This is a genomic window from Pseudomonas fluorescens (assembly GCF_000968015.1).
Lineage (GTDB): Bacteria > Pseudomonadota > Gammaproteobacteria > Pseudomonadales > Pseudomonadaceae > Aquipseudomonas > Aquipseudomonas fluorescens_W.
In genome coordinates this window covers 1-57,671 of the sequence record NZ_LACH01000069.1, presented here as the reverse complement: position 1 = coordinate 57,671, position 57,671 = coordinate 1, and the positions used below count along the sequence as shown (strand labels likewise).

The window sequence follows — 57,671 nt, the reverse complement described above, 5'->3', positions numbered from 1 at the left end:
GTCCGCGTCCGGTTCACATCGAAATTCCGTTGGACGTATTGGTAGAAGAGGCCGATGACCTGCTCGCCAGCGTACCGGTGAACATCGACCGTGCCGGTGCCTCGCCGAGTGCAATCAGCCGCATGACCGCGCTGCTGGCCGGTGCCAAGCGCCCACTGATTCTCGCCGGTGGCGGCGCCATCGATGCCGCCGCCGAGTTGACTGAACTGGCCGAATTGCTGGACGCCCCGGTGGCCCTGACCATCAATGCCAAAGGCATGCTCGAATCCAACCATCCACTGCTGATCGGCTCGACCCAAAGCCTGGTCGCGACTCGCGCTTTGGTGGCTGAAGCTGACGTGGTGTTGGCGATCGGCACCGAACTGGCCGAGACCGATTACGACGTGACCTTTGCTGGCGGTTTCGAGATTCCTGGCGTGCTGCTGCGTGTGGACATCGACCCCGACCAGACCGTGCGCAACTACCCGCCGAAAGTCGCATTGGTTGCCGACTCGCGCAACGCCGCCCAAGCCTTGCTGAGCGAACTGTCCCACCACTCGCTGGCCGAGCGCCGTAACGATTGGGGCCAGGTCCGTGCCGCACGCTTGCGCGATGAACTGGCCGCCACCTGGGACGCGCCGACCCTGGCCCAGACCCGTTTCCTGGAAACCGTCTTGCACGAATTGCCAGAGGCCGTTTTCGTCGGCGATTCGACCCAACCGGTGTACACCGGCAACCTGACGTTCAACCCGGAGCGCCCGCGTCGCTGGTTCAACTCGTCCACCGGTTACGGCACCCTCGGTTACGCCTTGCCGGCAGCCATCGGCGCCTGGCTCGGCGGCAGCGTCGAGGGCGGTTCGCGTCCTCCAGTGGTGTGCCTGATCGGCGACGGCGGCCTGCAATTTACCCTGCCGGAACTGGCCAGCGCCGTTGAAGCGCGCACCCCGGTGATCGTCCTGCTGTGGAATAACCAGGGCTACGAAGAGATCAAGAAATACATGGTCAACCGCGCCATCGAGCCGGTTGGCGTCGACATCTACACCCCGGATTTCATCGGCGTGGCCAAGGCGCTGGGCTGTGAAGCCGAAGCCGTCTGCGGTGTCGAGCAACTGCGCAGCGCACTGCGCGCCGCCGCTGATCGCCAGGGCCCGACCCTGATTGAAATCGATCAGACCCAGTGGATGAAGGCGGTGTCGAAATGAGTTTTCCAACTACTCTCGACGGCCTCTACATCAATGGCCAATGGTCGGCGGGCAATGAACACCTGCGCGTGATCAACCCGGCGACCGAAGCCTTGTTGACCACCGTGAATGGCGGCGATGAGTGCTCTGTCGAACAAGCCGTCACGGCTGCGACCACAGCCTTCGCCGACTGGTCGAAAACCACCGGTGCCGAGCGCGGTGCGATCCTGCGCAAAATTGCTGCGGGCGTGCAGGCCGGTCGTGAACAGTTGATGCATTTGCAGTCGAGCAACAACGGCAAGCCGCTGTTTGAAGCCGCCATCGATGTCGACGACGTGATCGCCACCTTCGAGTACTACGCAGGCTTGGCCGAAGGTCTCGATGCCAAGCAAGACAGCAATGTCGAGCTGCCAACCGACGACTTCAGCGCTCGTGTGCGCCGCGAGCCGTGCGGTGTGGTTGGCCTGATCGTGCCGTGGAACTTCCCGATGGTCACCACCGCCTGGAAACTCGCCCCGGCCCTGGCCGCCGGTTGCTGCGTGGTACTCAAGCCGTCCGAAGTGACACCGCTGCCGGAGCTGGAACTGGCGAAGATCATCGCCGAGGCCGGTCTGCCCAAGGGCGTGTTCAACCTGGTCTGCGGCACGGGCCTGGCGGTCGGCGCGCCGTTGTCGGCCGACCCGCGCATCGCCAAGATTTCCTTCACCGGCAGCAACGCCGTCGGCGTGCAGGTGATGCAGCGTGCAGCAGAAACCGTGAAGGGCGTGAGCCTGGAACTGGGCGGCAAATCCTCGCTGCTGGTGCTCAAAGACGCAGACATCGAACTGGCCGTGGAAGTGGCCTGTGGCGGCGGTTTCTTCAACGCCGGGCAGATGTGTTCGGCCACCAGCCGCGTGCTGATCGCCGATGCACTGGCGGACGAATTCCTCATCCGTTTGAAGGTCCGTGCCGAAGCCATTCGCGTGGCCGACCCGTTCGACCCGAACGTGGAAATGGGCGCACTGGTCAACCAAGCGCAATACCAACGCGTGCTCGGTCACATCGATCGCGGTTTGAGTGCTGGCGCCAAGCTGGTTTGCGGCGGCAATCGTCCTGCAGATCTGTCGCGCGGCTATTTTTTGCAGCCGACGATTTTCACCGAAGTGCCCCTCGACAGTGCGCTGTGGTGTGAAGAGATTTTCGGTCCGGTGATCTGCGTACGCAGTTTTGCCTCCGAAGCCGAGGCGATTGCCTTGGCCAACGACAGCCAGTTCGGTCTGGTGGCCAGCGTGGTCACCCGTGACGCCGACGCGGCAGATCGGGTCGCCAACGCTTTGCAGGCGGGGCTTGTGTGGATCAACGCGCCGCAAGTGATCTTCCCGCAGACCGCTTGGGGTGGCTACAAACAGAGCAGCATCGGCCGCGAATTGGGGCCGTGGGGCTTGCAGGCTTTCCAGGAAATCAAACACGTGATTCGAGCGGTCTGACGGCTCGAAAAGGGTCAGCGCATGCCTCGTCATGAGGCATGCGCTGGCGTCATGGCTTCAATGAGTTTTTATCGATAGTCAGGTGTTTTACACGACCTCAGGATGAACCCGTCGGCTCAGCGCAAACCCCGTGAATACGGGGGCTTGAAGCAGATCTGGCGGCGCAGATGCAACGGTTGCGACCAGCCTCATACCTACAAAAACAAAGGGAGTCCGTAATGGGCGAGCATGATCTGAACAGACGTCAATTCATCAAAACCGTAGGCGTAGCCTCGGTGGCAGCGGCCGCCATGAGCATGCCGTTCATCAAGGCTAATGCCAGCGACACACGCTTTGCGGGCAAAACCCTGCGTTTGCTGACCTGGTCCGATGACACCGGCTTGGCAGCCTTGCGCAACATCGCGGCAACCTTCGAAGACAAGTACGGCTGCAAGGTCATCGCTGACCGTACCGGCAGTACCTCGGAAATGGTCGCCAAACTCAAGGCCGGCGGTGATCGTCCGCAGTACGACATCATCACCCTGGCAGGCGTCGGTGCCGAAGGTCTGGCCGCCGCCAACCTGCTGGAAAAGCCCGACCTCAACCGCATTCCGAACCTGGTCGACGTACCGGAAAAATACCGCACCGGCGCCAATGGCCACGGTATCGGTTATCTGCTCTGGTGCAACAGCCTGGTTTACAGCACCCGTACCCAGAAAGAAGCCCCGACCAGTTACGCCGCCCTCTGGGACCCAGAGCTGGCGCCGAACATCTTCCTGCCGCCGCCAAACTGGACCGAAGCGATGGACCTGATCATCATCGCCGCCAAACTGGCCGGTGGTGACGAACACAACATCGAGCCTGGCTTCAAGAAGCTCGCCGAGCTGAAAGACCGCGTAGTGACCCTGGGTGAGAACCCGAACCAGATCGCCGAACTGTTCCGTACCGGCTCCCTGGACATGGGCGGCCTGTACGCACCGGCATTCTTCCCGAAACAGATCCGCGATCCGGCCTACGGCCTGGGCGCCACGTTCGGCATGAAGGAAGGTTTCTACACCGACCTGATGCTCTCGGTGATGCCGAAGAACCGTCCGGGCGACACCGACATGGCGTACGCCTTCATCAACCACTCTCTGGACCCGCTGGTGCAGGGCAAGATGGCTGAGGACATCTACAACGGTCCGGTCAACGCCAAGGCGATCATCTCCGCCGAAGCACGCAAGAGCCCGTACATCCTCACGCCTGAGCAGATTGCCGAGAAGGCGATCATGCACGACAACGCCTTCCTGGCCACCGTGCATGACCAATGGATTCGTCGTTACACGGAAATCTTTTCTTCCTGATCGAGTGACAAACACAGGATCTTCAGCCACTGAAGATCCCCTGTGGGAGCGAGCTTGCTCGCGATTGCGGACTGACATTCAGCATTGATGTCGACTGATACACCGCTATCGCGAGCAGGCTCACTCCTACAAGGGGCCGGGGTGTCCTGAGGACCTGTGTTTGTCAGCTGCTTTCCATTGACGAGACCCTTGCTATGGAACACCAACCTCTGACTCATCCGGTCGCCGCCGCTCCTGTGCGCGTCAATCGGGGTGTTTCGCCGACGACGCGTGCCTGGTTTTTCCTTTCGCCGTCGATGCTGTTTCTGGGCGTACTGATCGCCGCCAGCCTGCTGGTACTGCGCATGAGCGTGGGCACCAAAGGCGCGGAATGGACCGGGTTCAGCCTGGCCAGTTACGCCCAATTGCTGGAACCGTATTACCTCAAATCCTTGCTGCTGACCCTGCGTCTGGCCTTGATCAGCGCGGTGATCGCGGTCGTGTTGGCGATCCCGGTGGCCTACACCATGTCGCGGCTGACCTCACCGTTCGTGCGACGGATCTTCCTCGCCGCGGTGCTGCTGCCATTGCTGGTCAACCTGTTGCTGCAAAGCTACGGCTGGCTGGTGATTCTGGGCCCGGGCGGGATGCTCAACCAGGCACTGATGGGCCTGGGCCTGATCAAGCGCCCGATCATGTTGCTCTACAACCAGAACGGCGTACTGATGGGCCTGGTGCAAACCGCGTTCCCGTTGGCCGTGCTGCCGATTGCCAGCGCCATGCGCGGCGTCGCTCGTACTTACGAAGAAGCTGCCGCAACGCTGGGTGCCAGCCGTTTGCAGGTGTTCCGTCAGGTGGTGCTGCCGATGAGCATGCCGGGGATCATCACGGGTGCGACGTTGGTATTCGCCTACAACGCCAGCAGTTTCGTGGTGCCATTGCTGCTCGGTGGCCGACGCGTGCCGATGCTGGCCGTGATGGTCCATGACCAGATCGCCCCGCTGATGAACTGGCCTGCCGCCTCCGCTGCCGGTGTGGTGTTGATTGTCACCACGCTCGCGATCATGACCTTGTCCGAATACATCACTGGCCGTCGTCGGCGCATGCTGGAGGCTTCCCAATGAGCACCCTGATCAAGAAACGTTATGGGCTGCTGCCCGGCGAGACCGGCAAGTTTGCCGGCATCCTGTCGGGCTTCATCCTGCTGCTGGCGGTGTTGCCGATCCTGACCATGATCGTGATGTCGTTCAGCGGTGCGTCGAACCTCGACTTCCCGCCGAGCAGCTACAGCCTGCAATGGTACAAGGCTGCCTGGCACACCTTCGTGTCGCCGGATGCCAGCGATGTGCTGAGCCTCGGCAAGGCCATGACCACCAGCCTGATGGTGGCGTGCCTGACCATGGTGTTCGCAACGATAGTCGCGGTACCGGCCGCCTATGCCCTGACCCGCTGTGAGTTCCGCGGCAAAGCCGTGGCGCTGCAACTGATGTCGCTGCCGCTGGTGTTTCCGATGGTGGTGTTGGGGCTGGCGTTGCTGTTGGTGTTCGACAGCCTGCCGTTCCAGATGACCACCTCACGACTGGTGATTGCCCACGTGATCCTGGCGTTACCGTTCGTGGTGAAAAACTGCACCGCGGCGATGCTCTCCATCGGCAGCGAAGTCGAAGAAGCCGCGCAGATGCTTGGCGCTTCACCGACCCGGGCGATTGTCGATGTGGTGGTGCCACTGATGAAGTCGGGGATTCTGGCGGGGATGCTGCTGGCGTTCATCGTCTCGTTCAACGAATTCACCGTGACCTACTTCCTCTACACCATCGACGTCATGACCGTGCCGATCTGGATGTACAGCCGCACCGTGTCTTCGCTCGACCCTACCGTTTTCTCGTTTGCCGTGCTGATCGTGCTGATCGACTTCGTCCTGATCTGGGCGTTGGAGAAGCTGGTTGGTGAAGGTGGCGTTTCGTTCTGATTCTTGAGGTGCAACATGACTGGTCTGATTCTGGAAAACGTCGAGAAACATTACGGCTCGGCCTGCGCGGTAAAGGATGTAAACCTGCATTTGCCTGAGGGCAAACTGGTGTGTTTTCTCGGCCCGTCGGGCTGCGGCAAAACCACGTTGCTGCGAATGATTGCAGGGCTCGAAACCCTGAGCGGCGGCGAGATTCGCCTGGACGGTGAAGACATCGGCCACACACCGGCGCATCAACGCAATTTCGGCATGGTGTTTCAATCGCTGGCGCTGTTTCCGCACATGACGGTAGGGGAGAACATCGCCTATCCGCTGAAACTGCGTGGCGTCAGCAAGGCTGATCAGCAGGCGCGAGTGGTGGAGTTGCTGGAGCTGATTCAGTTGCAGGAAATGATTGATCGTCCGGTGGCAAAACTCTCCGGCGGTCAGCGTCAGCGCGTGGCGATTGCCCGGGCGATTGCTTCTCGACCAAAAATCCTGCTGCTGGATGAGCCGTTGTCGGCGCTGGACGCCAAGCTGCGTGAATCGATGCAGGTGGAAATCCGTCAACTGCAACAACGCCTGAACATCACCACCATCATGGTGACCCACGACCAGCGTGAAGCCATGACCATGGCGGATATCGTCGTGGTATTGGGTGAACATCGCGTGCAGCAAGTGGGCACGCCGATTGAGATTTATCGTCACCCGGCCAATGAATTTGTCGCGGACTTTATCGGTTCGGGGAATATTTTCCCGGCCACGGCACTGGGCAACGGGAAGGTTGGGTTGCCGGGTGGCGATGCGCTGGAAGTGCCGATCTGCAGCAGCATCGTGGTCGGTGAGAAAGTCAAAATGCTGATTCGCCCTGAGGACCTGCAACTTTCGCATCCGCAGGCGACGGCGGGGAATCGGTTGCTCGGTAAGGTGACGTTCGTGCGCGACATTGGCGCGACGATTGAGACGACCGTGGAGTGTTCCGGGGTTTCGTTTACGGCGTTGAGCACGCCGTGTCAGGGTTTTGGGTTGAGCATTGGCAATCCGGTGTCGGTGACGTTGCCGGCTGAGGCTTGTCGCGTACTCGGCGCCTGATCCGGATTTGATATTGTCATTGCTGGCCTCATCGCGAGCAGGCTCACTCCTACACTTGATCTGAGGTGTTCACAAATTCTGTGTTCACTGGAGATCCACTGTAGGAGTGAGCCTGCTCGCGATGGGGCCGGCAAAATCACTGCAAAAATCAGATCAGACCGTCAACCGCAACCGCGCCAAATCCCTTAACGGCGGAGCCCCAAACAATCGGCTGTACTCCCGGCTGAATTGCGAGGGGCTTTCATACCCCACCCGATACCCCGCTGCCGAAGCCTCCAGGCCTTCCGCCAACATCAACCGTCGCGCTTCTTGCAGGCGCAGTTGCTTCTGATACTGCAACGGACTCATCGCCGTCATCGCCTTGAAGCGGTGATGCAACGTCGACACACTCAGGTTCACTTCCTTCGCCAGATCATCGATGCGCAGCGGCTGTTCATAGTTGCCGTTGAGCCATTTGATCGCCTGGCTGATGCGATGGCTCTGACTGTTAGCGATAGCGATTTCGTACAGCCGATAACCCTGCTGGCTGCGCAAGAGTCGATACAGGATTTCCCGGCGAATCAGCGGTGCGAGCATGGCGATGTCTTTCGGTGCATCCAGCAAGCGTGCCAGGCGCAACACCGCGTCGAGCATTGCGGTGTCGATCCGTTCGACATACAAGCCGCGTCCCGTCGGCCGGGTGGGCACACCGAGAGGACCGGCATCGGCAATCAATGCAGTGATTTCTGCCGGATCAATATCCAGCCGCACCGCGAGGATCGGTTCTTCAGACGTGACGTTCACCACACGTCCGCTCAATGGCATCGAGACCGACACCACCAGGTAATTCAGCGGATCGTAATTGAAGTATTCATCGGCCAGCCTGACCTCTTTACGGCCCTGCGCCATGATGCACAGCGCCGGTTGCGCCAGCACCGGGGCAAAGTCATGGGACTTGCTGTGTTTGGACATGAACAGGGAGCCGATGGCAGTCGCATAATTGCCATCCTCCGTGGTGTTACGACGGATGATGGCGGCCAGTTCCGCCCGCTGTTTCTCCATGTCGGCGTCCAGTGGGGCTTGAAAATGATCGAGCGACGACATGCTAGGCATCCTCGGCAAGGCGTTGGTAATGAGCTGAGCTTAAATTTGTGCAAGACAAAGCGGTAGACACATCCTGCCTCAAGCTTGCCTGATTCTGCATGGCGTGAATTAAAGGTGCCTCTGTAGCTGAGCAAGCCGGGGAAAACTTGCTTGAAAGTCGTGTTTCAGCCCTGGTACAGGATTCACACGTTGTTACAGGTGAAGGGGTGTAGCTTCGCAGGATTGTGCAACAAGCCGGCAGGAATCGACTAACGGCGCGGCACCTGGGCGCTTAATCTTGGATCCTGTCGCAGCCCGTCCCACGGCTGCCACTCGAGTACCTGGGAGGGTTAACCATGTCTACGCAGATCCCCGTCAGTCATATGGCCTTTGTCCGCGCCCGCGCCGGGCGTTCGGCGGAGCTCGGCGCGCGCCTCAGCGCCTTGATCGAGCCGTCTCGCAGCGCACCGGGTTGCCTGAGTTTTTCCCTGCAGCATTCGCAATGCGATCCAGAGTTGTGGCTGGTGTCCGGTTTCTGGATGAACCAGCAGGCCATGACTGCTTATTTCAGCACCCCGGCCATGCAGATTTTTGCCGGGTTAGTGCAGGATCTGGTGGTCAACAGCCTGGATTTTCATACCTTCAAGGACGTGTCGGCCGCCCAAGCGCAGGGGCAGTCCCAGTCGTGGGTACACAAAATGGCGGGTTGAGGGTTTAATGGCTCAATTCTCCATTCAGCCAGGATCCACGACATGGCACGCAAAGCCTTTGAAACCTTCGAAGCCGTATCTGCCGTAGTACCCCGCGAGGGCGGTTATAACGCCGCAATCGCCACCAAAGCCATCGGTGGTTCGGGTGCACCGCGCTTTCACAAGCTGCTCGAAGAACAGACCTTCAAAACTGCCCGCGAGGCCGATGAAGCCGCCGCGCTGCAGTTGACACACCTCAAAGACGTCAGCGAAGACGGCGACCTGATCTGGTAATTACTTGACCGCCCCCGGACGATACATCTCGAACAACGCCTCAGGCCCCAGCTGGAAATAATCCGCTGGCCCGCCGCCGCGCAGAATCGGTTCTGCCGCGGCGGTGTCGTACACCCCATCCTTCAATAGCCACTTGGCGATATGCACGGCGACCACTTCGCCAAGTATCAGCCAGCTCGGCACCACGTTCCCGTCGGCCCGCTGCAACTGAATGATCTGCGTGACCTTGCACTCGAAGGACACCGGGCTTTCGGCGACGCGCGGTACCTGAATGATTTTCGACACTACCGGCGTCAGCCCGGACAGTTCGAACTCGTTGACCTCAGGCGGGACCATGGCAGAGCACTGGTTCATCTGCTCGGCCAGCGGACGGGTCGCCAGGTTCCAGGCGAATTCGCCGGTTCGCTCGATGTTATTCAGGCTGTCTTTGCGCCCGACACTGGAAAAACCAATGATCGGCGGAATGTAGTTGAACGCGTTGAAGAAGCTGTAGGGCGCCAGGTTCAGGCGGCCATCGGCATCCTGAGAGGAAATCCAGCCAATGGGACGCGGGCCGACGATGGCATTGAACGGGTCATGCGGCAGGCCGTGGCCGTTGGCGGGTTCGTAGAAGTGGATGTCGTCGGGCATGGCGTAAATTCCTGGGGATCTCGAGAGAGGGCCATGGTGCAAGCACGAGCGGATAATTTCCAGCGACGCGGTCCAATTGTGGGAGTGAGCCTGCTCGCGATAGCGGTGTATCAGTCAACCCATTTGTTGAAGGTGACGCCGCCATCGCGAGCAGGCTCGCTCCTACAGGGGTTCTGTGTCGACACAATGAAAAAGGGGCAGACCCGTTAAGGTCTGCCCCTGTTTTTATTGCGCGGGCTGACTCAGTCCGTCTCGATCCGCGAATGTTTGCGGGTGTCTTTCATGGTCACGTAGACCAGCAACGACACGGCGATACACGCGGTGACATACCAGTAGTAACCGGTTTCCATGCCGATGCTCTTGAACCACAGTGCGATGTATTCAGCGGTGCCGCCGAAGATCGACACGGTCAGTGCGTACGGCAGGCCGACGCCCAGGGCGCGGATTTCGGTCGGGAACAGTTCGGCTTTGACCACTGCGTTGATCGAGGTGTAGCCGCTGACGATGATCAGCGCTGCCATGATCAGGAAGAACGCGCCCCACCAGGTCTGCACGGTGTGCAGGGTGGTCAGGATCGGCACGGTGAACAGTGTCCCGAGAATACCGAAGGCAATCAGGATTGGCCGGCGACCGACTTTATCCGAGAGCCCGCCAATGATCGGTTGCAGGCACATGAACAGGAACAGCGTGGCAGCGGAAATGGTGGTGGAGTCGGAGATGCTCATGCCGACGGTGTTCACCAGGTATTTCTGCATGTACGTGGTGTAGGTGTAGAACGCCAGGGTGCCGCCCATGGTCAGGCCGACCACGGTCATCAGTTCCTTCGGATGGCGCATCAAGGTGCGCATCGCGCTTTCCTTGGCCTTCTCTTTTTTGCTGAACGACTCGGTTTCTTCCATGCCACGACGCAAGTACAGCGCGACCACGGCACACAGCGCGCCGATGGCGAACGGGATGCGCCAGCCCCAGGCGTACAGCTGCTCGGTGGTCAGGGTCTGTTGCAGCACGATCAGCACGGCCAACGCGATGAGCTGACCGGAGATCAGGGTCACGTACTGGAAGCTGGAGTAGAAGCCGCGACGTTCCTTGGTCGCCATCTCGCTGAGGTACGTTGCCGAGGTGCCGTACTCGCCACCGACCGACAAACCTTGCAGCAGGCGCGCGAACACCAGCAGGATCGGCGCGCCGATGCCGATGGTTTCATAACCCGGGCTCAGGGCGATCAGCAGAGAGCCGAAGCACATCAGGTAGACCGAGGCCATCAATGCACGTTTGCGACCGGCCTTGTCGGCGTAGAGGCCCATCAGCCAGCCACCGATCGGGCGCATCAGGAAGCCAACGGCGAAGATCGCGGCGGTGTTCAGCAGTTGCGCGGTGGTGTCGCCTTTCGGGAAAAAGGCCTTGGCGAAGTACAGGGAGAAGGCGGCGTAGACGTACCAGTCGTACCACTCGACCATGTTGCCGACAGAGCCGCTGAAGATCGATTTGATGCGACTGGCAGTGGTTCTTGGTTGAGCCGGCACGGCAGCCGACCCAAGGGGCAGGGCGTTGGAGTTATCCATTGAAGGATCCTTCGTTTAATTGTTTTTGTGGAGCGCGTTGAAACGCAGCCTGCTTGGGCTATAGCAGGAGATGTGCCAAGGGGAGGAGGGCCGGTTTAGAGGGGTTTTGACGTTTTGGTGAGCGGAAATCCGCTTATGCTGTATTGGGTGTGAGCGGATTTTCGCTTAGCTGGCATGGAATTGTTTTGCATGGGCCGGCCTCATCGCGAGCAGGCTCACTCCTACAGGGGGCGGTGTACATGGTTCAAATGTAGGAGTGAGCCTGCTCGCGATGGGGCCAGTCCATGCCCACAAAAATCAGCTGTCAGTAAGGAACATCTCCCGACTCAACCCATGCCGCTGCATCTTTTCATTGAACGTGCGGCGCGGCAGTTGCAGCTCTTCAAGTACCGCTTTCACGTCGCCCTTATGCCGGGTCAACGCCGCGCGCAGACAATGCGCTTCAAACGCTTCCTGCTGTGCCGCCAGCGATTGCCCAGGATCGATCCACACGGGCTCCGGCTCGCCCAGTCCCAACACTTGTCGCTCAGCAACGTTCGCCAGTTCGCGCACATTGCCCGGCCAGTCGTGGCTCAGCAGGTGGCTCAACTGCGGGCCGCTCAGCGGTGGAAAAGTGCGCCCCAAACGCTCGGCGGCATTTTGCGCAAACGATTCGAACAACAGTGGAATGTCTTCACGCCGCTCGCGCAACGGTGGCAGCCGCAACTCGGCCACGTTCAATCGATAGGCCAGGTCCTCGCGAAAGCGTCCGGCCCGGGCTTCGTCGAGCAAGTCGGGTTTGGTCGCGGCGATGATCCGCAAATCCACGCGGATGCTCTGATTGGAGCCCAACCGCTCCAGCTTCTGCTCCTGCAACACCCGCAGCAATTTCACCTGCTGGGCCAGCGGCATGCTTTCGATTTCATCGAGAAACAGCGTGCCGCCATCGGCGTATTCGAGCTTTCCGATGCGTTTGCCCGAGGCGCCGGTGAACGCTCCGCTCTCGTGACCGAACAGCTCGGCCTCGAACAACTGCTCGGGGATCGCCGCACAGTTCAATGCCACAAACGGTTTGTCGGCACGAGGACCGAAGTCGTGCAGGCAACGGGCAACCAACTCCTTGCCGCTGCCGGTTTCACCGCGAATCAACACATTGACCGGCAGCGTCGCCAGGTCCAGTACTTGCCGACGCAGCGTCTGCAAACCACGGGACACGCCCAGCAACGTCGCATCGAGTTTGGCGCGGTTGTCTGCCTGCTCGTGCAGGGCGCGGTTTTCCAGCACCAGCCGCCGCTTGTCCAGCGCACGGCGCAGACTGCCGAGCAGGGTTTCGGGGCTGAAAGGTTTTTCAAGGAAGTCGTAGGCGCCATCGCGCATGGCTTCGACCGCCATCGGCACATCGCCATGTCCGGTCAGCAGAATCACCGGCAAGTCGGCGTCGCGCCGCTGAACCTCGGCCAGCAGTTCCAGGCCGGTCATGCCAGGCATGCGCACGTCGCTGAGGATCACCCCGGGGAAATGCTTCGGCAGCTGCGCCAGGCACTCATCGGCGCGGCTGAACAACTGCACCTCGAACCCCGACAGGCTCAGCCATTGTTCAACGGCACTGCGAATACTGCTTTCGTCGTCGACCACCATCACTGAATTCAGCATGAGCCAGGGGCCTCCAGGTCGATGGGCAAGGTCACGGTGAACACCGCGCCGTTTGCATGATTGTCGGCGCTCAGGCGTCCGCCCGATTCGTGAACGATGGCAAAGGATACGGCCAGCCCGAGCCCCAGGCCATCACCCACCGGTTTAGTGGTGAAGAACGGATCAAACACGTTGGCCAAGTGCTCTTCGGCAATGCCACCACCGTTGTCAGAGACCGTCAGGCGCCAGAGTTGCTCGTCGGCTTCGAGACGGATTTCCAGGCGTTTGCAGGGTTTGTCCTGCATGGCGTCCAGGGCATTGCGCAGCAAATTGATCAGCACCTGTTCCAGGCGAATCGCATCGCCACGCACCCATGCCGGGCGCGTCAGGTGCAGCACCGTGCTGACCTGTTCATCGCGCAACCGGGTGTCGAGCAGCTGCAACGATTGGTCCACCACCGCCGCCAAATCCAGGCGTTCGCGTAAACCGCTGGGGCTTTTGCGGGCGAAGGTTTTCAGGTGACCGGTGAGGGCGGCCATGCGTGTCAGCATGTCATCCACCGGTTTGAGCGCCTTGTAAGCGTCGTCGACCCGACCGTGATCGAGCAGCAGCCTCAGCGTAGCAAGCTGCATGCGCTGTGCGGTCAGGGGCTGGTTGATTTCATGGGCCAACGCGGCAGACATCTGGCCGAGCGCGGCGAGTTTGGCCGATTGCACCAGACCATCCTGAGCGGTGCGCAGGTCGCGAGTGCGCTCTTCCACCAGTTGTTCGAGCTCTTCGCGACTGCGCTGGCGCAGCTTGGCCAGACGCCAGCGCTGATTGAGGAACAGCAACAGAAACACCACGGCCAGCCACAACCCGGCGGCGGCGAGCCCGGCGTTGCGGCTGTCTTCGAACGCGACTTGCGGGCGGCGCAGCAGGTGCAACGTCCAGCCTTCAGTGCTCAGCGGCAGTGATTCCCACAGGTAATTCGCCGTCCCGTCAGGGCCCACGACCCGGGTCAGATCACTGTTGTCGTCAAAGTGCCGCACCGATTGATACTCGAGCGGCGTCAGCGGTTGTTTATCGTATTGGCGGGTGATCTTGAGTTCGGCGTGATCGCTGTCACTCAGCGGTTTCAACAGGCGATAGCGCCAGCCCGGCTGGTTGGCGATGAAGATTATCCCGCGTGCATCACTGACCAGCAGCGTGTCGCTGCCCTGACGCCACTCGCGCTCCAGTTCCGGAAATTCGAGTTTCACCACCATGGCGCCGAGGAACTGGCCGTCGTCAGCGGTGACCGCGCTGGACAGGAAGTAACCGGGAATCCCGCTGGTCACGCCTACCGCGTAAAAGCGCCCGGTGCCCTGGGTGCGTGTCTCGCTGAAGTAGGGGCGGAAGCCATAGTTGTGACCAACGTAACTGCTGGGCAGGCGCCAATTGCTGGCGGCTACAGCCAGACCGGTGTGATCCAGTAATTCGAGGGTCGAGGATTGCGCCGCACCGTTGATCTTTTCCAGTTTGCGGTTCAGGGCGTCCTGCTGTTCAGCGGATACCGAACCCTTGAGGGCAGCGCGTAATTCCGGGTCCAGTGCGAGCACGGCGGGCAGGGCGCGGTAGCGGTCGATCAGGGTGTGCAGGGAATTGGCATAAAGCGCCAATTGCTGATTGGCACGGGCGGCGTCTTCGACCAAGGCCTGGCGCTCGGTGTGACGCACGGCGAGCCCTGCTGCCAGCGCGGCACCGGCAAGGATTAGCAGCGTATAAAGCGTCAAACGCAAGGAGCGTGAAGTCGCGAGCATAGAGAGTATCGGGTGCAGGACAGGGCGAGCACGATAGCACGCAGCGCATGAATTGCCTGATGGTCGTTAAGCTTCTATCCAACGGTTCACAGTAAATTCTGCGTTTTTCTCAATTGTGTGATGGTTGCGTTTGTTGCGAGGTCGACATACTCATTGCTGCATCTCAGGCGGCATTTTTTTTCACCACGAAATGAGACATCCGATCAGTTAGGTCGAGTACCCGTTTGATTTTGCTGCTGGTAACGAACTCCGATTCACGAAGTACCTTGAGCGTCCCCGCGGCGTCCCCCTCGTGTCCGCTGTTTTCAAGTTCTGTCAGGGCCACATTGGCCAGGTCTTCTTGCTCGTCAAGGTGGCTGAGCAGGACAGTGAGTTCATCACGGATTACATCCAGGTCTCCTTGGCCGAAACTGTCATTTAAGGCTTCGGTCACATTGATACCCAGCCGCAAAAGGCCGAGTGCCTTTTCCAGATGTGAACCGTATACGAACCCTTTGTCGGCTATCGCGACGCCCGCCACGATAGCCGTCTCCTTGATTCCTTCTGCGGTCCTCGGGTCGTACTTACTGGCTAATTTTTGCCCTTCTTCCAACACATTGAAGGGCGTGATGTTGGCTGCCTTGTTGAGGTTTTCCAGGCTGAAGTCACCGGGTTCAGGCAGCAATGGATACCCGAAACGGGAATTTTTGGCAGCTTCGTCCAGAGAGTTGCTCGTGATATCCGCCGCTGCGGCGGCTGCGACAACGGCGGCGACACCTGAAACTACTGGGCCTGCGGGTGACGTCGCCGTTGCCGCCAACGTCCCAGCCGCCGCAGCGGCTACGGCCTGAGCGGAAAGACTGACTGCTGTAAAGCTGAGCCTTAGTCCGGACCTTTTGTAAATGTCTCGTGTACGGGTCATGTTGTAGAACTGATAAATCGCCCTGTCCGCCCTCTGGCTGACCACTGACAAGAGATTGGTGTATTCATTGAGGGACACTCTTAGCTCGGCGGGTGTGCGTTCGGCACCATTGTCATCGAAGTAATTCAGGGGATTGCTCCCGACAAACCCGTACAGATTCAACCCATCCACATCCCCCGCCGGATCGGCACTGACCCAACGCTGCAACCACGGTGCGTAATAGCGTGCGCCGTAGTAATACAACCCACTGTCATCCATTTCCTTGCCTGAATAGCGGATGGTTTTGTAATCGACGTCCACCTCACTTCCACGTGCGAACCAAGCCGTGGCGCCGAACGGGTAATAACCTTCCTCACTGATCACTTGCGCCTGTTGATCGAGTTCCAGCGCACTGGAACCCAAATGGTCATCGAGGCTGTAGCGCAATTGATCGGTGGAAATTTTTGCGGGCTTGCCGCTGGCCCAGTGCAGGCAACGCACGCTGCCGTGTCCGCCAGGCAGGGTGATGACATGCAATTCTTCGCCGCTGTCGCGGGTACGGATTTCCAGCCCCGGCAAGTAGATCACCTCCTGAAAGTGGGTCAGTGACGGCGTGTGGGTTTCATGCCGTTTGTACACGCGTACGCCCTGGCTGTAGCGGTAGAACTCCTGGTCATCGGGGCCATCGTCGCGTTTGACCAGGGTGACCGATGCCAGTTGATCCAGGCTGTTCCACTGCAGGGCGTTGCCTGGCTGCAAGTCCTGGAGGTTGCCGTGACGGTCAAACAACTCAGGAAAATCGGGTACAGGATCTCCCTCTTTCCAGCGCACACCGCGATTGCTGGTGGGGGCGATGCGCATCTCGCGGGTGAGTGAGGCGCCCGCCCGCACGTGACGCAGCTTGATCAGGTTGCCGCCGTGATCGTATTCATAGTCTTGTTGGTAGTTGAGCCGATGGCTGGGGTCGCCGGGCAGGGGCCGGCCCGGAATATCCGACGGCGGTGCATCGTCGTAACCGCTGGCGCTGGTCAGCCGGTACAGCGAGTCATAGGTGAAGTCGCGGTGGCCGTCGATGAGCTGGTTGGCGAAGTAAATCGGTTTGAACGCGTGGTCTTCGATGCGGGTGATGTTGCCGACGCGGTCATAGAAATATTCGAAGTTTTGCAGCGCTGGCTCGGCGTTTTTTTGTGCGCGTTGCGTGGACAGGCGGCCATCGGCCGGGTCGTAGGTCCAGCTGCTGAGTACGTCATTGCCGGCGCGTTGTTCGATGATCTGGCCGGCGGCGTTGTACTGCGCGTCTTTCAAAACCGGCTGCCAGTTCGAGCTGCCTGTTATCCGCAGTTGAACCTGTTTGAGCTGCCCGGCGACGTCGTAACGCGACTGTTGCTGGTGATCACCGGCATCGGTCTGGCTCAACAGCGTGCCGAGCGGGCTGTAACTTTGGCTGCTGCGGTAGGGTTTGTTCTCGACCAGGATTCGGGTTTCGCGCAGTGGCTGTCCGAGCAGGCTGTAGCTGTCGAGCTTCAAGGTGCCGGAGCGGTCGAGTTGTTCGGTCAACTGGCCGCGCCGGTTGAAAGCAGGATCGGCGGAGGCATCGGCGTAGGTAAAGGTTTCGACGTTCGGCGTGTCAATTTCCTCGATGGCAATCGGGCGCAACAGAGCGTCGTAGGTGGTGCGCCAATGACTGCCACGCTGGTCCCAGCGCTCCAACACTTCCCCGGCCAGCCCTGGCAGGCTCAAGCGCCAACCGGCATCGACGCTGTCGACTTTCAGCGGCTCGCCGGAAAGGCGGTAGACCGTGCTCAGGTTGGGGACGACCCCTAACAGCCGTGGGTCCCATTTTTCGAGCAATCGCCCGGTGGCGTCGTAGTGCTGGTGGGTGATCAGGGTTTCCAGCGACCCGCCATCGACCTTGCGCAAGTACGCGACCTGGCGAATCGGCAAGCCCCGACTATCAATGACCGTCAGGTTCGGGGTGCGCCAATGGATTCCGGTCGTCATGGCTTGCCTGCCTTCAACTCACTTTCAGGCGGCGCAACGTAGGTGTCATTAAAGTCCAGACTGGTGGTGTACCAGGGATGGATGATCTCGAGCGCGGTGTCTCCTTTGGCGTTGATGACTTTGTTCTGGCGACCCAGGACGTCGTAAAAGTTCTGATCGTGATGGCCAGACTCACGGAAGGAATGGTCATTGATATAGCGGTGCCCATTGGCGAAGTAAGGGCGAAATACCCGAACAGCCAGGCCTTTGTTGTTGTATTCCACACGTTCGCTGACGCGCCAGCGCGGGTCGGCGTGCGCGACCTTTGGCTTGCCGTCTTCAATCACCAGCTCACCGTTTTCCACCACAAACGCCGGACCGGGTTCGACCAATTGCTTGATCTGCAGTGGCCGGCCGAAACCATCCACAAAGGCTTTGACGATCTGGATTTGCTGCAGCTCATCATCCCAATAGCGGTCAGCGGTGAGGACGACGCTGTGCACCGGCTCGCGATGAGCGGCGTGGATCAGGTCGAGCAGCGCTTGCTCCGGCTCGCTCAGGGAAGTGAGTCGGGCCAGGCGACGTCGGGCGCTGGCGCGAATGTGCAGGCTGGGTAGCACGTCACCTTGCGCAATCCAGGTGGTCAGCCAGTCAGGTGTTTGCCTGACGGAATGGGGGAGTTCGCCCATCCAGCTGAACAGGTCCTTGCGCAATACACTGGCCGCTTTTTGCAGGGCGCCTTTCGGATCATCGATGGCAGGGGCCGGACGATGGTCCGCAGGACGTTCGTGTTCGTCGAGGGGGCGAAAACCTGTTTCTTCGCCGTCTTCAGTGCCATAAAAACTGATGGCAAGGGGTTGTCCGGACGGCTCGTAAAGGGCCTCCTCGACATTGTCGTTGGCATCGATGCTGCGCCTGAGTTGCAGCGCGTGATAGTCATATTCGAAACGGGCTTCGCACCCGTCCGGCTGCGTGATGCTTTTCGGCAGCAGACAGTAGGCGTCGTAGCAGGCTGTCGTGATGCCGTAATTGGGCGTTTCGTTGTACTCCATCACGTTGTAAAAACTATCGAGCTCGCCGTACTTGGCAAAACCATACCGGGACGACCATAGATTTCTTTCCTTGTCCTCTACTTTGTCTGCCTCCTCGTCTACCCCCAGCACCAGCGGCATGGCCGAATAGCCGATTTTTGCCAGTTCGTCCCGAATAACGAGCGACGGCACCGTGTCGTAGGCTTGCAGTGCTGTCTTGTCCAGTTGGGTAATTTCCAGCGGTGCCCGCAGTGCCTCGAAATCGGCCTTGCCGTCGGCAAGCACGGTTCGGTCGTCAGTCTTGAAGTAGCGATATACCGACTGTGTGGTCAGCAGCCGCTGAGCGGCCCATTCGGGCGTGGTGTACAACTCGATAAACCGTTCATGGGAGATATCTGCCGGGGTAAGTCCGGCGGGTGCCGTCCCCTTGGGCAAGACCATTGCGTTGCCCCGTTGCAGATAGGGCAGACCCAGTCGCCAGCCTTGCAGGTCCTCCTTCAAATGAATGAACCCGGCACGGGTCTCGCTCAGGTAATAAGACTGTTGGGCCGGATCGTGCGCATCCGTCCACCATTTTTTTTCATCAACGTCATCGAACGGTGGTTCGTCATCAACCGGGTTTCTGCGCCGTGCATAACTGACCGTGATGGCATGCACAGGCAGACCGCACTCGTCGTGGCCCAACGCGATTTCATGGCGGCACAGCGGGTCATTCTCGAAGCGTTCGTACTGATAGCTGATCTTCTCCAGTTGCAAGGGCAGCATGATCGGGTAGGCGTCATGGCCTCCCTGTTTGCGCAGTTCGCGGACCTTGTAACGACTTTCCTCTACGGCGAAAGGCACCGCTGTGGCCAAGTCATCGTCGGCGGCATAGGTTTCCACGCGCAGCACTGAACCGGCGAGGGCGCGGGCGATTTCATGGGCGGTGGCTTCGTCGGCGGGTGGGACGGGATCATCAAAATGGTCATTGCGGTGATACTGGCAAAACAACGCGGGCTTCAAGGCAAGGGCTTCGGGATCACGATCAAAGTAGCCATCGCGTGGCAGGTCGATCAGCCGTCCGGTATGGAACCAGGTGCAGACCAGCGCCGGGGCGGTAAAGCCGGTGTCGTCTTCATTTATGCCGGTTTCGCTGTCGGTCTGGCGCAAAAGCCCGAAGCCGCGAAACTCGCGGTTCCGGCCATCGTAGTAACCCAGCAAGTACTGGAAAAACTGGTTCAGGCGGTTGCCGGTGATTTCGTCGAGCTGACGTTGTTGCTTGACCACGGGGACAGGGAACGGCAAGTGGCAAATCGGGAAACGCTTGAGCGTGAGTATCCGGTTCTTTTCATCCAGCCATTCCTGCGCGGAACTGCGATACACCACCTGCGTACTGCAACCCATGTTGTTGTTACTGGCGACCAGCATGTAAGGCTTGGCGCTGATGAAATCGTAGCGCCAGTGCAGCGGCTTCATGTGCGGCACGGTCAGGATCAGGCTCGCGCAACCCAGGCCTTGCAGGTCGGCGAGGCTGACCTGGCACAGGTTGTCGTAGCGAATGCCCTCGGGCCAAGCGACCGTGACGGGGATCTGTTCCAGACCATTGCCGCCGTGATTGAAATAGATCTCGAAACAGTCGGATTTCAGATAAATCAGTGCCGGTGCACCGGAGCCGTCGAGGTCGGCGATCCGCACCCGCGCCGCATCGAATGTCGCGTATTCGAAGGGCAGGGCACTCATGACAAAACCCTCGCCGAACCGACCGTGGCCGAGGTTCGGCCAGCATTTGATTTCGTCGTGCCGGATGCGGCACAGCTCGGTCATGTCGCTGCCCAGCAAGTTGCCCAGCATCACCAGTTCGCTGCGCGAATTGCTGAACAGTGGCAGGCGATCGGTGTCCGGTTTGTGCTCGACCTCCTGGCCCGGCGCGAAACCTTCCTCGCGCCGATTGGCGTACAGGCGCACGCTTCGCGGGCCGATCAGCGCCATCGAGCTGAGCCCGTCGCCCATCAAGTCGCCAGACTGTGAAAGCGTGTGGAAGAACTCCACCGGGAACGCCGTAAAAGGAATGAACCCCGACCAGCTGCGATCGGGGTTAAGGGTGTGGAAACCGCTCATGCCGGGTGAGGCTAGGATCCAGTCGAGCCGACCGTCGCCAGTCAGATCGGTCAGCGCCTGATAGGTCGGTTGATTGCGATCGGCCACGGGAATTCGGGTCAGTTCTGTCCATGGACCGTAGTGGATGTCATCGGTCCCCGTCGGCGCGCGCAAGGGTTCGCGGTAGTACCAGCTCTGGTCGTAACGACAGATAAATCCGGGCACACCTTCACCGAACAGATCGACGCATTGGTGGTGCGCGCCGTCCTCGATGCCGGGCATGTTTTCGAACGGGAAGAACGGGCTCGACTGCTTGTTGAGTTCGAAGCGTGAATAGTCGAACTCCACTGGCGGCATGTTTTCCACGGCGCCATTGGCGTCGTAAGCCTGATAGTGCGCTGCTGCCAGTTGGGTGTAGGACAGTGATGTTGTTTGGTATTCCAGCAGCAATCGACGAACCAGCGCCGGTTTAGGGCCCAACTGCTCGGGGAAATGGTGAAACATCAAAACCTGATGGCACAGGCGTCGGGTTCCCAGTTCGAAGCCATAGGTGTAGCTGTGGAAGGGGTCGCTGCGCAGTTGCCACTCGCCATAACCCTCGTCGGGTGCATCGAACGGCGGGCCGTAGAGCGGTTTCTTTTCCAGGTCGAGGGTGCGTTCGCCGTAGTCGAAGACCAGGTGGAAATGCCAGTCCAGGGTCGCAGGGTTTTCCACGGTCCAGGCGTACAAGTCTTTGCTGGCCAGGGCATTGCCGTAATACACCTGGTGCAGGTAGCGCTGGGCACGATAGTCGTGCGAGTCATCCGGTAAGTGAGCCTGTTCTTCAGGCTTGTGGTCGAAACAGATGTGTTCGCCATGGGTATTCATGCTTTCGAGCAGAAGCCACACACCGATTCGTGAGGGCACGTCAGGATCAGCCCGACGCGAAGCGTCAGTCTTGCCGTAGACATGAAGGCTGCCATCCGCCCCGTGCACCAGCCAGAAGGGAGGTTCTTCTTCCGGTTGCCACACCTCGACCAGATCGAACGAACTCTCGACCCGTGGCCAGTAGCGCACAACGCGGTGCTCACCAATGGGAAGGCCGCGATATTCAATTTCTATTCTGGATGTTGGCTTGCCCTCGTCATCCAGCTCGGGCATCAATTCCTCGCCACTGGGGCCGACCATGATGTCGACGTCGAGATAATCGGGCACGCCCTTGCTGGTCTGGCGAGTGATGGCACTGACGCCCAAACGCCAGCCGATGCCGAACGGACCGTTACCGCCCTGGCTGTCATAGCTCAGCGCCATGGCCGGGTCGAAACCGCGTCCTGCTGAAAGGGGCAGCGGCAACTCGAACGAGGCACTGCCCGTCACGCCGACCGATCCCCAGCTTTTGCCAATCGTGGCAATGGAAGCACTCTTGGCGATGGAGGGTTCTGTAATGCTCAGGGAGGCTTGGTCTTCCATGGGGCTGATCCTGTTTCGGCTTTGCACCAACGCTAACAAGATCAAGGTGCGGCGTGACCTGTCAGATGTGACAGGTCACGCCGGTATTTTTAGACCGAATAAGATGGACGGAACCGCGTTTTATCGCGAATGGTAAAACCGTTGCCAAAAAAAACGGCCGGGTCATCTATAAGACGACCCGGCCGTAGTGGCAGGCTGAAGCGCTTACTGCACTTCCACCGCCAGGCTTTCACTGATCTTTTTCTGCCAGATAGCAGGACCGGTGATGTGTACCGACTCACCCTTGCTGTCGACTGCAACAGTCACTGGCATGTCTTTCACGTCGAACTCGTAGATCGCTTCCATGCCCAGTTCGGCGAAAGCCACCACGCGGGATTTCTTGATGGCTTGTGCCACCAGGTAAGCCGCGCCGCCGACTGCCATCAGGTAAACGGCTTTGTGGTCCTTGATCGCTTCGATTGCGGTAGGACCGCGCTCGGATTTGCCGATCATGCCCAACAGGCCGGTTTGCTCGAGGATCTGGCGGGTGAACTTGTCCATGCGCGTCGCGGTAGTCGGACCGGCAGGGCCCACCACTTCTTCGCGCACTGGATCAACCGGGCCGACGTAGTAGATGAAGCGACCTTTGAGGTCCACTGGCAGGGTTTCACCCTTGTTCAGCATCTCGACCATGCGCTTGTGCGCGGCGTCGCGACCGGTGAGCATCTTGCCGTTGAGCAGGACGGTTTCGCCCGGCTTCCAGCTCTGCACTTCTTCCGGGGTCAGGGTGTCGAGGTTGACGCGACGAGCCGACGGGCCGGCTTCCCAGACGATTTCCGGGTAGGCGTCCAGTGGTGGCGCTTCCAGCGAGGCCGGGCCGGAACCGTCGAGCACGAAGTGCGCGTGACGGGTGGCGGCGCAGTTCGGGATCATGCACACCGGCAACGAAGCGGCGTGGGTCGGGTAATCCATGATCTTCACGTCGAGCACGGTGGTCAGGCCACCCAGGCCCTGGGCGCCGATGCCCAGTTGGTTGACCTTCTCGAACAGCTCCAGACGCATCTCTTCGATACGGTTCTGCGGGCCGCGTGCTTTCAGCTCGTGAATGTCGATGGATTCCATCAACACTTCCTTGGCCATGACGGCGGCTTTCTCGGCGGTGCCGCCGATGCCGATACCGAGCATGCCCGGTGGGCACCAGCCGGCGCCCATGGTCGGAACGGTTTTCAGCACCCAGTCGACGATCGAGTCGGACGGGTTGAGCATGGCCATTTTCGACTTGTTCTCGGAACCGCCGCCCTTGGCCGCCACGTCCACTTCCACGGTGTTACCCGGAACGATGGAGTAGTGGATAACGGCCGGGGTGTTGTCCTTGGTGTTTTTGCGAGCACCCGCCGGGTCGGCGAGGATCGAGGCACGCAGGACGTTTTCCGGCAGGTTGTAAGCCCGGCGCACGCCTTCGTTGATCATGTCGTCCAGGCCCATGGTGGCGCCATCCCAACGTACGTCCATGCCCACGCGAACGAAGACGGTAACGATGCCGGTGTCCTGGCAGATCGGGCGGTGGCCAGTGGCGCACATCCGCGAGTTGATCAGGATTTGCGCGATGGAGTCACGGGCCGCTGGCGATTCTTCGCGCAGGTAGGCTTCGTGCATCGCCTGGATGAAGTCAACGGGGTGGTAATAGGAAATGAACTGCAGGGCGTCGGCAACGCTCTGAATCAGGTCGTCTTGCTTGATCACGGTCATGAGTCGCGCTCCTCTAAAAGACGGGAACATTCAATAAGGTGCTTGCAGCTTGGGTGCATCGGTCGGTTGCAAGCACCTTTACAAGGCACGCCGGGGCTGCTGGCGCGACGCTAAAAAGGCGCGGCAGTATAACGCGCCTCGGTTCCGGGCACCCCCGCCGGTAGTCAATCGTTGGTCGCATATCGAACACGATCCCTGTAGCAGCTGGCGAAGCCTGCGTTCGGCTGCGTAGCAGTCGTAAAATCGAGCACCGCGGTGTGCCAGGTAAATCAGGGTGTCCGTTTCACGACTGCTACGCAGCCGAACGCAGGCTTCGCCAGCTGCTACAAGGATTGTTGTTTTGGCGAGAAACGAGGTCATGGCATTGACGCCAGCTTTCCGCCCTTAAAATTGAATGGTCATTTATCAGGCACGCTACTAAAGTGGCATTCGGTCTGTAGAGTAGGACACTCAAGCAGCCTCCCTTCGCACGGTGAGTCAACGATTGACCCATAACGCCATCCAGCGCTTGTTGCTCAAACGCTTTGCCCTCGCAGCCGGCACTTACGCTCTGGCTTTGCTGTTGCTGTGGCTGGCGTTTTTCACCGGTCATTACGATGAATCCCTGCCCAACGTGGCCATCGGCAGTGCGCTGGTGGTCATCAGTCAGGCCGCGTTGTTCGCGGTGTTTTACAGTGGCTGCAACCTGCGTTTTTCCGAACCCAGCCTGACGGAAGCGCAAGTGTTGATGGGGCTGGGTTGGCAAACCTGGCTGATCGCCCATCTGGACGAGGCACGCGGCGCGTTCCTGGTGTTCTACGTGCTGATTCTGTTGTTCGGGTTGTTCCATCTTTCGCGCATGGCCTTTTTGCGGTGCGCGCTGTTGGTGTTTTTCAGTTTCAGCGCGATCACGCTGTGGGAGGGCTACCACTTCCAGTTACCCGACCCGGCACTGGCCGCGTTGCAGGTGTGCGTGCTGCTCATCGTGTTGGTCTGGCTGGAACTTTATGCCCGTCACGTCCAGGCTTCCCGTCAACGCATGCGTCAGCGCCGATTTGCCTTGCAGGCGCATCAGGACACCCTGCGCGGGATGATGCGTCAGCTCGAAGACCTGGTGGCCACTGACGAACTGACCGGGCTGTTCAATCGCCGACATTTCCTGCGCCTGGCCTCCCGTGAGCTGAAGGCCATGGACGCCGGTGTCATGCATGGCCTGGCGCTGATCGACCTCGACCATTTCAAACGGATCAACGATGTGCACGGCCATGCCGCCGGTGATCAGGTGCTGCAAGCCTTTGCCGCCGTGGCCACCGCCTGCTTGCGCGATGGCGATGTTCTGGCCCGTTACGGTGGCGAAGAATTTGTCGTGCTGTTGCCCGATTGCAACGCCGAGCGCTTGACCTCCTGTTGCGAGCGACTGCGCATTGCGTTCACCGATGTACAACTGATCGGACTCAACGTCGCCCATCTCAGCTTGTCGGCGGGCATGACGTTGCTCGAACTGGGCGACGATCTCGATGAAGCCTTGCAGCGCGCCGATCAGGCGCTCTATCGCGCCAAGCGTGACGGCCGCAATCGTTGCGCGGCGGCGTGGGAGAACGTCGATGCCTGAGTTACGGGTCGGCGAGCGCCAATGGTCGGTGGCGGCGGGCAGCAATCTGCTCGATGCGTTGAATCAGAACGGCGTGTCTGTGCCCTACAGCTGTCGCGCCGGCAGTTGCCATGCCTGTCTGGTGCAATGTGTCCAAGGGCTGCCGAGTGATAGCCGCCCCGACGCCCTGAGCGCAGACCAGCGTCAGCAAGGCTGGCGCCTGGCGTGTCAGTGTCAGGTGGTCGAGGACTTGCAGGTGCACACCTTCGATCCTCAGCAGGATGGCCGCCCGGCCGAGGTGGCGGCTGTCGATTGGTTAAGCGCCAGCGTGTTGCGTTTGCGCCTGACCCCTCAAAGCCCTTTGCGCTACAGCGCCGGGCAGCATCTGGTGTTGTGGGCGGGCAACGTGGCGCGGCCGTATTCATTGGCCAGCCTGCCCGAAGAAGACCGCTTTCTGGAGTTCCATCTTGATTGTCGCCAGCCGGGGGAATTCAGTGACGCGGCCCGCCAGCTGAAAATAGGCGATTCGATCCGCCTTGGCGAGTTGCGCGGCGGGGCACTGCATTACGACCCGGACTGGAACACCCGACCGCTTTGGCTGTTGGCCGCCGGCACGGGGTTGGGGCCGTTGTTCGGTATCTTGCGTGAAGCGCTGCGGCAAGATCACCAAGGTGCGATTCGCGTCATTCACCTGGCCCATGATGCCGAGGCGCATTACCTGGCCAAGCCCCTGCAGGCCATGGCCGCCAGCCGCCCGAACCTGAGCATTGAACTGTGGACAGCGACCGAGTTGCCAGAGGCTTTGGCACAACTGCGGCTTGTTTCACGGCAAACCCTGGCCTTACTCTGCGGGGCCCCTGACAGCGTCGACGCCTTTGCCCGGCGCTTGTACCTGGCGGGATTGCCGCGCAATCAACTGCTGGCGGACGTCTTTGTTCTCCGCGGTTGAGCGCCGATTTTCAGACGCGAGACCGACCATGAGCGATGCCATCCGATTTGAACGTGAGCGCGGCCTGCTGACCCTGCGCCTCAACCGCCCCGACAAGAAAAACGCCCTGACCCGCGCCATGTACAGCCACTTGGCCGAAGCGCTGAAGCTGGCGGATTCCGACCCTGAAATCAACGCCGTGCTGATCACCGGTTCTGCCGAGTGCTTCACCGCTGGCAACGACATCGCCGACTTCATCCAGCAACCACCGACCAATCTCGACAGCCCGGTGTTTCAGTTCATGCTCACCCTGCTCGAATGCCGCAAGCCGGTGATCGCCGCCGTGGCCGGCGCCGCCGTGGGCATTGGCACGACGATGTTGCTGCATTGCGATCTGGTGTATGTCAGCCGCGATGCGCGCCTTCGGATGCCATTCGTTAATCTCGGGTTATGCCCGGAGTTTGGTTCCAGCCTGCTTCTGCCGCGATTGCTCGGGCATGCCAAAGCCGCTGAATTGTTGCTGCTGGGCGAAGGTTTCAGTGGTGAGCAGGCCGCGCAGTGGGGGATTGCGACCGAAGCCCTGGGCAGTGGCGAAGAGGCGCTGGCCAAGGCGCGGGAGATGGCGTTGCGTTTCGAGTCGCTGCCTTCGGAAGCGGTGCGTATCAGCAAGCAATTGATGAAAGCCGCGGACCGCGAACCACTGCGCAAGGCAATAGAAGAAGAGAGCGTACAGTTCACCCAACGGCTGCGCTCGCCGGAAGCGATTGCGGCGTTGTCGGCGTTTATCAAGCGTCACTAAATTCGCGTTGACCGGGCTGACGCTATCGCGAGCAAGCTCGCTCCCACAGGGTTTTGTGGTGGTCACATGATTTGTAAACAACACCGGTCAATGTGGGAGCGAGCTTGCTCGCGATGAGGCCCTCCCGGGCAACACATCTTCCGGACCCAGAAAGCAAAAAGCCCCGCCATTCACATGGCGGGGCTTTTGTTTTTCAGCAACCGGTCAATCAGACCATCTTGTCGCCAACGTGCAGGATTTTCATGCCGTTGGTGCCGCCGATGGTGTGGTAGCTGTCGCCCTTGGTCAGGATGACCCAGTCGCCTTTCTCGACTACGCCGCGCTTGAGCAACTCGTCGATCGCGGCTTGGCTGACTTGCTCAGGCGGCAGCGATGCCGGGTCGAACGGTACGGTGTAGACGCCACGGAACATGGCCGCACGGGCCTGGGTTTCGCGGTGCGGGGAGAACGCGTAGATCGGCACCGAGGAACGGATGCGCGACATGATCAACGGCGTGTAGCCACTTTCGGTCAAGGCGATGATCGCCTTTACACCCGGGAAGTGGTTGGCGGTGTACATGGCCGCCAATGCGATGCTCTGGTCGCAGCTTTCGAAGACCTTGCCGATGCGGTGGCTGGAGGTCTTGCTGGTCGGGTGCTTTTCAGCGCCGATGCAGATGCGCGCCATGGCTTGCACCGCTTCCAGCGGGTACAGACCAGCAGCACTTTCAGCCGAGAGCATCACGGCGTCGGTGTAGTCGAGTACGGCGTTGGCTACGTCGGACACTTCGGCGCGGGTCGGCATCGGGTTCTGAATCATCGACTCCATCATCTGGGTCGCCACGATCACCGCTTTGTTGTGGCGGCGCGCGTGCAGAATGATTTTCTTCTGAATGCCCACCAGCTCGGCGTCGCCGATTTCCACACCCAGGTCACCACGAGCCACCATGACGGCGTCGGATGCATTGATCAGCGCGTCGAGGGTTTCGTCGTCGGCCACGGCTTCTGCGCGTTCGATCTTCGCCACCAGCCAGGCAGTACCGCCGGCTTCGTCGCGCAGTTGACGGGCGTATTCCATGTCGGCAGCGTCACGCGGGAAGGACACGGCGAGGTAGTCGACTTGCATCTCGGCAGCGAGCTTGATGTCGGCCTTGTCTTTTTCAGTCAGGGCCGGAGCGGTCAGGCCGCCACCACGACGGTTGATGCCTTTATGGTCGGACAGCGGGCCGCCGATCAGCACGGTGCAATTCAGCTCGGTGGTATTGGCGGTATCAACGCGCATGACCACGCGGCCGTCATCGAGCAGCAGCTCGTCGCCCACGCCGCAGTCTTTGACCAGATCCGGGTAGTCGATGCCGACGATGGTCTGGGTGCCTTCGGTCAGAGGATGGCTGGTGGAGAAGGTGAATTGATCACCGATCTTCAGCTCGATCTTCTTGTTGGCGAATTTGGCGATACGGATTTTCGGGCCTTGCAGGTCACCCAGCAGGGCGACGAAGCGGCCGTGCTTGGCAGCGAGGTCACGCACCAGCTTCGCGCGAGCCTTGTGCTCGTCGGGGGTGCCGTGGGAGAAGTTCAGGCGGGCGACGTCCAGGCCAGCCAGAATCAGCTGTTCGAGAACTTCCGGCGAGTTACTGGCCGGGCCAAGGGTAGCGACGATTTTGGTGCGACGGACGGACATGCATAGACTCCTGAGTTCAAGCGCTGAGTGAGGCTACTATGGTCCTCGGGTGTAGTCATTGTTCATGTGCACTACTTTTTCGTTTGTTTCTTTAAACGAACATTCCTGAAGATTTCGCCCCACGGGTCGATACAGAGCTCAAGACAGGAGAACCCCCATGCGATTCGTGCTCATTGCCGCCCTTGCCATCAGTGCCCTCAGCGTCACGGGCTGCACCCGTTGGTCGATGAACCATCATTTGAATAACGCCTACAGCGCCTATGACCGTGGCAATTGCGAGCAGGTGATGCTCGAACTGTCCAAAGTCGAACGCGCCAGCCGAGCGCGGCCTTACGTGTGGCCGGAAGCATCGATGATGCGCGGGTTGTGCCTGGAACGGCAGAAACTGTTTGTCGATGCGGCGCAAACCTACCAGTTCATCATCGCCTCGTACCCGCAAAGTGAATACGCCTACCGCGCCCGCGCCCGCCTGGAAACCTTGCAGTCGCTGGGCCACTATCCGCTGCGAAATGCGGCTGCGGTCGTACGCCCGACGCAGTTCTGATTGTCCTGGTTGTTCAAAGGCTGGCTCACCGGCGGTGGTGAGCTATAGTCGAATAGATCGGTTTAGAGCCTTGCCTCTAATCGACGCAACACCTGAGATCGGCAGGAGTAAACGACAGCGGCTTTATGGACTGTCGCACCGGGATCAGGGAGAGCGTGCCCATGCCTCTGTATTAAAAGAAGCAGGCCCGTTCCGAAGCATTAGTGCGGCTCTGCTTAAGAGCCTTGCTGGGCCATTTGCTCATGTTTACTGACCGCCGGATCGAGCGGCATCAACTGCCGTATTTTCTAAGAGTGTTCAATAGCGTCACTGACAAACCCATCGGCTTTCTGGGCAACGTGTCCGAAGAAGGGCTGATGCTGATCAGTCAGTTGCCGATGATGATCGGCGCCGATTTCGATTTGCGCCTGAAAATCCCCGCCAGCGATGGCTGCATGCAGGTCATTGATCTTCAGGCGTGTTGCCTGTGGTGCCATGAAGACGCCACCCCTCACCACTATGACGCCGGGTTCAGCCTACAAAGGGCACCGCCGGAATATGGGCAATTGGTCAGTGCCTTGAAGCAATACTTCAGTTTTCAGCCGTTGCCCGCTTCTGCCTGAAAGTCCGCAACCTGTAGCAGCTGGCGCAGCCTGCTGCTACCTATCTATTGCTACGTCGTCTTGATCGCCATCTCGTTCTCCAGCGACCTCTCCACCCGCAACAACCCCAACTCACTCAACTGATAAATCGCCATCGCCAGATGTCGCGGCTTGTCGTCCAGGCTTTCGGCCAGGTCGAGCAGCAGAATGCTGACTGACGAAAAGGTTTCGTAGGTCTGGATGGGTGTAGGGTGACCGCTCGTCGGACCTGTCATATCTGACAGGTGTTTTCCAAAGGAACGCGTCGTAAAACAATTACCGAGATGACAGGCCTCCCTTAGACCGGTAATACGATCATGACCGACGAACGTAACGACCTGCCCCCCGAAGATGATCAACTCCCTATGCTTAATATGCTGGAGGCGCCGAGAATAGTTTTGCCCGAAAGCATGACTATTGAAAATGGGAATTATGTGAACTGCTGGGTCGCTGTTCCCAAATATAATTCTTATAAAATCCACTTGGAGCTTTATGTAGAGGGTGCGTTGGTCTATGAAAGAATCGTAAACGGAGTGCCCGGAGAGCCTACCTCATGTATTTTATTTTCGTTGGTGCCAGGGCAGGCGCGTCTGAAAGTCTGGGGGAGTTGGGCCGGACAGACTTCAAATCCAGTGGAGGTCCATTTCTTTATTAGTAACTTACCGTTGATTCTCGTCCCGGCAAAAGACGAAATTATATCTGCCCAGCGTCCTGTAATTACCGGTGTTGGAGGTGGAAGTTGTTCCCTTAGGGTGATGAGAAGTGGACCGTCTGAGGTGCTGAGTAATTCATTCAACTCCGTTTTAGATGTGTGGTCGGTCACGCTTAATAAGGACTTATCTTTTAATACTGATTATTCGATTACCATTGAGCAATCGAAACCAGGGTATGTTACGCGTTATAGTTCCGACCTTGCCTTCACCACCGCCCCGTTACCCAATGCACCTGTTATTACCGCGCCAGGGGCAGGCACGGTACAGAATCAGACGTTTACGATTTCAGGAAGGGGCGGTGCGACAGGTGCCACCGTCGAGATTCTCAAGGATCAAGTCGAGCACACCGTTATTTGCACCGCTCCAGTAAAGACTGGCGGAAGCTGGGATGTCACGGTCACCGTACCACCGGGACCTGTTTCCCTAGTGGCGGAGCAATTCATTGGCAGCGGTGACCATTCCGGGCGCAGTCAGGCGCGTGGTTTCAAAATCCGACCGCCCCAATTGTCGGACATCAAAACGGAATTTCTGACTACACCTGTAGCAGGCGTGAAGTTTTCAGGTGTTGGCCATAATGGCGCCACGGTCGAGATCACTGTTGTCAGCGGGCCCGGGGGAACGGCACCGCCCGCCGTACAGGTGAGAAACGGCCAGTGGGAAACCACGGCGACGAACTGGCTCTATGGTACGTACACGCTGAGTGCGGTTCAGAAAGTCCCCGACAATGCCAATGGCTGGATACCTTCGCTGCCGTACACATTCGATGTGGTCAGGGCAGTACCGCCGCCCACCCATGTGAAGTACACCGTGGACGACCGCACGCCGATTTTCACCGGCAATGGCGAGAATGGGGCAACGATTGTCATCACGGGCGTTGCTGGCAACCCTGTGGATGTACCGGATGCTTCCGTCAACGCCGGAAGCTGGTCGACCCGTGCCACGGCACCTTGGGCGCCGGTGAACTCGCGATCCATCGAGGTGGTGCAGAAAATCGGAACGGCGACTTCTGCTTACGTCGAGATCAAGGTCACCATCGAGAATCTTGCGTCACCGACCGAGGTGGCCTACAGCGTCACGGGCTACACGCCAACCTTTACCGGTATGGGCATTGTAGGGGCGACGATTCACGTTCTGGATGCGGGCAATAACGATGTCACTCTCCCTGTTCTGCTTACCCGTCCAGGCTGGTCCATCTCAGCGTCGGCTTGGGGGCCGACGAAGTTGCAAAAAGTCTTTGTGGTCCACAAAAAAGATGAGTTGACCTCTACGCCCGTTGAACTGAATGTCTCCATCGCGCTGCTGGCACCTGAGATCACCCGTGTCACCGTCGATGAGTTACAGGCGCAAGTGGCCGGCACGTGCTGGGCCGGGGCGGTGGTCACTCTGAAGTTCAGCGACAGCGTCGATTTGCATCAGCCTGATGTCATCAACGGCAGCTGGGTCTTTAAACGCCCGACTCCGTTCACCCCGCCTGAAGAATATACGGTCACCGCGACGCAGACTTTTGCTGATCTGGAGCCGTCCCCCCCGGCGTCCCGACAATTTGCAGTCAAATTGCCAACACCGCAGATTACCGGCCCTGATGATGAGGCAGATGTCTGGCGCGACTTCACCGTAAAGGGCGACAAGGGCTACAACGGGGCGACGATGCAGCTGCGCGACGCTCAACACGGCTGGAATCTGGGTGAGCCCAAGGTATTGACCGAGAACGGCGGATGGTCAATCGATCTCACCGGGCAGGCGTTTGGTCGCTACACCATTGACGCGCAGCAGAAGCTCAATCAAGGGGAGTCCGAGCGCAGTGAACCCCGTGTGTTTGAGGTGGTGCTGGTGCCACCGGTCATTTTGGTGCCGGTGGAAAACGGCAATCTGCCACGAACCTCGACCCTTTCGGGATGGGCCATGCCGGGCGGGCGGGTAGAGGTTTGGTTGATGGATGCTGCCGTGCCTTTGCTGACGAATATTCCGGTGGGTGATGACGGCAGCTGGAAAGCCGAGGTAACGAAGTTGCCGGTCGGGGCCAAAACCATCTGGGCCAGGCAAACGTTTGATAGATGGACATCCAAAGACAGCCAGCCTCTTAACTACAACGTCGTGCCGGCGGCCCCGTTTATCGAGACCCCGGCCACGGACGAGCACATCGGTCGGCGGGTGGTGGTGTCAGGCTTCGGTGTGCCGGGTGACCGTGTGACTGTGAGGCTGGGCGATGCCACCCATTCTGTGCTGGGACTAAGTCCGGTGCTGGAGGATCGCACCTGGTCGGTGACGGTGGAGTTCGATCAGCCCGGCGGCCTCTACGCACTGGTGGCTGTAGCGTCGTGCGACGGGTTCGATTCGGCCGATTCCGCTGCACGTCCGGTGGTGTTGGGTACGTATCAGCCTCCCATCGATGCGCCAGCGCAGGGGCAGTGGGTCAGTCATCCGGTCGGGTTCAAAGGCCGGGGCAGGCCTGGCGTTGGGCGAGTGGTGAGCTGGTTCAGTCCGGATCAAGTATGGGCGTCCGATCTTCCCGTCACGGGTGGGGCCTGGCAGGGGGAGGCGCAGCAATCGCTGCCCCAGGGTGGCCAATGGTGCCGGTTCAGGCAAAGCATCACTGACGTTGCCGATGGTGCGACGGTTTCCGACTGGATCGAGAGCAAACGCTTCGAAAGCGTGCCCCCGGTAGCGGAGCCCTGACATCCGATTACCGACGTGCGGGCATAAAAACTGTCAGTTATGACAGTGGATTGTGACTGCGCCAAGGCGCCAAATCTCTTCAATCGAACGCACGGCCTGACCGGTTTTTCAGGCCGTTCAGGGACGTTATCGACTCAAGGAACCTGACCATGACTGACTCTCGCCCTGCCTTGCAGCTGCTGAATCAAGTATTCAGTGAACAACAACTCACACAGTACGCCGACCTCGGGACCTACCTGAGGGAAGGCGGGTCGATCTTTTCGCTGGTGGAAAAGGGCGTTCAAGGGCTGGTGATGGACTACGGCATTAGCCCCGATGATGCGCGCCAGTTTTTGCGCCGGGCCAACAGCATGGCCATCTACGTGCGGCGCCAGTTTATCGAGCACAGCTTGCGCAGTGATAAAGCAGAGGGGGCCGGGCCGCGCAGCGGTTTGTTGTCGATGGTTAACGGGCCCAGTTTTGAGCGTCTGTTCAGCCCCAGGTTCGACAGCCTGTGCCCCCCGGATGCTCTGGAGTCTCTCGCCTCGCCAGTGGCGTATCTGATCGAGCTGTTGCGGTGGATCGAGAAGCGCATCGAGTCCCTGCCAAACACCGGTAACAAGTTGCCGCTGCATGGCCGCCGCCAAGACCTGAAGCCGCTGGCCGTCGACTTCAACGCGGTACATCGATCAGTGTCCTCGGTCGACATCATCGTTCCGGTGCTTGAAACATTCATCAAAAAATACGGGGAAGACAAGGGGAACAGGGATGAAGCGGATCTTGAGCAGGCAATGATCGATGCGCGATATCCAAACGGGCTCCCGTACTACCAGCACTGGGTCACCCTGGATGCGGTCACCCGTCACCATGGCCTGTCGGTGGGCAATTTTGCGCACATGGTGGATATCTCCTTTCCCTATTTTTTGCAGGATCAGGCCTGGGACAACGATGCGGCTCGGGCCCTGGCCCACACGTCGCGGCTGGGACCGTATCAACGACAATTGCTGACGGAAAATCCTCCGGCATTTGCAGATCGGGAGGGATTCTATGCACGGAATTTCGGTGCCGATGGGGTGACTTGGCAGAACCTCAGTCAGGTTCCATTCTTCGGTGAGCGAACCAAACTCGACACTCCGGGGCTCGAGGCGCTGCTGTCGGTTCGCAGCTTCGCGCCTGTGCGCTCGGCCAATGTGACGTACCAGGAATCGGCGCCTGATTTGCCGGAAAGCGGGCGCTCCGGTTCGGTTTACCTCAATGCCAATACCCTCCCTGCCGTCAGTATTACGGGCAGTGGAGAGGGGCCTGCGTTTCTGCATCGGTTGACAGCGAATCCCAACGATTCCACTGGTTTTGACCGATACGACCGGATGAACCGCAAGTTGCGCCTGGATCAGTGGCTGGAGCTGCCCAGCGAGCAGGTGGATGCGCTATTGGTGGCAGCCATCAGGGCTGAAGTGCGCGGTGGTGCGTCGGCCGCTGCATGGCGGATCACGGAAAGAGTCGTGCACGCATTGGGCCTGTTTCAGTCACTGCGCGAGCGCTATGGGTGCACGGCGCAAGACTTTGCCGTGTTTATCGACGAGTTGTCGATTTACGGTCGTGGTGAAGCGCTCTCGCAATTCGATCAAGTCTTCAATGGGCAGGGCAATTATCGTCAAGCCTTGCTGCTCAATGGCGGCGAGTTCCCGGTGCTGCCGACACAGGGCGTGCCCGACTTGACGGTCATCCAGATATGCAGCGCTTTGGCGATCGATCTGCAGACCTACAGTTATCTGGCCCTGGCGATTGCCGGAGCACAGGGTGTCGCGGGCAACAATCTGCAGCGTAACGCGGCGACCCTGTCCAGTTTTTACCGTCTGGTGAAGCTGCCGCGCCTGTTGGGCATCACGCCGGTCGAAGGCGTCCTGATGCTCACAGTGTTGGGTGGGAAGTCTTGGCTCGATGGCCTGGCGGGGGCTCCCCTGATCAGTCGGTTCCCATTAAATACGGCCATCGTCAATACACCGGATGCGTTGAACCTCATCTATGCGATGCATTCCTGCGCGGGATGGTGTGCAGATCGCAACATTCCGGTGCTCTGGATGCTGCAGCAAGTCTCGGAGCCACAGGCTCTGGCCGCCGCCTCTGACAATGAACGCCAGTTGTTTGAACAGGTGCGCAACCTGTTGTCTGGTGCACTGTTCACCAACGCAGCGTTGTTGACGGCCGGTGTGCCAGCGCTGCCGGGTGCCAGCTGGCTGGACCTGCTGACGGCGCTCGTCGATCCCGACGGCTTGGTCATGCCCCCAGCGGGAACGGAGGCCGTGTATCTGGCCTTTGCACGCGTAGCGCTTGATCAAGCGGTGAGGGATGGCCTGGGTGAAAGCAATGCAAGCGTGCGTGCTGGCATCGTCGAAAAAATGCTCACCGTGCTCTTGCAGGCCCGAGAGACTCAGGTGTCGGTGGTCAAGGAGTGTCTGGCGGTGTATACGGGCGTCAACGCCGAGCAGGCATTATTGGTTCTGGCCTGGGCCAATGCCACGGTGTACCGGCTGTTGCGTCAGGTGCTCGAGCGTACGGGACTGGATCTTGACGAGTCTGTGAGGGGGCGCGACGAACAACCTGATCCATTGCTCACGCTGTTGGCCGACGTGCGCCGCCGCAGTGCGGTGGTGACGAAACTGGAGCTCGGGGCCGAGCTGTTGCAGGATTATCTGGATTATGGCCATAAGGCCTGGGTGGACCAGGACGACAAACACGCGTTCACGGTCAGGACGCTTTATAACTTGACGTCACTCACCCGGGCGTTCGAGCTGAGCAAGCAACCCGCGCAGAAACTGCTCGCTTATTTGAGCGAGGTCAACGCACTGCCTTCCCCGCTGAGCGAGCACGCAACGCGTCTGGCTCAACAAGCGGCATCGATCCGGCTGGCCGAGTTTTTCGACTGGAGCGTTCAGGAGGTGCGCGAGTGCGTCGGCCGCATCGATCCGAACCTCAAAATCCTGAAAAACCTGACCCAGCTGGATCTACTGATGCGCGTTCGGGTGCTGGCCAAGCACACCGGCATGGATGCCTTGACGATCTTCCTGATCGGCACATTGCCGGAAACGGTAAACAAAACGGCATACAACGCGGCTGCGGAGCATGCTTTGCTGAGCCTGTCCGAAACCCCTGCGCCTGAGCTTGCCTTCTCCGAGGATCTGAAACAGATCGTCACCATGGCCTGTACTGTCGACAAGACCGACGTGGTTGCCAACACGGAGGGAGAAATCACCTTCACCGTGACCCTCAAAGACATCGACGGGCAACCGCTGAGCGGCGTCAACGTTTACTGGAGCGCCGCCCTGGGCAGTATTTCCACCGACGCAACACAGCCTAATGGCACGGTCGAGGCGCAGTTCATACCCGGCAAGGTCATGGGGACGGACACCCCGCTGTACTGGCTGGATCTGTTTGAGCCGAAGTACGCACCCACCATCAACGTCGTTGCAGACCACCTTACCTTGCAATTTCCGTCACCGCTCAAGGCGCGGGTGCCGTTAGGGCCTGTAGCGTTCGGCGAGGAAATCGAACTCTACGCCACGCTGATGGATAGCCACCAAAACCTTGGGAAAAACAGCCTCGTGAGATGGTCTTCCAGGTCAGAGGTGTCCGGAGCTTTGCTGACTATTCGTCCGGCGCAGGCCTACACGAACCAGGAGGGACTGACGCGCGTGTTCGTCTCCAGCGCCACCGGTGGAACGTTCGTGATCAGTGTCACGAGCGAGGGCGGTGAGGCGGTCGAGCATTTTGAAGCCATCACCTTTGATGGCCAAGAGGCTGACCTGTGAACGGCGTCGATGGCTGGTTGTGTTTCCCCGATTTACACCTTCAGGAGGAAGGATCATGGCACTGAACAATATGGCTGGGTTGCTCGAAAAACGCCGTAACGCGTTGGTCGAGTATTGCATCGGGCAAGTTGGCAAAGGACCCGATCCGCAGCTCGGCTTCCTGAGAACGCCAGCGGATTTGTTCGAACTGCTGCGCATGGATCCGCTGGACAGCTACCCGGTTCAGAGTTCCTGGGTCGCCGAAGCAACGAGTTGCGCCCAGCAGTTCATTCATGCCGCGTACCGCAAGCTCGAACCGGGCTATGGGTCGATCGAATTCAACAAGCGGGATCTGGCCACTTGGGAGCTTTACAGCAATTACCCGGATTGGGCAGCGCTGCAGCTGATTGCGCTTTACCCGGAAAACTTCATCAACCCCTTTGTGCGGCAGCGCAAGACCAGCCTGTTCAAAACCCTTGAAAACAACCTGAACCAGACCCGCTTGAACAGCGACTCCGTTCAAGCCGCCCTGCGGGACTATCTGCAAACGTTCGAGCAGACCTGCAATCTGGACGTGATCAGCAGCTACATGGACGGTGGATCGCCCACGCGTGCCGATTATTACTTTGTCGGTCGTCAGCGCGTGCCGCCCTTCCAGTACTTCTGGCGCAAGGCTGAGGTGGAGCTCTCGACAGACGATATCGCCATCAATCCGGCAGCATGGAGCGAGTGGCAGCCGGTGGACATTCCCACCGGTGCGAGGGTGTTGGACATGCGTCCGGTGTTCTGGAACGGGCGGCTGTGCCTGGTGTGGGCCGAGTGGCGCGAAAGGGTGGAGGGGCACCAGCCTGACGAGTTTTTGCCGCACAAGCTGGACATCAGCGTGGCCTTCATGACGCAGAATGGCCAATGGTCGGCACCGTTGAGCCTGCACAGTTCCGAGCCACTCAATGACCTTGCTGAGGGAACACGGCTGATTGCGACCGTGTGGGCCGATCATCACAACCCTAAAGGCAAGCTGGGGGTCTTGTTGACTGACGGTAAGTCTGGTGCCGATTCCCTCAATGTCTATGCCGTGCGTGATGTGCTGTTCCGTCCGTTGACCGACGATGATGGTGGTTGGCTCAAGGCTGCGGCACAGCATCGCTTTATCACCGCCGAGACGGTTCAGCACCCGATGATGAATCAGCCGACAATCGTCGTCACTCAGGAGGTTGCGAACACCCTGGAGTCCTACCTGGATCTGCAGGCTGTCGCGTTTCGCGACGGTAATGACGATGTGCTTGTTGTTCAGGGCTTCTTGCGGCCCACACCCGTTGCCGGCAACGCTGACTTTGAATTGACGTTCACGGGCAAAACTCCCCCGGACCCGGCTCCAATCAATATCAACAAGCCGAATGCCGGTGGCTGGGGAACCGAATGGCAGGTTTTCAGACGAGCAAAAGGGACGTGGAACAATCCGAGCTTTACCTTTGGTTCCGCTACGGGGGGACGTAAAAAATTTGAATTGACGATCGTCAACGTTACGGACTTCGTCCCGCCTGTGCTGCTGAAAAACACCCTCAATGCGGCGCAGTTTCTCGATCTGAAAAAGTCAGACCTGGCGCTCAAATTCGTCCGTCTGAACTCACTGTTCGGCCCGGAACTGGTACAGCGCTCGAATATTTCCGTCGATGCCGTACTCGATTGGGACACACAATTTCTGCCGGAACCGCCCCCGGCATCAGATCTGTTCAACGAGCCGAACGGTGCGTTCAACGGCGCCAACGGGTTGTTTTTCTGGGAGCTGTTTTTCCATTTGCCTCATCTGGTCGCGACACGTCTACGGGCGGAGGATCGTTACCTGGAGGCGCAAAAATGGCTGCATTACCTGTTTGATCCGCAGGCGCCGGCGGATCCTGAGCAACCATCACGTACGAATCCAAAACCCCTGTATTGGCGCTGTCGGCCACTGAACGTCGAAGGCAATGTGGGCTGTGAAACCCGAGCCCCGACCGATCCGGACGCCATTGGCTATTCCGCGCCTTATCACTTCAAGGTTCTGGTGTTCACGGATTACGTCAAGAATCTGGTGGCCTGGGGGGACTGGTACTACCGCCAACTCACCCGTGACAGCCTGGTGGCGGCAAAGCTGTGCTACGTCCAGGCTGAGTTCCTGATGGGCCAACCACCGTTGGTGCGAACGGCCAACCGTTGGCAAACAGAGACGGTGGACAGTCTGTTAAACCGGAGCGCTTCGCGACCAGCGCTTGAGCAGTTTGAACAAACCCTCACGTACAGTCTGACGGACTTTCCCGCCGCCGCCGAGGCGCCTCCCGAGCTCGGGCTACTGGCAAACGAACCCTTCACCTGCCCGATCAATGAACAGTTGCTCGCGCTGTACGACTTGCCGGGCCAGCGCCTGCATAACCTGCGCAACAACCTGACACTGGATGGCAAACCGCTGGATATACCGCTCTTCAGCCCGCCCACGGATCCCAATCAATTGTTGCGTGATCTCGCCTCTGGAGGTGTTGGCGGGCCAAGACCGATGGGCGGGCGACTGGTGGTCGGTGCCTTCCGTTGGCGCGTGACGTTCGAGGTCGCGTTGCGTGCAGTGCAGGTCCTGCAGGAGTACGGCAATCAAGTACTGCGCTTGCTTGAGCAACGGGATCGCGCCGAACAGGAAGAAATGCAGCAAAACCATCTGGTGGAGCTTGGAACCTACGCCAAGACCGTACAGGAACAAACCATCGCCCAACTGCAAGCGAACGTGAACGCCCTGGCGCAAAGCCGGGCAGTCGCGCAGGAACGGGCTGATGCCTATGCACAACGCTATGGCGAGAATGTGTCGGCGGTTGAGTACGAGGTCATGGAAAATCTGTATCTGTCAAAACAATTGTCGTTGGCGGCCTCAAGCATCAAACCCGCCGGCGCGGTGCTTGCCTCTATGCCCAACATTTTTGGTTTTTCGAATGGTGGGCATCGTCTCGAGAAAACTGTCGATGCGGTTGTCTTCGGATTGGGCGTCGCCTCGTCGGTGGTGCAAATGGACGCAGACAAACAGGCCGCCACTGAAGGTTACCGCCGTCGACGCAATGAATGGGAACTGCAACGTGATCAGGCGTTGGCGGAAGTCCGTGCAATCGATGAGCAAGTCACCGCACAGACCTGCGCCGTGCAAGCGGCTCAAACCAGCCTGGAGCAAACCCTCAGGGCCAACAGTCAGTCGTTGACGGTTTACAACTTCCTCAAAAAGCGTGCGACCAATGCCGAACTGTTCGGCTGGTTGCTCGGCCAGTTCAAGGCGTTGCACTACCAGGCGTACGATGCGGTCGTCAGTTTGTGTCTCAGCGCCCAGGCCTCGCTGAGCGCCGAAACCGGCGATTACGACTCTCAGACTCCGTTGCCCCAAGTCTGGCTGGACAACCGCCACGGCCTGACAGCAGGCGAGCACCTGCGCGGGCATTTGCTGCGCATGGAGCGTGAGTATCTGCAACGGCATGAGCGACGGCTGGAATTGGTCAAAACCGTTTCGCTTCGGCAATTGTTCGAGGACACGATCGATCCGCAGCCGGGTTTTACCACCTGGCAGGAGGCATTGGAGCGGTTGACGGATAAAGGAACACTGGAGTTCAGGCTCACGCAGTTGCTTTTTGACCGTGACCATCCGGGGCATTACTGCCGGCAAATCAGCTCGGTCGAGGTCGATCTGCCGGTGCTGACCGGGCCTTTCCAGGATGTGCGGGCCACGTTGCTCCAGATCGGCAGCATGATCGCGACCAAGGCATCGACCCCGTCGGTGAGGTATTTGCACAAACCGGACGGCGCCGTGGCCCCTGCCGACGTGCAAATCAACCTGCGCAGCGGTCAGCAAATAGCTTTGTCGGTGGGGCTGGCCGACAACGGCATGACCGCGATGAAACCTGATGAAGGCTTGCTCAACCCCTTTGAAAATACCGGGGGAGTATCTCGCTGGAAGTTGAACTTTCCATGGCCGAAAAAAGAGCCACAGCTCGCCATGCTGCTCTCTTTGACGGACATCATCGTGCGCATCCGTTACACGGCCAAAGCCGGGGAGCCGACGTTCACTCGAGCCGTGGAAGACCTGGTGACCCGAGCCGAGATGCCAGCCCAGAGCTTTAACGTCGAAGGAGCAAGCCGTCGTGGGTAAACCGATTATTCTGGCCAATGAGAGTCTGGTGCTCGATGGCGAATTCGAGAAGGCATTCAGTCATTGGAAAAAGGGCCCGGTCAATCAGGACTGGCTGGGTACGGCGATGGAAATCTATGAGGGTGTACTGATTCGTTTTCTGAAGGCCGGCAATGAGTCTTCGGTCAGTCAGTCATTGACGGTTCCAAAAGATCCGGGTGCTCAAGCTCGCTATGCCCTCAGTTTCCTGTGCGAGATGCGGCATAGCGAAGCGGGCAGGATGGTTGTCAGTATCGATGGGCAGTCAGAGGCACTGGAAATCCCGTTGCTGCCGGGTAAACCCCGGGATCCGGAGGAAGATCAAGCGCGTCTGAAGAGTGGTCAGCCGCTGGTGTTCAAGCCGATCCCGTACAAAGTCGACCTGGAGCTGCCGTTCCACGGTCAAGACACCATCACCGTCAGCGTGTTCAGCCCGCCCAACAAACTTGGCGACTACCTCTCGCAGGTCTGCATCACCCGAATCAAGCTTCAGTTGCATCTGGAACCGGCGCAGATGCAACCGCTGATGCTTGACGAAGAACTGGTGCCACCGTCGGGGACTTTGCACTTATGCCTGGGGGCCTCCGCGAGCCTTGCTCACCGGCTGAAATTCAGGCTTGCGCCAGACAACGCCTGGCTGGGCACCAAGGCCGCGTTGACCAGCAACGACAACCCGCAAGAGGCGATTGTCACATCGCCTGGCTGGGGCGTTGATCATCCGCTTGAGGATCAATGGCTGCTCGATTGCCCGTGGATCGGAGATGAGGAACCCTACCTCTTTTCGATGAACCTGCTTAACCAGTACACCGCCGAACCTTACCCGATCGCGGTGTCGCTGGGGCATCACCGCTTGATGTTTCGTGATGTGCAGGAAGCGGCTTACTACCCGATCCTGGGGCAAAGCGTTTGCCTGGGGGTTCGAGTGGCGTCGTATTACACCGGTCAGTTTCTCAGCGGACGGACGGTGAGCTGGACGGTCACCGCAACGGGCGTCAAAAGTGCTGCCGTCACCAATACCGATGGCTGGGCATACTTTCCTTTTGGGCCGACGGATGAGGGTGAATACGACATTCAGGCCTCGGTCGACAGCCCGTATTACGCCACTGGCGTCGTGACTCAAACGCTGACAGTGCGGGTTTTAGCGACCGATCCGTGGAAGGAGGTCTTGGCTGTTGTAGAGGAGCAGGGGGCGCCTTGGGAGGAAAGGATCGGCTATCCCAATCGGGGTTCAACCTATCAGGTTCACGTGAAACTCCCCGCGGTACTGTCGGGAACGGATGTGTGTCTGCACTGGAGCGGCGATTCTGCTGAACAATTGGGGGTTACCGTCAATCCGGCGCTTGAAACGCCGGTGCCGGTCGACGGCTCCGACGTTCTCTGGACGCTGACGAATGAGGACTGTCTTGACGGTCGGTTCGAGCTGTCGCTGGTCTGCTCGAAGTTGTTGCTGGCATCGCCGAAAAAACGCATGTCACTGGCGCGTAATCTGGTGAAGATCGGAGAGGTGCGAGAGGCCAACAAGTTTCCGGTGAAGGATGAACAGGAAAGTGTGCTGCTGAGGGTGCAGGTGTTGCATGTCGTGGCTAGCGGCGACGGTGGTCCCGTCATCAATGCACTGGTTGACTGGGAGACGCCCGGGGGCAACATCCCGACCCGCTCGGGAGCCGGTGGCTGGGCCAGTTTGCTGTATACGCCTGAACGCGATGGGCCTCACGTCATCACTGCCAAAGTCAGAGCTCACACAGAGGCGGTGCCAATTGAACAGCCTTTCAATGTGACGCCACTGGCGACCAGTCCATGGAAGAGCGAGGTCAAGATCCTGCTCGATAACGTCGAGGTTGATCGGGTCGCGCTTGGGGTGCTCTGTTGGCGTGGACAGACACATACCTTGAAGGTCGAGCCACTGTCCGGCAGCAGTTTGATCAACAAAAACATGACGTTGAACTGGCGCGGTGCGCCGCCGGCAATCGGGCTGGTGCCGAGTGATATCGGAACGCCCAGACCACTGCCTGCGGGCGGCCTGGAGTGGACGCTCGACTCTGAGGCCGATACCAGCCTCAGCGGTTTGTTCGAACTGAAATTGACCAGCGAGGGCTTGTCAGTTGATCGGGAACTGTTCGGGCGTTTGATATCCCCTGATCTGACTCAGGAAGTGGCTCTGGTGCTGGACCAAACACCGGCTGCACTGGGCAATCAACCGTTGTATCCATGTTTGGGCGCGTTGCACCGCTTCATCGTCTTGCCCAATGCTCTCAGCCCTCTGGTAGGCCTTTCGGCGCGGCTGTTGTGGTCGGGAACATCGGCCGAGCAACTCGGTGCCAAAGTCGAACCTTTACTTGATCAGCTGCAGGCAATCGGTGACGGCGGCGCCCGCTGGACGTTGGACTTTACCGCCAGTGAAAAGCCTGGCCAATTTGCCCTGGCGTTGGTACTGCCGCAGCTGGATTTCGTTGCCACAGCCAAGCCGATGACGCTGGCGCATAACAAAGTCAGGATAGAGACGTTTCGTGAATCGCCTGTGGACCCGGTCGTCGGACAAGACCCCGCCTGGCAGTGGGTTCGGGTGTTCTCTCATTTCACCGGGAATGCCGTGGATCAGGTGCCGGTGACATGGACGACATCGGGGAGCTCAAGTGAGGTGAAAACCGATGCCGATGGCTGGTCCGGTTTTGCTTATGCACCCGCAACCGGTAATTCGGAGCATCGGGTGGAGGCGTTGGTGGTGAGCCCTTACGACGGTTATCAAGAGCAACACGCCATGACGGTCACTGCGCTAGCGAGTGATCCGTGGGAAGGGCTGAGGGTCAGTTTTGACAAGCAACCCTTCCAGCCGTGGGGCGAAAAAACCTACTTCCCGCGTCGCAAGGGGGAGCATTCTGTCGATCTGGAGGCCGCCAGTAACAGTCCCTTGTTTGGACATCCCTTGACACTAGGAATGACCGGCACCGGACCTGCCGAACTGGGTATCAGGTTTTTGTCGCAAGGGCTTGGCGTGCCCCGGTCATTCTACGACGTGGGATTGCAGTACCTGTTCAACGTTGGCGATTTGAAGGACGGCAGTTTTGCGTTGCGCCTGTCGTCTGAGCGACTGGCGAGCCTGTCGCCGGCGAACGCGATGTCGTTGGGTGAGGGCTCGCAAGTGGTGAAAATCGCCGAGCGTCAGCGGGTCAACCAGACGCTGCTGTGGGGCGCGCAGGTGTCGGAACAGATTACCGTTGTCTCAAGCATAACCGGCAAACCGATGTCGGGCCTGACCGTGACCTGGCGCAGCCCTGATCTTGGCGTAATCACATCGATCACCAATTTTTACGGGGTGGCGAAGATCCGTTTCATGCCAGCCACACCGGGCGCGTTTGAACTGACGGCGTCGGTCGGGGATGCGCTGAACTCGGATTCGGTTTCGTTGCCGTTTTACCTGAGTGAACCTCGTCAGATAAAACAGTTGGTCAGCGATGATCCGCCCGGTTTTCCGGGGCAAGAAATGACCGCCCGGGTTTTGGTGGTTTCAGCCAACACGGATGAGCCATTGGCGAATGTCGAGGTGATGTGGGAATACGACAACACGTCCTTGGCGCCAACACTGACCGATGCGGATGGAAAGGCCACGGTTCGCTTCACCCTGGGGGCCTCAGGTGAGACTTTGTTGTGGGCATCGGTGAAAGGGGGCGTGGCTGGATGGGATACGAAATCGCTGGTATTGACCGTTCTTGAAGCGAATCACGCGGCTGTCGAGTCCGTTGTCGCGTCGGTGAATCCGGTTCCGGTGAGCACGTTTGTCACGATGACTGCGCAGATAGTGGACAGGGAAACCCGTCAGCCAATGTCAGACAGGCGCATTCTGGTTTCCAATAATGGCGCGCCATTCATCGATGCCACTACCGATCGCAACGGACAATACCTGCACTATTGGAGGCCGATGTACACATCGGATGTCGTGTCCCTGGCCGTCAAGGTCGAGAATTCTGATGGTTCCTCAGACATTGGCGCCGTACATGTCACGGTAGTGAACTGATTGAAAAATCAAAACGCGGCGCTTCTTTTCCAGCTCAGATATTGCGTCACCAGTTCGGCCCCCAACTCTGAGGGCCGAGCATCTACAACGGGAACTCCATGAGCACTCAACCGCTCATGGAGTTCCGCCCGTTCATTCAAATATTCCACCGTCCCGCAATAGGCCAGCGCCTCCGACAAGGTTTGCACCGGCGTATGCCGCAGCGTGTCGAGGACGTCCTCACGCAGACTGGCCACCAGCACCCGATGCTGTTTGCTCAGTCGTCTGACGGCGGTCAGCAGTTCTTCGTCGTCTTCATCCCGCAGGTTGGTCACCAGCACCACCAACGCCCGGCGTTTTTGGCGGGCCAGTAACTCGTTGGCGGCGGCTTGGTAATCAGCGGGGCGTTGGGTGCTGTTGAGGTCGTAGACGGTATTGAGCAGGACCTTGAGTTGTTCAGTGCCTTTGACCGGGGCGAGGTAATGCGGCCGGTCGTTGGCGAAGGTGCTCAGGCCCACTGCGTCGCCTTGGCGCAGGGCGACGTAACTGAGTAGCAGACAGGCATTGAGCGCGTGGTCGAAGTGCGACAGCTCATCGTCCTGGCTGCGCATGCGCCGGCCGCAATCGAGCATGAAGATGATCTGCTGGTCGCGTTCGTCCTGGTATTCGCGGGCGATGGGCGTGCGTTGGCGGGCGGTGGCTTTCCAGTCGATCTGGCGCAGGCTGTCGCCTTCGCGGAATTCGCGCAGTTGATGAAACTCCAGGCCCAGGCCGCGTCGTTGGCGTTGGCGCACGCCGAGTTGGCTGAGCCAGTTGTCGACTGCCAGCAGTTGGCCGCCGTACAGGCGGGCGAAGTCCGGGTAGACGCGGGTGCTGTCGACCACATTGAGCAAGCGTTTGTCGGACCACAGCCCCAATGGGCTCGGCAGGTTGATTTCGCAGAACTCGAAACTGAAGTGCCCGCGCTTGAGAGGGCGCAATCGATAACCGATCTGGCTGTGCTGGCCAGGTTGCAGGTCGACCGACAGAGGAAGGTTTTCGAAGCTCAGGCCTTCCGGCACATGGTCGAAAATCTGTACGGTCAGTGGCTGAGCGAAGTCATGTTCGAGCTCCAGTCGCACTTCACCCCATCGACCGAGTGCAAGGCTGCCGGGCATTTGTCGATGGAGGCGGGGCGAGGGCAGTCGTTTGAGGCGGACGACGTCGAGTATTGCCAGGGCCAGCAGTGCCAGCAGCAGTCCCCAGTTGATCGACAACAGGCTCGATGGAACCGCGAATTCCAACGCTCGCAACGCGCCCAGCACGATGCCGATGGCCAGCAGCAATGCAAGCCAGATCAGCAGCAGGCGCGAGGGTTTCACAGGCGCGGCGCCGGCACTTGATCGAGCAGTTGCTTGAGTACTTGATCGACGTCCAGCCCTTCGATGTCCAGTTCCGGCGCAATCCGCACACGGTGACGCAACACCGCGAGGGCGCAGCCTTTGATGTCATCCGGAATCACAAACTCGCCGCCACGCAACAACGCTCGCGCCCGAGCGCAGCGCACCAGGGCAATGGAGGCCCGAGGCCCGGCACCGAGGATCAGGCCCGGCCAGTTGCGGGTAGTGCGGGCCAGGCGCACGGCATAGTCGAGGACTTGATCGTCCAGCGGCAAATCGCTGGCAATGCGTTGCAAGGCCAGCACGTCCTTGGCTTGCAACACCGTGCGCAGGGGTTGCACATCGAGCATGTCGGCCCGGGTCGAGCGACTGACCTGGCGGACCATGTTCAGCTCCTGATCGGCGTCGGGGTAGTCCATGCGCACCTTGAGCATGAAGCGATCAAGCTCGGCTTCCGGCAGCGGGTAAGTGCCTTCCTGTTCGATGGGGTTTTGTGTGGCGAGCACCATGAACGGTTGCACGATGGGCAGGGCGCGGCCTTCGAGGGTGACTTGTCGTTCTTGCATGGCTTCGAGCAGCGCGGCCTGGGTTTTCGCCGGGGCGCGGTTGATCTCGTCGGCCAGTAAAAGGTTGGTGAATAAAGGACCTTTGCGCAGTTTGAATTGCTCGGTCTGCATGTCGTACACCGCGTGCCCGGTGACGTCGCTGGGCATCAGGTCCGGGGTGAACTGGATACGTGCGAACTCGCCGCCGAAGCAGCGGGCGAGGGCGCGTACCAGCAACGTCTTGCCCAGCCCCGGCACGCCTTCGAGCAGCACGTGGCCGCCGGCGATCAGCGCGGTGAGGACGTCGTCGATCACGGTGTTCTGGCCGATCACGGCTTTCTGTAATTCGGTCCGTACCGCTTGGGCCAGTTGGCTGGCGCGTTGACGTTGCTGCGCCGCGTGGCTCAGTGTGCCGGGCTCGATCTGTTCACTCATGGATTCCGGAGCCTTGCTAACAGTTAAATGTGTTTTATCTTCCATAAATCAGTCACTTACCTAATCTAACTTTTTTTCACGTATTTTTTGCGCGTGGAACGAGTGAGCGACTACCAATCTGCTTCATTGCAATCCCATGGCACCCCTCATTTGAGCACTCGACAGAAATGGAGGTTAGTCCATGATGGTCAACGGTACGCGATTCAGGCTCGATGACGAAACTGAAGAAAATCCAGTTCGAGTGATCGAGCTTTCGTCCATGAACTCGACCTAGGTGCACTTAGGTTTGAAGGTGTTGCCTGCTTGTTACTGCGCTGCGATGAAGATCGCTAGGGAGGCCGGTGAAGCCCTTGAAAGCGTCCTCTGGTTTTGGAGCAACATCGAGGGGCTGCTTCTGGCCCAGAGTGTGTAAAAACGCTCATGGCCTGATCGTCTTGGGTCATTGACGTTCGTTAGTTGAGCGATCGCACGGTCAATGCTTCGAGTCGCATCGGTCGCGACCTGGAACACGTCAACGCTGTTTTTACAGTCTCTGGGATGGGCCAAAATCAGCCTCTTTTATGCCGACAGCGCCTTCATCAAACCGTTGGCACCGATGATTTTCATGACCCGTTTCAGGTTGTAGGCGAGCACATTCAGACTCATCTCCGCACTCACCCCGGCCAGCTTTCGCGTCAGGAAGTGCGTCGCACCCATCCATTGTTTGAGCGTCCCGAAGGGATGCTCATCCGTCCGTTTTCGGACTCGCATCATCTCCGGGGCTTTGCTCAGCCGAAGCTGCATTTCCTCCAATACGGCTTCATGCTCCCAGCGCCGAATTCGTCGTTCCGTGCTCGGTGTGCACTGCGATTTCAACGCGCAGTCCCGGCATTCCGAACTCCAGTAACGATGCAACTTCAGGCCTTTTTCAACGTAAGAATAGTGCCAGATCAGCGCCTCTCCAGCCGGGCAAATGTATTCGTTCTTTGCCGCGTCATAGACGAAGGCATCGTTATTGAAACGCCCGTCAGCCTTGGCTCCAGAGGTCATCGGCTTGGGTACATAGGCGGTGATGCCGGCATCGTGACAAGCCAGGATTTGTTCGCTTTTGAAATAACCTCGGTCCGCCACCACCGACAACGTTTCTGACGCTATCGCCTCGCGGGCCTGCTTGGCCATTGAACTGAGTTGATCGCGGTCGGAACCGACGTTGCTCACCTCATGTGCAACGATCAAATGGTGCTGAGTATCGACCGCTGTCTGCACGTTGTAGCCGACGATTCCTGCGCCCGCGTCATCATGGAACGGGCGTCTGGATCGGTCAGTGAGAACTGTTTATCCGGCGACTCATTGAGCTGGGTTTCGATAGCCTGAAGCTCCTTCATTTGAGTTTTGAGCTTGGCGATTTTCTCTTCCAGCCGCACGGCGCTGGGCTCGGAAGCTGTTGGTTCTTGCCGATCGGCAGCATCGAGTGCCGCCAGGTAACGATTGATACTCGATTCAATTTCTTCCATGCGCCGTTTCAGTTTGGCGCTGGTGAAATTGCGGTCGCGGTTGTTGACTGCTTTGAATTTACTGCCATCGATGGCGACCAGATGTTCTCCAAACAATCCCAACTGCTGACACAGCACAACGAACTGGCGACAGACGCCTCGGATGGCCTTGCTGTTGTCTTTTCGGAAGTTGGCGATGGTCTTGAAGTCCGGCATCAAACGCCCGGTCAACCACATCAGTTCGACGTTTCGCTGGGCTTCTCGCTCCAAACGTCGGCTCGATTGGATGCGGTTGAGGCAGCCGTAGATGTAGATCTTTAGCAAGATCGCGGGGTGGTAAGCAGGCCGGCCAGTATCGGCTGGAATGGCACCTTCAAAACCCAGATTGACCAGATCCAGTTCGTCGACAAAGACGTCGACTACGCGCACCGGATTGGAATCGCTGACGTAGTCGTCGAGGCTCTCGGGAAGTAAGGTGCCTTGGCCTCGATGTTCACCTTGGATAAAGCGCTTCATGGGCGATCCCTGCGATGAAATCCTCAGAAATCATAGCAAGTGTTCGCGAAGGCGTTTTTACACACTCTGGGCCGATTGTTGCCCATTGAGCAGAAGGATTCATAATAACCTCGCGGCACAAGCCTTGGCTTGGTGTCGGTGGAAACCCAGCAGCAGAGTTCTGGATCATCAAGCACGGTATCAAATCCACGGGCATGCCTGTCTGGGGTAAAAGCATGGCCGATCCCTATATCTGGGGAATGGTCGCCTTTCTTTAGCAGCTTCCTGGTATGGATGCTCAGGAATACAGAGCGCTAGCCGCGAGCAGCGGTGGCCAGCAGCATGGTGGTGTAACCAAGATGCATAACCATGAAGGTCAGGATGATGGGCAAAAAGAAGCGACATCTGGACATCGTCATGATGCAGGGGGCACTGAAGAGTTCACCGAAGCTGACGTTCACCGCGGTGACGCAAGCGGCGCCCATGCTCCCGGTGATGTGCTCAAAGCAATGCGGCGTAGGTAGATATCCTGGTTCCAGAGAGGGTGGCTGCTCAGACAGAGTTCCTTGTTTTGAAGCGAAGCGGTCCGATCTGTTGGCAGCGGCTCGTCAGCGGCTACGGCATCACTGATTGCCCAGGTTGGGCGTGGGCGTTTTGAGGGTTGAGCAAGCGCCTTCGAGCGACCCTGCGGTCGCTCGAAGGCGCTCCGGTTACTTCAGGTTGCCGCTGAGGAATTGCTGCAGGCGCTCGCTTTTGGGGTTGCCCAATACGTGCTCGGGCGCACCCTGCTCTTCGACCCGCCCCTGGTGCAGGAACAGCACCTGGTTCGACACTTTGCGCGCAAAGCTCATTTCGTGGGTCACCATGATCATGGTGCGGCCTTCTTCGGCCAGACCCTGGATCACCTTGAGCACTTCACCCACCAGTTCCGGGTCCAGGGCCGAAGTCGGCTCGTCGAACAGCATGATCTCCGGTTCCATGCTCAGGGCACGGGCAATGGCGACCCGTTGCTGCTGACCACCCGAGAGAAACGCGGGGTATTGATCTGCAACCCGTGCCGGCAAACCGACCTTGTCCAGGTAGCGCCGGGCGCGATCCTCTGCGTCCTTCTTGCTGACGCCCAGCACCCTGCGTGGGGCCATGGTGATGTTGTCGAGCACGGTCATGTGGCTCCACAGGTTGAAGTGCTGGAACACCATCGCCAGGCGAGTGCGGATGCGTTGCAATTCATTGGCGTCGGCCACGCGCATGCCGTGGCGGTCATGGACCATTTGAATCGGCTGGTTGTCCAGGCTCATGGCGCCGTCGTTGGGCGTTTCCAGGAAGTTGATGCAACGCAGAAAGGTGCTCTTGCCCGAACCACTGGCGCCAATCAAGCTGATCACATCGCCGGTATTGGCGTTTAGCGAAACGCCCTTGAGGACTTCATGGTTGCCGTAACTTTTGTGCAGGTTTTCAACGGTCAGTTTGTACATGAACAAGCATCCTGAATTAGTGAGCCGGGCCAAGGAAAGACAACCAACGGCGTTCAGCTAGGCGGAACAGGCCGACCAGGGAGAAAGTGACTGCCAGGTAGATCAGCGCAGCGATGCCGAACGACTGAAAGGTCAGGAAGGTTGCCGAGTTGGCGTCTCGCGCGACTTTCAGGATGTCCGGGATGGTCGCGGTGAAGGCCACGGTGGTCGAGTGCAGCATCAGAATCACTTCGTTGCTGTAGTAAGGCAGCGAGCGACGCAGGGCGGACGGCATGATCACGTAGGTGTACAGCTTCCAGCCCGTCAGGCCATAGGCCTTGGCCGCTTCGACTTCACCGTGGTTCATGCTGCGAATCGCCCCGGCGAAGATCTCCGTGGTGTAGGCGCAGGTGTTCAGGGCGAAGGCCAGGATCGTGCAGTTCATCGCATCGCGAAAGAACGCATCCAGTACTGGCTGAGCACGCACCGCGGCCAGGCTGTAAATGCCGGTGTAGCAAATCAGCAACTGGATATACAGCGGCGTACCGCGGAACAGGTAGGTATAGAACTGCACCGGCCAGCGCACCCAGATATTGGTCGAGACCCGGGCAATCGACAGCGGGATCGACATCACGAAACCGAAGAAGATCGAGGCACTGAGCAGCCAGAGGGTCATGGCCAGCCCGGTGATGTGATTGCCGTCCTGGAACAGGAAAGGTTTCCAGTATTCCTGCAGTAGCTCGATCATCGCACGGCCTCCCGGGTGCCTGCGGCGTAGAAGATTTCCATCCGGCGCAAGACGTAGTTCGAAGCGGTGGTTATCACCAGATAGATCAAGGCGGCCAGAATCAGGAAGAAGAACAGCTGATAAGAGCTCTTGCCCGCGTCCTGGGCCACCTTGACCAGATCGGCCAAGCCAATGATCGACACCAGCGCGGTGGCCTTGAGGATCACCATCCAGTTATTACTGATGCCCGGCAGGGCAAAACGCATCATTTGCGGGAACACCACTAAGCGAAAGCGCTGAGCGCGGGTCAGGCCGTAGGCGGTAGCCGCTTCCATCTGCCCTCGCGGTACGGCAAGGATGGCGCCACGGAAGGTTTCGGTGAAATAAGCCCCGTAGATGAAGCCCAGGGTAATGACCCCGGCGCTAAAGGGGTTGATTTCGATATAGTCCCAGCCCAGTGCTTCGGTCAGGCTGGTCAGCCAGGTTTGCAGGCTGTAGAAGATCAACAGCATCAGCACCAAGTCCGGCACCCCGCGGATCAGCGTGGTGTAGGCCTGCGCAGGGACGCGCAGCAGTGCCGATTTCGAAAGCTTGGCGCTGGCGCCGATCAGGCCCAGGCCAACGCTCACCAGCAAGCACAGAAAGGATAATTTGACAGTCATCCAGGAGCCTTGCAGCAACAGCGGGCCGAAACCCTTAAGGCTAAAGCCTGACAGCCCAAGAATCTGCAATAGGTTTTCTAGCATTGAGCAGCCCTACGTCAATCAAAAAAGTGCCCATCCGGAAATGGGCGCAGGGTCATTATTTGCCGCTGTAGAGATTCAGATCGCCAAAGTGCTTCTGCTGGACGGCCGCATAGGTGCCATTGTCGTGCAGTGCCTTGATACCTTTGTTCAGCAAGGCCTGCAGCTCGGCGTTGCCTTTGGTGAGACCCACGGCGGTTTTGGCTGGTAGCAGGGGGCTTTCGACCAGCTCGCTGACTTGGAAGTCAGCGCCTGGTGGCGACTTCAGGAAGCCCAGTTCGGCTTGCAGCATGTCCTGGATTGAGGCATCGAGGCGTCCGGAGATCAGATCAGCGTACACCTGGTCCTGGTTGGCGTAGGCCTGGGTCTCTACCCCGGCCTTGTCCAGCACGGCCTTGGCGTAGGCTTCCTGGATGGTGCCTTGCTCGTAGCCGACTTTCTTGCCCTTGAGGAGCGCCGGATCAGTGCCGATGGCCGCGCCTTTCTTGAATACCAGCGCGGTCGGGCCAGAGAACAGCTCGCTCGAAAAATCGATGACTTTCTCACGCGCTGGCGTGACGGTCATGGAAGAGATCACGCCATCGAACTTGTTGGCCTTGAGGCCGGGAATCATGCCGTCGAAGTCGCTTTCAACCCACTTGCACTTGACCTTCAGCTCAGCGCAGATCGCGTTGCCCAGGTCGATATCGAAGCCCGCCAGGCTGCCATCGGCGGCCTTGGATTCGAACGGCGCATAAGAGGGGTCGACGCCAAAGCGCAACTCCTTGTACTCCTTGGCCAGCGCAGAACCGGCAGCCACACACAAAGCCAATGCAGAAAGAGTGAGAAATGCTTTTTTCATTATTTTATTCCCAAGGACCATCGAAAACGCTTGTGCCGCAAGAGCGCGTGTACTGCGCGGCGAAATGTCTTATGCACACGCAGATACTTGTACAGACAAGAATATGCAATCACCCGGCCAATTCGCGGATTGGGCGTTTGAGAAAGCGCGTACAGCGCTCTGGGGTGGGCTTGACAGGCAGGTTAGCGCAGGGGGTGAGGCAGCCTGCGAGGCTGTTACCAAAGCAGGTTTTTACACCCGGCTGGGGTATGCGGTAACAAAGTGTGAGATTAAGGGCGCCGACTTTCCTGGCTCAATCCTTGATGCTCCAGCAGCATCGACGGTCAGAACGGCGGAGTGTCATCGTAGGCATTGAGTGGTCATGTGTACGACGAGTTCGACCCTGGGAACATGAAGCTGTATTGCAGGAAATGTAAAAAACGTTTTAGAGCAAATTTGACAGTCGGAATCGGAACGAAAATCGCGTTCCTACGTAAAATTTACGTCGGCTGACTAACCAATCGCCGACAGATTATGTAGGAACGCAGATAGGGCTCAGATTGAGTCAATGATAGCGGCCATCGTCTGTGACAATCCGAGATGGTGCTGGCCGCGCTTCAACGTTCCAACCCTCGTGTTGGCAAACGGCATAGATTATTATTCTGTATGCATGTACAGTTAATGGGTTCTTGCGGTCTTACTCATTGCCTAAGTGTTGAAGCCCTTAGGCGGTGTCACGTGTCGAGATAAGCCCTGAAGTTTGTTGGGTAAGGTGTTATTTTCAGTGATTCCATATTGATACTATCGGAACGGAATTCGACCTATGATCACACTGAAAACTGCCATTATTCACAGCTTCAAGAAGCTGGCCAAGACCAGCTTTATCTCCGAGGTGGTCAAGAAGGATGTGGCGCTCGATACTGAAAATCCCGCGTTGCATTTTCTGGTCAATGGCATCTACGGCCTCATCGGCAAAGAAGGCAACAGTGTGGTCTATGGCCAGTTTGCCAGTGATGACCGTCAAGGGCCGTTTCCAGAGCGTTTTACCGCGTTCGTAGAAGTACAAGATGATGAAACGCAATTTATCGACTTGACCCACTTGGCTATGGACCAACTGGTGGAGCAAGCCGGTAATCAAGTCTTGTCCAATGGTGGACACATCCTGTGTGCCCAGTACACCTCGGGCGCAACCGACTTTTTCCTGGTCGCCAGCATGAAGGAGCGCGGTGGTATTCAGCTGGACGAAAACTATGTGCCGAAGGAAATTCAGGAGGTCGATCTCAACAAGGTTCAGCAGGCTGCCAGGATCAACTTGGCTAGCTTCGTCGCCATAAAGGCTATGGCTGCTGCCGCTGCCTCGCCTGAGCAGGATGGGGATGACGCGGAAGAGGAAATAGATTCAACCTACCTGTGCTTCATCAGCCGCGGCCGTGATAGTCAGGCATCCGACTATTTCATTTCTGCACTGGGTTGTGCGAAAGGAGTGGCCTCCAGACGCGCTACCAAAAATGCCATCGATAACGTTGCCCGGTTTTTTCGCGACAAAAAACCGTTAAAAAGCTTTGGTTATTAGGCCAAAGAGGCGGTGATCAAATATCTGGAGGAGCAGTTGGCCGCAGGCAAGTCTGCGCGCCTGGACGCCATCTGCCACGTCGCCGTCGCACACATACCCGCTGATTTAGTGGATGAAATCGCTGGGCTGAAAGACTATTTGAATAGTGAGAAACACAAGGTGCCGGACGACTTTACGGTCAATGCGAAATCGCTGAAAGAGAAGACCCGGATCAAGGGGGACGCAGCTAACTGGTCGTTGCAATTCGAGCGTGGAGCGTTAGGTAAGGATCCGGCCGCAGACGTTTACTACGATGAGGGACGGAAGAGGTTGACCCTGTCCAATCTGACTGCCGAACTGGTTGATGTGATCGAGAAAGAATTGCTGGCAAGGGCTGGCTAAAAATGTTTTCCCATGTGGTAGCTCTCTACCGTGCCCTCGGAGTACCCGCCTTTGAGGATGGGGTCATCCGCTATGAGGGGAGGCCAACGCCCGACATTATCGGCGCGTTGCGAATGTGTGATGACCTGCCCGCAGCCTATGGCAAGTTCGAGCATTGCTCTGACGAAGCTGACTCTCTCGATATTGAGTTTCGCTTGCCATCGAACGAGGCGGGCCGGTTCTACGCGAACTTAGGCGAGTTTGTCGCTCGTAATGGCTCATTGGGCAAGGGCCAATTTCCGAGCAACGTGTACATTGTTGAGCTCCGTTGGGCGGATAGTGATGACACCGAACCTCCGGCGATTAAGGCGCTCAGGCGCGTCTGCCGGCTGATCGAGCTGCTTGCACTGCTAGCGATCGGCGTCGACAAAGACAGCAGCCCAGATGGTTATAACCTGTTTTTTGCCTTGCCTCCTGATGGGGCTAAGCCTCCGAGAACTTTTCTGTTGCCTACTCAGGTTGACGTCAAGGTTCTTGACTATGAGCTCAACCACCTGAGCTTGTTGGAAGAAATACTCAATCGAAAAAACGAAAACAAGGCGCACCTCTCCGAACGAAAATTAATGATTCGGATGGCGGTGGCGAGCGTCATCGAGAAGTTTGAGAGTGAGCCGAATCTGTTCTTGGTGATCGTGCGGGAGTGGCGGGAGGTCCTCGCCACGTACCGTGCGAATCTGCAAACCTACGTCTATAGCTTCTCGTTTGAGCGGGTCAGGCGCGAGGTGGCCCAGGCTGAAATCGACTATGGCACTAAGCTTAGTGGGGTGCTGGGCGACATCGCCGGCAAGATGCTCGCCCTGCCGATATCGTTGGCGGGTCTGGTCGTGCTGGAGAAAACAACCTCAAGATTCGAAGGTTTTATCCTTGTCCTTGGGCTGGCAGTGGTCTCTGTGGTTCTGCTTGCGATCCTTCACAATCAAATGCTGCAAACGGAGCGCCTGCTACACAGCTTCAATGTCATCTTCGATGATTTTAAGGACAAGATAAAAACCTATCCCCCAAAACTTCAGGGTCTGCTCAGGATCACCATCGACCAAGTCGACAAGCAGGGCCGAACGCTAACCAGGACCTTTCGCTTGCTGAAGGGGCTGTCCCTGCTGCCAATCGTCGGGGCCTTGCTGCTGGCCGCGATAAAATACTGGGACGGTTTCGTATGGCTATTGATGACCATCCTGTCGATCGTGTTTTCCGCGCTCAACGTAGCCCCTGACTTTCTCAGCCCGTAAAGGTTTGTGTAACACGTTCGCTGCCTCCTCTAGCTGTGCGCAAACGACTTATGCAACTGGAGCGAACCGTAAGCGTACCTAAAGACAAGATCGAATCAGCTGACGCAGACATGTGTCTTATAACTAGCTTCCATGCGGACAGTTGGTACCCATAACCTTGTACTCCAAAGTGTTGAGCTTGCCCGCCGAGTCTTCATAGGTCATGCGCGAAGGCGCCACACTGCAGGTTTTGTTGGCTTGAGTGACACTGACTACCTTCTGAATATCGAGGTTCATTCCGTATTCATAATGAACAACTTCAGGTGCAGTCTTTCCATTTCTCAAGGCGTATTGCTCCATCGCCTGTTGGTTCTCTTGCATCATTCGACCATAAACGCGGTCTCCACCTCCTTCAGCCATGGCCAAAGAAGACAAGGTCAAGATAGAAACGGCAAAAAATACTTTTAATGCTTTCATGATTTTCTCCTAGTGCTCACTTACTACTGACTAGAGGATAGCCAATAATGCCTTTCAGAAAGCTGCCGCGAATATTACTTATGTGTAAGGTCGCCTGGAGGAAAACGCTCACGACTGTCTTCAATGACACAAAGCGCATAAACGACGCTGGCCACGAGACCCAGGGTCGCAAGCGCTTTGGCCTGCTTGTCGGAAACGGAAACATCGATCAACGTCCAGTCAGCTACCAGGCAATACGCTTTGCCCGGAAAATGCGCCTCAACAAACGACACTGCTTCGGCATCACTCAGAACACTGCCAACTGTTTCCTTTACCAGCCAGCAAATCGATCAAGCCCGACATTTCCATACATTCCTCCGGGTCTGCCTCAGAGGAAATACACCTTCACTCTTGCAGTTAATCCGTGTCGAACAGGGTCTATTAGCCTCAAGCGTCGATCTCTATCAGCCCTGTTGTGACGCAGTACCGATAGAGTTCGGTCCCAGATTGAATATAAGGGTCGTCCCCTGCCCAACCAGAAAATCAGACCGCTGAATGATGTGGTGCAGGCAACCAGGGGCCGTGCAGTAATGGCGCAAGCAGTCGTGGACACGATCACTTCAGAGCCCGCTTCCTTGCGATCGTGTGGATTCAACAGCGAGGCGCCGACGGCGCATCAAGCGGTAAGCTGCCGGGATGACAAACAGAGACAGTAAGGGCGCGGTGACCATGCCGCCGACCATGGGTGCGGCGATGCGACTCATCACT

35 protein-coding genes and 4 pseudogenes (1 of these 39 running past the window's edge) are annotated in these 57,671 nt (G+C 58.6%); 20 read left to right on the top strand and 19 right to left on the bottom strand.

The features are described 5' to 3' along the window. The 6 genes from VD17_RS26915 to VD17_RS26890 all read left to right on the top strand — a co-directional run. Positions 1-1,181 carry the 3' portion of a 5-guanidino-2-oxopentanoate decarboxylase gene (locus tag VD17_RS26915; RefSeq protein ID WP_046056486.1) on the top strand. It extends 457 nt beyond the left edge of the window, so 1,181 of the gene's 1,638 nt are visible here — the last part of the coding sequence; its start codon lies beyond the left edge, outside the window; the stop codon is at positions 1,179-1,181. Further along, the gene (locus tag VD17_RS26910) at positions 1,178-2,626 is read left to right on the top strand and encodes an aldehyde dehydrogenase family protein (RefSeq protein WP_046056485.1); all 1,449 of its coding nucleotides are present in this window, start codon (positions 1,178-1,180) and stop codon (positions 2,624-2,626) included. The genes VD17_RS26915 and VD17_RS26910 overlap by 4 nt, the downstream gene beginning before the upstream one ends. Positions 2,627-2,844: 218 nt before the next feature. Then, positions 2,845-3,948 (top strand): ABC transporter substrate-binding protein, encoded by a 1,104-nt coding sequence (locus VD17_RS26905; RefSeq protein WP_033057532.1) that lies wholly within the window; start codon positions 2,845-2,847, stop codon positions 3,946-3,948. A gap of 194 nt (positions 3,949-4,142) precedes the next feature. Then, positions 4,143-5,051 (top strand): ABC transporter permease, encoded by a 909-nt coding sequence (locus VD17_RS26900; protein WP_046056484.1) that lies wholly within the window; start codon positions 4,143-4,145, stop codon positions 5,049-5,051. Continuing rightward, positions 5,048-5,896 carry an ABC transporter permease gene (locus VD17_RS26895; RefSeq protein ID WP_046056483.1) on the top strand — a complete coding sequence of 283 codons (849 nt, stop codon included), beginning with the start codon at positions 5,048-5,050 and terminating at the stop codon, positions 5,894-5,896. Before VD17_RS26900 ends, VD17_RS26895 begins: the two co-directional genes overlap by 4 nt. A gap of 15 nt (positions 5,897-5,911) precedes the next feature. Continuing rightward, positions 5,912-6,967 carry an ABC transporter ATP-binding protein gene (locus VD17_RS26890; RefSeq protein WP_046056482.1) on the top strand — a complete coding sequence of 352 codons (1,056 nt, stop codon included), beginning with the start codon at positions 5,912-5,914 and terminating at the stop codon, positions 6,965-6,967. A gap of 153 nt (positions 6,968-7,120) precedes the next feature. Here VD17_RS26890 and VD17_RS26885 read toward each other — a convergent pair whose 3' ends face one another. Next, positions 7,121-8,050: an AraC family transcriptional regulator gene (locus tag VD17_RS26885; RefSeq protein ID WP_033057540.1), complete on the bottom strand. Its 930-nt coding sequence runs from the start codon at positions 8,048-8,050 to the stop codon at positions 7,121-7,123. A gap of 335 nt (positions 8,051-8,385) precedes the next feature. On the opposite strand from VD17_RS26885, the gene VD17_RS26880 reads away from it, so the two are divergent. Both VD17_RS26880 and VD17_RS26875 read left to right on the top strand, forming a co-directional pair. Further along, positions 8,386-8,739, top strand: a complete 354-nt coding sequence (locus VD17_RS26880; protein WP_046056481.1) for an antibiotic biosynthesis monooxygenase family protein — start codon at positions 8,386-8,388, stop codon at positions 8,737-8,739. Between the two features lie 42 nt (positions 8,740-8,781). Further along, the gene (locus VD17_RS26875) at positions 8,782-9,012 is read left to right on the top strand and encodes a hypothetical protein (protein ID WP_033057544.1); all 231 of its coding nucleotides are present in this window, start codon (positions 8,782-8,784) and stop codon (positions 9,010-9,012) included. Here VD17_RS26875 and VD17_RS26870 read toward each other — a convergent pair whose 3' ends face one another. The 7 genes from VD17_RS26870 to VD17_RS26840 all read right to left on the bottom strand — a co-directional run bounded on the left by VD17_RS26870 (position 9,013) and on the right by VD17_RS26840 (position 23,740). After that, positions 9,013-9,642: a flavin reductase family protein gene (locus VD17_RS26870; RefSeq protein ID WP_046056480.1), complete on the bottom strand. Its 630-nt coding sequence runs from the start codon at positions 9,640-9,642 to the stop codon at positions 9,013-9,015. A gap of 242 nt (positions 9,643-9,884) precedes the next feature. Beyond that, positions 9,885-11,204: an MFS transporter gene (locus VD17_RS26865; RefSeq protein WP_046056479.1), complete on the bottom strand. Its 1,320-nt coding sequence runs from the start codon at positions 11,202-11,204 to the stop codon at positions 9,885-9,887. Between the two features lie 297 nt (positions 11,205-11,501). Further along, positions 11,502-12,836, bottom strand: a complete 1,335-nt coding sequence (locus VD17_RS26860; protein WP_046056478.1) for a sigma-54-dependent transcriptional regulator — start codon at positions 12,834-12,836, stop codon at positions 11,502-11,504. Further along, on the bottom strand, positions 12,830-14,596 hold the full coding sequence (locus tag VD17_RS26855) for a sensor histidine kinase (RefSeq protein ID WP_046056477.1): 1,767 nt from the start codon (positions 14,594-14,596) through the stop codon (positions 12,830-12,832). Before VD17_RS26855 ends, VD17_RS26860 begins: the two co-directional genes overlap by 7 nt. 163 nt (positions 14,597-14,759) lie before the next feature. Continuing rightward, positions 14,760-17,477 (bottom strand): RHS repeat domain-containing protein, encoded by a 2,718-nt coding sequence (locus tag VD17_RS26850; RefSeq protein WP_046056476.1) that lies wholly within the window; start codon positions 17,475-17,477, stop codon positions 14,760-14,762. Then, positions 17,474-22,012, bottom strand: coding sequence for a SpvB/TcaC N-terminal domain-containing protein (locus tag VD17_RS26845; RefSeq protein WP_046056475.1), 4,539 nt, complete (start codon positions 22,010-22,012; stop codon positions 17,474-17,476). The genes VD17_RS26850 and VD17_RS26845 overlap by 4 nt, the downstream gene beginning before the upstream one ends. A gap of 204 nt (positions 22,013-22,216) precedes the next feature. Then, a complete protein-coding gene (locus tag VD17_RS26840) occupies positions 22,217-23,740 on the bottom strand; it encodes a fumarate hydratase (RefSeq protein WP_019581511.1) in 1,524 nt (507 codons plus the stop codon). A gap of 484 nt (positions 23,741-24,224) precedes the next feature. Here VD17_RS26840 and VD17_RS26835 point away from each other — a divergent pair, with 484 nt between their 5' ends. Genes VD17_RS26835 through VD17_RS26825 form a run of 3 tightly spaced genes read left to right on the top strand, consistent with a single transcriptional unit; the run spans position 24,225 to position 27,037 of the window. Further along, positions 24,225-25,331 (top strand): GGDEF domain-containing protein, encoded by a 1,107-nt coding sequence (locus tag VD17_RS26835; RefSeq protein ID WP_046056474.1) that lies wholly within the window; start codon positions 24,225-24,227, stop codon positions 25,329-25,331. Further along, positions 25,324-26,259: an iron-sulfur-binding ferredoxin reductase gene (locus VD17_RS26830; RefSeq protein ID WP_046056473.1), complete on the top strand. Its 936-nt coding sequence runs from the start codon at positions 25,324-25,326 to the stop codon at positions 26,257-26,259. The genes VD17_RS26835 and VD17_RS26830 overlap by 8 nt, the downstream gene beginning before the upstream one ends. A gap of 28 nt (positions 26,260-26,287) precedes the next feature. After that, a complete protein-coding gene (locus VD17_RS26825; protein WP_046056472.1) occupies positions 26,288-27,037 on the top strand; it encodes an enoyl-CoA hydratase-related protein in 750 nt (249 codons plus the stop codon). 208 nt (positions 27,038-27,245) lie between these two features. Here VD17_RS26825 and pyk read toward each other — a convergent pair whose 3' ends face one another. After that, entirely contained in the window at positions 27,246-28,697 is a 1,452-nt protein-coding gene (gene pyk / locus VD17_RS26820) for a pyruvate kinase (RefSeq protein ID WP_046056471.1), read from the bottom strand. Positions 28,698-28,854: 157 nt separating this feature from the next. On the opposite strand from pyk, the gene VD17_RS26815 reads away from it, so the two are divergent. Beyond that, positions 28,855-29,241: a tetratricopeptide repeat protein gene (locus VD17_RS26815; protein ID WP_046056470.1), complete on the top strand. Its 387-nt coding sequence runs from the start codon at positions 28,855-28,857 to the stop codon at positions 29,239-29,241. A 242-nt stretch (positions 29,242-29,483) separates the two neighbouring features. Continuing rightward, positions 29,484-29,843, top strand: a complete 360-nt coding sequence (locus tag VD17_RS26810) for a PilZ domain-containing protein (RefSeq protein WP_046056469.1) — start codon at positions 29,484-29,486, stop codon at positions 29,841-29,843. A 50-nt stretch (positions 29,844-29,893) separates the two neighbouring features. Here the strand turns inward: VD17_RS26810 and VD17_RS26805 are convergent. Continuing rightward, a pseudogene (locus tag VD17_RS26805) lies at positions 29,894-30,064 on the bottom strand (DUF6124 family protein); the annotation flags it as partial. 114 nt (positions 30,065-30,178) lie between these two features. Between VD17_RS26805 and VD17_RS26800 the strand changes: the two are divergent. From VD17_RS26800 to VD17_RS26785, 4 genes are all read left to right on the top strand, one after another. After that, on the top strand, positions 30,179-33,250 hold the full coding sequence (locus VD17_RS26800; protein ID WP_185753229.1) for a hypothetical protein: 3,072 nt from the start codon (positions 30,179-30,181) through the stop codon (positions 33,248-33,250). Between the two features lie 149 nt (positions 33,251-33,399). Then, the gene (locus VD17_RS26795; RefSeq protein ID WP_046056467.1) at positions 33,400-37,038 is read left to right on the top strand and encodes a Tc toxin subunit A; all 3,639 of its coding nucleotides are present in this window, start codon (positions 33,400-33,402) and stop codon (positions 37,036-37,038) included. A gap of 55 nt (positions 37,039-37,093) precedes the next feature. Continuing rightward, on the top strand, positions 37,094-41,170 hold the full coding sequence (locus VD17_RS26790) for a neuraminidase-like domain-containing protein (protein ID WP_046056466.1): 4,077 nt from the start codon (positions 37,094-37,096) through the stop codon (positions 41,168-41,170). After that, positions 41,163-45,200 carry a hypothetical protein gene (locus VD17_RS26785; protein ID WP_046056465.1) on the top strand — a complete coding sequence of 1,346 codons (4,038 nt, stop codon included), beginning with the start codon at positions 41,163-41,165 and terminating at the stop codon, positions 45,198-45,200. The genes VD17_RS26790 and VD17_RS26785 overlap by 8 nt, the downstream gene beginning before the upstream one ends. Before the next feature lie 8 nt (positions 45,201-45,208). On the opposite strand, the gene VD17_RS26780 is transcribed toward VD17_RS26785, so the two are convergent. The 3 genes and pseudogenes from VD17_RS26780 to VD17_RS26770 form a co-directional block, all read right to left on the bottom strand. Continuing rightward, positions 45,209-46,540 (bottom strand): DUF58 domain-containing protein, encoded by a 1,332-nt coding sequence (locus VD17_RS26780; protein ID WP_046056464.1) that lies wholly within the window; start codon positions 46,538-46,540, stop codon positions 45,209-45,211. Further along, a complete protein-coding gene (locus VD17_RS26775) occupies positions 46,537-47,538 on the bottom strand; it encodes an AAA family ATPase (RefSeq protein WP_046056463.1) in 1,002 nt (333 codons plus the stop codon). Before VD17_RS26775 ends, VD17_RS26780 begins: the two co-directional genes overlap by 4 nt. 558 nt (positions 47,539-48,096) lie before the next feature. After that, positions 48,097-49,526: pseudogene (locus VD17_RS26770) on the bottom strand (IS1182 family transposase). Positions 49,527-49,654: 128 nt separating this feature from the next. On the opposite strand from VD17_RS26770, the pseudogene VD17_RS32765 reads away from it, so the two are divergent. Next, positions 49,655-50,029 (top strand): annotated as a pseudogene (locus tag VD17_RS32765) (c-type cytochrome); the annotation flags it as partial. A gap of 186 nt (positions 50,030-50,215) precedes the next feature. On the opposite strand, the gene VD17_RS26765 reads toward VD17_RS32765, so the two are convergent. The 4 genes from VD17_RS26765 to VD17_RS26750 are packed head-to-tail and all read right to left on the bottom strand — an operon-like array spanning position 50,216 to position 53,270. Continuing rightward, complete coding sequence (locus tag VD17_RS26765; protein WP_046056462.1) at positions 50,216-50,980, bottom strand: ABC transporter ATP-binding protein; 765 nt, start codon at positions 50,978-50,980, stop codon at positions 50,216-50,218. Positions 50,981-50,996: 16 nt separating this feature from the next. After that, on the bottom strand, positions 50,997-51,707 hold the full coding sequence (locus tag VD17_RS26760) for an ABC transporter permease (protein ID WP_046056461.1): 711 nt from the start codon (positions 51,705-51,707) through the stop codon (positions 50,997-50,999). Beyond that, complete coding sequence (locus tag VD17_RS26755; RefSeq protein ID WP_046056460.1) at positions 51,704-52,432, bottom strand: ABC transporter permease; 729 nt, start codon at positions 52,430-52,432, stop codon at positions 51,704-51,706. Before VD17_RS26755 ends, VD17_RS26760 begins: the two co-directional genes overlap by 4 nt. Before the next feature lie 55 nt (positions 52,433-52,487). Continuing rightward, positions 52,488-53,270: a transporter substrate-binding domain-containing protein gene (locus tag VD17_RS26750; protein ID WP_046056459.1), complete on the bottom strand. Its 783-nt coding sequence runs from the start codon at positions 53,268-53,270 to the stop codon at positions 52,488-52,490. Positions 53,271-54,072: 802 nt separating this feature from the next. On the opposite strand from VD17_RS26750, the pseudogene VD17_RS26745 reads away from it, so the two are divergent. Together VD17_RS26745 and VD17_RS26740 are read left to right on the top strand one after the other, a co-directional pair. Then, positions 54,073-55,203, top strand: a pseudogene (locus VD17_RS26745) (nucleoid-associated protein). A gap of 2 nt (positions 55,204-55,205) precedes the next feature. Then, positions 55,206-56,468: a hypothetical protein gene (locus VD17_RS26740; protein WP_046056458.1), complete on the top strand. Its 1,263-nt coding sequence runs from the start codon at positions 55,206-55,208 to the stop codon at positions 56,466-56,468. A 123-nt stretch (positions 56,469-56,591) separates the two neighbouring features. Here VD17_RS26740 and VD17_RS26735 read toward each other — a convergent pair whose 3' ends face one another. Further along, a complete protein-coding gene (locus tag VD17_RS26735) occupies positions 56,592-56,924 on the bottom strand; it encodes a DUF2790 domain-containing protein (protein WP_046056457.1) in 333 nt (110 codons plus the stop codon). Positions 56,925-56,998: 74 nt separating this feature from the next. Beyond that, on the bottom strand, positions 56,999-57,214 hold the full coding sequence (locus tag VD17_RS33215; RefSeq protein WP_440130585.1) for a DUF6957 family protein: 216 nt from the start codon (positions 57,212-57,214) through the stop codon (positions 56,999-57,001). Between the last annotated feature and the right edge of the window lie 457 nt (positions 57,215-57,671).

Excerpts from the sequence above, each read along its gene's own strand:
- VD17_RS26910 (WP_046056485.1), top strand. The coding sequence starts at position 1,178 with ATGAGTTTTCCAACTACTCTCGACGGCCTCTACATCAATGGCCAATGG.
- VD17_RS26905 (WP_033057532.1), top strand. The coding sequence starts at position 2,845 with ATGGGCGAGCATGATCTGAACAGACGTCAATTCATCAAAACCGTAGGC.
- VD17_RS26900 (WP_046056484.1), top strand. The coding sequence starts at position 4,143 with ATGGAACACCAACCTCTGACTCATCCGGTCGCCGCCGCTCCTGTGCGC.
- VD17_RS26895 (WP_046056483.1), top strand. The coding sequence starts at position 5,048 with ATGAGCACCCTGATCAAGAAACGTTATGGGCTGCTGCCCGGCGAGACC.
- VD17_RS26890 (WP_046056482.1), top strand. The coding sequence starts at position 5,912 with ATGACTGGTCTGATTCTGGAAAACGTCGAGAAACATTACGGCTCGGCC.
- VD17_RS26885 (WP_033057540.1), bottom strand. The coding sequence starts at position 8,050 with ATGTCGTCGCTCGATCATTTTCAAGCCCCACTGGACGCCGACATGGAG.
- VD17_RS26880 (WP_046056481.1), top strand. The coding sequence starts at position 8,386 with ATGTCTACGCAGATCCCCGTCAGTCATATGGCCTTTGTCCGCGCCCGC.
- VD17_RS26875 (WP_033057544.1), top strand. The coding sequence starts at position 8,782 with ATGGCACGCAAAGCCTTTGAAACCTTCGAAGCCGTATCTGCCGTAGTA.
- VD17_RS26870 (WP_046056480.1), bottom strand. The coding sequence starts at position 9,642 with ATGCCCGACGACATCCACTTCTACGAACCCGCCAACGGCCACGGCCTG.
- VD17_RS26865 (WP_046056479.1), bottom strand. The coding sequence starts at position 11,204 with ATGGATAACTCCAACGCCCTGCCCCTTGGGTCGGCTGCCGTGCCGGCT.
- VD17_RS26860 (WP_046056478.1), bottom strand. The coding sequence starts at position 12,836 with ATGCTGAATTCAGTGATGGTGGTCGACGACGAAAGCAGTATTCGCAGT.
- VD17_RS26855 (WP_046056477.1), bottom strand. The coding sequence starts at position 14,596 with ATGCTCGCGACTTCACGCTCCTTGCGTTTGACGCTTTATACGCTGCTA.
- VD17_RS26850 (WP_046056476.1), bottom strand. The coding sequence starts at position 17,477 with ATGACGACCGGAATCCATTGGCGCACCCCGAACCTGACGGTCATTGAT.
- VD17_RS26845 (WP_046056475.1), bottom strand. The coding sequence starts at position 22,012 with ATGGAAGACCAAGCCTCCCTGAGCATTACAGAACCCTCCATCGCCAAG.
- VD17_RS26840 (WP_019581511.1), bottom strand. The coding sequence starts at position 23,740 with ATGACCGTGATCAAGCAAGACGACCTGATTCAGAGCGTTGCCGACGCC.
- VD17_RS26830 (WP_046056473.1), top strand. The coding sequence starts at position 25,324 with ATGCCTGAGTTACGGGTCGGCGAGCGCCAATGGTCGGTGGCGGCGGGC.
- VD17_RS26825 (WP_046056472.1), top strand. The coding sequence starts at position 26,288 with ATGAGCGATGCCATCCGATTTGAACGTGAGCGCGGCCTGCTGACCCTG.
- pyk (WP_046056471.1), bottom strand. The coding sequence starts at position 28,697 with ATGTCCGTCCGTCGCACCAAAATCGTCGCTACCCTTGGCCCGGCCAGT.
- VD17_RS26815 (WP_046056470.1), top strand. The coding sequence starts at position 28,855 with ATGCGATTCGTGCTCATTGCCGCCCTTGCCATCAGTGCCCTCAGCGTC.
- VD17_RS26810 (WP_046056469.1), top strand. The coding sequence starts at position 29,484 with ATGTTTACTGACCGCCGGATCGAGCGGCATCAACTGCCGTATTTTCTA.
- VD17_RS26800 (WP_185753229.1), top strand. The coding sequence starts at position 30,179 with ATGACCGACGAACGTAACGACCTGCCCCCCGAAGATGATCAACTCCCT.
- VD17_RS26795 (WP_046056467.1), top strand. The coding sequence starts at position 33,400 with ATGACTGACTCTCGCCCTGCCTTGCAGCTGCTGAATCAAGTATTCAGT.
- VD17_RS26790 (WP_046056466.1), top strand. The coding sequence starts at position 37,094 with ATGGCACTGAACAATATGGCTGGGTTGCTCGAAAAACGCCGTAACGCG.
- VD17_RS26775 (WP_046056463.1), bottom strand. The coding sequence starts at position 47,538 with ATGAGTGAACAGATCGAGCCCGGCACACTGAGCCACGCGGCGCAGCAA.
- VD17_RS26765 (WP_046056462.1), bottom strand. The coding sequence starts at position 50,980 with ATGTACAAACTGACCGTTGAAAACCTGCACAAAAGTTACGGCAACCAT.
- VD17_RS26760 (WP_046056461.1), bottom strand. The coding sequence starts at position 51,707 with ATGATCGAGCTACTGCAGGAATACTGGAAACCTTTCCTGTTCCAGGAC.
- VD17_RS26755 (WP_046056460.1), bottom strand. The coding sequence starts at position 52,432 with ATGCTAGAAAACCTATTGCAGATTCTTGGGCTGTCAGGCTTTAGCCTT.
- VD17_RS26750 (WP_046056459.1), bottom strand. The coding sequence starts at position 53,270 with ATGAAAAAAGCATTTCTCACTCTTTCTGCATTGGCTTTGTGTGTGGCT.
- VD17_RS26740 (WP_046056458.1), top strand. The coding sequence starts at position 55,206 with ATGTTTTCCCATGTGGTAGCTCTCTACCGTGCCCTCGGAGTACCCGCC.
- VD17_RS26735 (WP_046056457.1), bottom strand. The coding sequence starts at position 56,924 with ATGAAAGCATTAAAAGTATTTTTTGCCGTTTCTATCTTGACCTTGTCT.